This window comes from Sphingomonas sp. SDUR79 (genome assembly GCF_056821745.1).
Window position 1 is genome coordinate 738,627 of sequence record NZ_JBPDIN010000001.1, and the last position, 54,159, is coordinate 792,785.

At 66.3% G+C, this 54,159-nt stretch carries 59 protein-coding genes and 1 tRNA gene (2 of these 60 running past the window's edge); 36 read left to right on the forward strand and 24 right to left on the reverse strand.

Annotated elements, in window-relative coordinates:
• The 13 genes from nuoG to ACRYLO_RS03610 form a co-directional block, all read left to right on the forward strand.
• Positions 1-1,115: the 3' portion of an NADH-quinone oxidoreductase subunit NuoG gene (gene nuoG / locus ACRYLO_RS03550; protein ID WP_482658900.1), read on the forward strand. 892 nt of this gene lie to the left of the window's left edge; 1,115 of the gene's 2,007 nt are visible here — the last part of the coding sequence; its start codon lies beyond the left edge, outside the window; its stop codon occupies positions 1,113-1,115.
• Entirely contained in the window at positions 1,112-2,158 is a 1,047-nt protein-coding gene (gene nuoH, locus ACRYLO_RS03555; RefSeq protein ID WP_482658901.1) for an NADH-quinone oxidoreductase subunit NuoH, read from the forward strand. The genes nuoG and nuoH overlap by 4 nt, the downstream gene beginning before the upstream one ends.
• Before the next feature lie 131 nt (positions 2,159-2,289).
• Positions 2,290-2,910, forward strand: coding sequence for a hypothetical protein (locus ACRYLO_RS03560; protein WP_482658902.1), 621 nt, complete (start codon positions 2,290-2,292; stop codon positions 2,908-2,910).
• Positions 2,907-3,392, forward strand: coding sequence for an NADH-quinone oxidoreductase subunit NuoI (nuoI, locus tag ACRYLO_RS03565; protein WP_482658903.1), 486 nt, complete (start codon positions 2,907-2,909; stop codon positions 3,390-3,392). Before ACRYLO_RS03560 ends, nuoI begins: the two co-directional genes overlap by 4 nt.
• A 141-nt stretch (positions 3,393-3,533) precedes the next feature.
• Positions 3,534-4,160 carry an NADH-quinone oxidoreductase subunit J gene (locus ACRYLO_RS03570; protein ID WP_482658904.1) on the forward strand — a complete coding sequence of 209 codons (627 nt, stop codon included), beginning with the start codon at positions 3,534-3,536 and terminating at the stop codon, positions 4,158-4,160.
• Positions 4,157-4,462 carry an NADH-quinone oxidoreductase subunit NuoK gene (nuoK, locus tag ACRYLO_RS03575; protein ID WP_066663206.1) on the forward strand — a complete coding sequence of 102 codons (306 nt, stop codon included), beginning with the start codon at positions 4,157-4,159 and terminating at the stop codon, positions 4,460-4,462. Before ACRYLO_RS03570 ends, nuoK begins: the two co-directional genes overlap by 4 nt.
• Positions 4,462-6,570, forward strand: a complete 2,109-nt coding sequence (gene nuoL / locus ACRYLO_RS03580) for an NADH-quinone oxidoreductase subunit L (RefSeq protein ID WP_482658905.1) — start codon at positions 4,462-4,464, stop codon at positions 6,568-6,570. Before nuoK ends, nuoL begins: the two co-directional genes overlap by 1 nt.
• Positions 6,567-8,114, forward strand: coding sequence for an NADH-quinone oxidoreductase subunit M (locus ACRYLO_RS03585; protein WP_482658906.1), 1,548 nt, complete (start codon positions 6,567-6,569; stop codon positions 8,112-8,114). The genes nuoL and ACRYLO_RS03585 overlap by 4 nt, the downstream gene beginning before the upstream one ends.
• Positions 8,114-9,568 (forward strand): NADH-quinone oxidoreductase subunit NuoN, encoded by a 1,455-nt coding sequence (gene nuoN, locus ACRYLO_RS03590; protein WP_482658907.1) that lies wholly within the window; start codon positions 8,114-8,116, stop codon positions 9,566-9,568. Before ACRYLO_RS03585 ends, nuoN begins: the two co-directional genes overlap by 1 nt.
• Positions 9,565-10,278, forward strand: a complete 714-nt coding sequence (locus tag ACRYLO_RS03595) for a biotin--[acetyl-CoA-carboxylase] ligase (protein WP_482658908.1) — start codon at positions 9,565-9,567, stop codon at positions 10,276-10,278. Before nuoN ends, ACRYLO_RS03595 begins: the two co-directional genes overlap by 4 nt.
• Before the next feature lie 11 nt (positions 10,279-10,289).
• Positions 10,290-11,060: a type III pantothenate kinase gene (locus ACRYLO_RS03600; protein WP_482658909.1), complete on the forward strand. Its 771-nt coding sequence runs from the start codon at positions 10,290-10,292 to the stop codon at positions 11,058-11,060.
• Between the two features lie 135 nt (positions 11,061-11,195).
• On the forward strand, positions 11,196-12,836 hold the full coding sequence (locus ACRYLO_RS03605) for a ribonuclease J (RefSeq protein ID WP_482658910.1): 1,641 nt from the start codon (positions 11,196-11,198) through the stop codon (positions 12,834-12,836).
• 9 nt (positions 12,837-12,845) lie between these two features.
• Positions 12,846-13,106 (forward strand): DUF1467 family protein, encoded by a 261-nt coding sequence (locus ACRYLO_RS03610; protein ID WP_482658911.1) that lies wholly within the window; start codon positions 12,846-12,848, stop codon positions 13,104-13,106.
• Here the strand turns inward: ACRYLO_RS03610 and ACRYLO_RS03615 are convergent.
• From ACRYLO_RS03615 to ACRYLO_RS03630, 4 genes are read right to left on the reverse strand one after another with little or no spacing between them, the layout of a single operon-like run.
• Positions 13,094-13,567: a GNAT family N-acetyltransferase gene (locus ACRYLO_RS03615; protein WP_482658912.1), complete on the reverse strand. Its 474-nt coding sequence runs from the start codon at positions 13,565-13,567 to the stop codon at positions 13,094-13,096. The genes ACRYLO_RS03610 and ACRYLO_RS03615 overlap by 13 nt on opposite strands.
• Positions 13,564-14,328 (reverse strand): hypothetical protein, encoded by a 765-nt coding sequence (locus ACRYLO_RS03620; RefSeq protein ID WP_482658913.1) that lies wholly within the window; start codon positions 14,326-14,328, stop codon positions 13,564-13,566. Before ACRYLO_RS03620 ends, ACRYLO_RS03615 begins: the two co-directional genes overlap by 4 nt.
• A gap of 20 nt (positions 14,329-14,348) precedes the next feature.
• A complete protein-coding gene (locus ACRYLO_RS03625; protein WP_482658914.1) occupies positions 14,349-15,467 on the reverse strand; it encodes a M14 family metallopeptidase in 1,119 nt (372 codons plus the stop codon).
• Complete coding sequence (locus ACRYLO_RS03630; RefSeq protein WP_482658915.1) at positions 15,464-16,063, reverse strand: DUF4136 domain-containing protein; 600 nt, start codon at positions 16,061-16,063, stop codon at positions 15,464-15,466. The genes ACRYLO_RS03625 and ACRYLO_RS03630 overlap by 4 nt, the downstream gene beginning before the upstream one ends.
• Before the next feature lie 165 nt (positions 16,064-16,228).
• Here ACRYLO_RS03630 and ykgO point away from each other — a divergent pair, with 165 nt between their 5' ends.
• Together ykgO and ACRYLO_RS03640 are read left to right on the forward strand one after the other, a co-directional pair.
• Complete coding sequence (gene ykgO / locus ACRYLO_RS03635; RefSeq protein ID WP_066575973.1) at positions 16,229-16,354, forward strand: type B 50S ribosomal protein L36; 126 nt, start codon at positions 16,229-16,231, stop codon at positions 16,352-16,354.
• Between the two features lie 23 nt (positions 16,355-16,377).
• On the forward strand, positions 16,378-16,986 hold the full coding sequence (locus ACRYLO_RS03640) for an HAD family hydrolase (RefSeq protein ID WP_482658916.1): 609 nt from the start codon (positions 16,378-16,380) through the stop codon (positions 16,984-16,986).
• Here ACRYLO_RS03640 and pyk read toward each other — a convergent pair.
• The gene (gene pyk, locus ACRYLO_RS03645) at positions 16,983-18,440 is read right to left on the reverse strand and encodes a pyruvate kinase (RefSeq protein WP_482658917.1); all 1,458 of its coding nucleotides are present in this window, start codon (positions 18,438-18,440) and stop codon (positions 16,983-16,985) included. The genes ACRYLO_RS03640 and pyk overlap by 4 nt on opposite strands.
• A 75-nt stretch (positions 18,441-18,515) precedes the next feature.
• On the opposite strand from pyk, the gene ACRYLO_RS03650 reads away from it, so the two are divergent.
• On the forward strand, positions 18,516-18,890 hold the full coding sequence (locus tag ACRYLO_RS03650) for a DUF1244 domain-containing protein (protein ID WP_482658918.1): 375 nt from the start codon (positions 18,516-18,518) through the stop codon (positions 18,888-18,890).
• A 48-nt stretch (positions 18,891-18,938) separates the two neighbouring features.
• Positions 18,939-20,276 (forward strand): amidohydrolase family protein, encoded by a 1,338-nt coding sequence (locus tag ACRYLO_RS03655; protein WP_482658919.1) that lies wholly within the window; start codon positions 18,939-18,941, stop codon positions 20,274-20,276.
• A 148-nt stretch (positions 20,277-20,424) separates the two neighbouring features.
• Here ACRYLO_RS03655 and ACRYLO_RS03660 read toward each other — a convergent pair whose 3' ends face one another.
• Genes ACRYLO_RS03660 through ACRYLO_RS03695 form a run of 8 tightly spaced genes read right to left on the reverse strand, consistent with a single transcriptional unit; the run spans position 20,425 to position 27,405 of the window.
• Positions 20,425-21,177, reverse strand: coding sequence for a HesA/MoeB/ThiF family protein (locus ACRYLO_RS03660; RefSeq protein WP_482658920.1), 753 nt, complete (start codon positions 21,175-21,177; stop codon positions 20,425-20,427).
• Positions 21,174-21,587: a hypothetical protein gene (locus ACRYLO_RS03665; protein WP_482658921.1), complete on the reverse strand. Its 414-nt coding sequence runs from the start codon at positions 21,585-21,587 to the stop codon at positions 21,174-21,176. The genes ACRYLO_RS03660 and ACRYLO_RS03665 overlap by 4 nt, the downstream gene beginning before the upstream one ends.
• Positions 21,584-22,030: a dUTP diphosphatase gene (gene dut, locus ACRYLO_RS03670; protein ID WP_482658922.1), complete on the reverse strand. Its 447-nt coding sequence runs from the start codon at positions 22,028-22,030 to the stop codon at positions 21,584-21,586. Before dut ends, ACRYLO_RS03665 begins: the two co-directional genes overlap by 4 nt.
• A complete protein-coding gene (locus ACRYLO_RS03675) occupies positions 22,030-22,827 on the reverse strand; it encodes an alpha/beta hydrolase family protein (RefSeq protein ID WP_482658923.1) in 798 nt (265 codons plus the stop codon). The genes dut and ACRYLO_RS03675 overlap by 1 nt, the downstream gene beginning before the upstream one ends.
• Positions 22,817-23,995 (reverse strand): bifunctional phosphopantothenoylcysteine decarboxylase/phosphopantothenate--cysteine ligase CoaBC, encoded by a 1,179-nt coding sequence (gene coaBC, locus ACRYLO_RS03680; protein ID WP_482658924.1) that lies wholly within the window; start codon positions 23,993-23,995, stop codon positions 22,817-22,819. The genes ACRYLO_RS03675 and coaBC overlap by 11 nt, the downstream gene beginning before the upstream one ends.
• 9 nt (positions 23,996-24,004) lie before the next feature.
• The gene (locus ACRYLO_RS03685; RefSeq protein WP_482658925.1) at positions 24,005-25,117 is read right to left on the reverse strand and encodes a hypothetical protein; all 1,113 of its coding nucleotides are present in this window, start codon (positions 25,115-25,117) and stop codon (positions 24,005-24,007) included.
• Positions 25,118-25,144: 27 nt separating this feature from the next.
• Positions 25,145-26,677, reverse strand: a complete 1,533-nt coding sequence (ubiB, locus tag ACRYLO_RS03690; protein ID WP_482658926.1) for a 2-polyprenylphenol 6-hydroxylase — start codon at positions 26,675-26,677, stop codon at positions 25,145-25,147.
• Positions 26,674-27,405 carry a class I SAM-dependent methyltransferase gene (locus ACRYLO_RS03695; protein ID WP_482658927.1) on the reverse strand — a complete coding sequence of 244 codons (732 nt, stop codon included), beginning with the start codon at positions 27,403-27,405 and terminating at the stop codon, positions 26,674-26,676. The genes ubiB and ACRYLO_RS03695 overlap by 4 nt, the downstream gene beginning before the upstream one ends.
• A 55-nt stretch (positions 27,406-27,460) precedes the next feature.
• Here ACRYLO_RS03695 and mutM point away from each other — a divergent pair, with 55 nt between their 5' ends.
• From mutM to dnaA, 3 genes are all read left to right on the forward strand, one after another.
• Complete coding sequence (mutM, locus tag ACRYLO_RS03700; protein ID WP_482658928.1) at positions 27,461-28,273, forward strand: bifunctional DNA-formamidopyrimidine glycosylase/DNA-(apurinic or apyrimidinic site) lyase; 813 nt, start codon at positions 27,461-27,463, stop codon at positions 28,271-28,273.
• Between the two features lie 122 nt (positions 28,274-28,395).
• Positions 28,396-28,659 (forward strand): 30S ribosomal protein S20, encoded by a 264-nt coding sequence (gene rpsT, locus ACRYLO_RS03705; protein WP_294018878.1) that lies wholly within the window; start codon positions 28,396-28,398, stop codon positions 28,657-28,659.
• A gap of 461 nt (positions 28,660-29,120) precedes the next feature.
• Complete coding sequence (gene dnaA / locus ACRYLO_RS03710; RefSeq protein ID WP_482658929.1) at positions 29,121-30,479, forward strand: chromosomal replication initiator protein DnaA; 1,359 nt, start codon at positions 29,121-29,123, stop codon at positions 30,477-30,479.
• Positions 30,480-30,585: 106 nt separating this feature from the next.
• On the opposite strand, the gene aroB is transcribed toward dnaA, so the two are convergent.
• Entirely contained in the window at positions 30,586-31,686 is a 1,101-nt protein-coding gene (gene aroB / locus ACRYLO_RS03715; RefSeq protein ID WP_482658930.1) for a 3-dehydroquinate synthase, read from the reverse strand.
• Positions 31,683-32,222, reverse strand: a complete 540-nt coding sequence (locus tag ACRYLO_RS03720; protein WP_294018883.1) for a shikimate kinase — start codon at positions 32,220-32,222, stop codon at positions 31,683-31,685. Before ACRYLO_RS03720 ends, aroB begins: the two co-directional genes overlap by 4 nt.
• Positions 32,223-32,302: 80 nt before the next feature.
• Between ACRYLO_RS03720 and ACRYLO_RS03725 the strand changes: the two genes are divergently transcribed.
• From ACRYLO_RS03725 to ACRYLO_RS03740, 4 genes are read left to right on the forward strand one after another with little or no spacing between them, the layout of a single operon-like run.
• Positions 32,303-32,440 carry a hypothetical protein gene (locus ACRYLO_RS03725; protein ID WP_482658931.1) on the forward strand — a complete coding sequence of 46 codons (138 nt, stop codon included), beginning with the start codon at positions 32,303-32,305 and terminating at the stop codon, positions 32,438-32,440.
• The gene (locus tag ACRYLO_RS03730; protein WP_482658932.1) at positions 32,421-34,217 is read left to right on the forward strand and encodes a hypothetical protein; all 1,797 of its coding nucleotides are present in this window, start codon (positions 32,421-32,423) and stop codon (positions 34,215-34,217) included. The genes ACRYLO_RS03725 and ACRYLO_RS03730 overlap by 20 nt, the downstream gene beginning before the upstream one ends.
• Positions 34,214-35,143 (forward strand): tyrosine-type recombinase/integrase, encoded by a 930-nt coding sequence (locus ACRYLO_RS03735; RefSeq protein WP_482658933.1) that lies wholly within the window; start codon positions 34,214-34,216, stop codon positions 35,141-35,143. Before ACRYLO_RS03730 ends, ACRYLO_RS03735 begins: the two co-directional genes overlap by 4 nt.
• Before the next feature lie 9 nt (positions 35,144-35,152).
• A complete protein-coding gene (locus ACRYLO_RS03740; RefSeq protein WP_482658934.1) occupies positions 35,153-36,100 on the forward strand; it encodes an acetyl-CoA carboxylase carboxyltransferase subunit alpha in 948 nt (315 codons plus the stop codon).
• Positions 36,101-36,351: 251 nt separating this feature from the next.
• Here the strand turns inward: ACRYLO_RS03740 and ACRYLO_RS03745 are convergent, their stop codons facing one another.
• Together ACRYLO_RS03745 and ACRYLO_RS03750 are read right to left on the reverse strand one after the other, a co-directional pair.
• Positions 36,352-36,519 (reverse strand): Flp family type IVb pilin, encoded by a 168-nt coding sequence (locus ACRYLO_RS03745; RefSeq protein WP_066665303.1) that lies wholly within the window; start codon positions 36,517-36,519, stop codon positions 36,352-36,354.
• A gap of 130 nt (positions 36,520-36,649) precedes the next feature.
• On the reverse strand, positions 36,650-36,832 hold the full coding sequence (locus ACRYLO_RS03750; RefSeq protein WP_482658935.1) for a Flp family type IVb pilin: 183 nt from the start codon (positions 36,830-36,832) through the stop codon (positions 36,650-36,652).
• 54 nt (positions 36,833-36,886) lie between these two features.
• Here ACRYLO_RS03750 and ACRYLO_RS03755 point away from each other — a divergent pair, with 54 nt between their 5' ends.
• Positions 36,887-37,315: a (deoxy)nucleoside triphosphate pyrophosphohydrolase gene (locus ACRYLO_RS03755; RefSeq protein ID WP_482658936.1), complete on the forward strand. Its 429-nt coding sequence runs from the start codon at positions 36,887-36,889 to the stop codon at positions 37,313-37,315.
• A 120-nt stretch (positions 37,316-37,435) separates the two neighbouring features.
• Here ACRYLO_RS03755 and ACRYLO_RS03760 read toward each other — a convergent pair whose 3' ends face one another.
• The 3 genes from ACRYLO_RS03760 to ACRYLO_RS03770 form a co-directional block, all read right to left on the reverse strand.
• Positions 37,436-38,419: a TerC family protein gene (locus ACRYLO_RS03760; RefSeq protein WP_482658937.1), complete on the reverse strand. Its 984-nt coding sequence runs from the start codon at positions 38,417-38,419 to the stop codon at positions 37,436-37,438.
• Between the two features lie 111 nt (positions 38,420-38,530).
• Positions 38,531-38,710, reverse strand: coding sequence for a DUF465 domain-containing protein (locus ACRYLO_RS03765; RefSeq protein WP_482658938.1), 180 nt, complete (start codon positions 38,708-38,710; stop codon positions 38,531-38,533).
• A 179-nt stretch (positions 38,711-38,889) separates the two neighbouring features.
• Entirely contained in the window at positions 38,890-39,774 is an 885-nt protein-coding gene (locus ACRYLO_RS03770) for a methyltransferase domain-containing protein (RefSeq protein ID WP_482661664.1), read from the reverse strand.
• 7 nt (positions 39,775-39,781) lie between these two features.
• On the opposite strand from ACRYLO_RS03770, the gene ACRYLO_RS03775 reads away from it, so the two are divergent.
• From ACRYLO_RS03775 to ACRYLO_RS03805, 7 genes are all read left to right on the forward strand, one after another.
• Positions 39,782-40,513: a ComF family protein gene (locus ACRYLO_RS03775; RefSeq protein WP_482658939.1), complete on the forward strand. Its 732-nt coding sequence runs from the start codon at positions 39,782-39,784 to the stop codon at positions 40,511-40,513.
• A gap of 31 nt (positions 40,514-40,544) precedes the next feature.
• Positions 40,545-40,802: a glutaredoxin 3 gene (gene grxC / locus ACRYLO_RS03780; protein ID WP_482658940.1), complete on the forward strand. Its 258-nt coding sequence runs from the start codon at positions 40,545-40,547 to the stop codon at positions 40,800-40,802.
• Positions 40,799-41,623 carry a carbon-nitrogen hydrolase family protein gene (locus tag ACRYLO_RS03785; RefSeq protein WP_482658941.1) on the forward strand — a complete coding sequence of 275 codons (825 nt, stop codon included), beginning with the start codon at positions 40,799-40,801 and terminating at the stop codon, positions 41,621-41,623. The genes grxC and ACRYLO_RS03785 overlap by 4 nt, the downstream gene beginning before the upstream one ends.
• Entirely contained in the window at positions 41,620-42,054 is a 435-nt protein-coding gene (locus ACRYLO_RS03790) for a DUF1178 family protein (protein WP_482658942.1), read from the forward strand. Before ACRYLO_RS03785 ends, ACRYLO_RS03790 begins: the two co-directional genes overlap by 4 nt.
• A gap of 39 nt (positions 42,055-42,093) precedes the next feature.
• A tRNA-Arg gene (locus ACRYLO_RS03795) sits at positions 42,094-42,170 on the forward strand.
• An 18-nt stretch (positions 42,171-42,188) separates the two neighbouring features.
• Complete coding sequence (locus tag ACRYLO_RS03800) at positions 42,189-44,225, forward strand: protein-disulfide reductase DsbD family protein (RefSeq protein ID WP_482658943.1); 2,037 nt, start codon at positions 42,189-42,191, stop codon at positions 44,223-44,225.
• Positions 44,226-44,249: 24 nt separating this feature from the next.
• Complete coding sequence (locus tag ACRYLO_RS03805) at positions 44,250-44,855, forward strand: redoxin domain-containing protein (RefSeq protein WP_482658944.1); 606 nt, start codon at positions 44,250-44,252, stop codon at positions 44,853-44,855.
• 431 nt (positions 44,856-45,286) lie between these two features.
• Here ACRYLO_RS03805 and ACRYLO_RS03810 read toward each other — a convergent pair whose 3' ends face one another.
• Positions 45,287-45,967, reverse strand: a complete 681-nt coding sequence (locus ACRYLO_RS03810) for a hypothetical protein (RefSeq protein ID WP_482658945.1) — start codon at positions 45,965-45,967, stop codon at positions 45,287-45,289.
• A 217-nt stretch (positions 45,968-46,184) separates the two neighbouring features.
• Entirely contained in the window at positions 46,185-46,694 is a 510-nt protein-coding gene (locus ACRYLO_RS03815) for a hypothetical protein (RefSeq protein ID WP_482658946.1), read from the reverse strand.
• Between the two features lie 246 nt (positions 46,695-46,940).
• Here ACRYLO_RS03815 and ACRYLO_RS03820 point away from each other — a divergent pair, with 246 nt between their 5' ends.
• The 3 genes from ACRYLO_RS03820 (at position 46,941) to ACRYLO_RS03830 (ending at position 50,308) form a co-directional block, all read left to right on the forward strand.
• Positions 46,941-48,413, forward strand: a complete 1,473-nt coding sequence (locus tag ACRYLO_RS03820) for a circularly permuted type 2 ATP-grasp protein (RefSeq protein WP_482658947.1) — start codon at positions 46,941-46,943, stop codon at positions 48,411-48,413.
• Positions 48,414-48,569: 156 nt separating this feature from the next.
• On the forward strand, positions 48,570-49,505 hold the full coding sequence (locus tag ACRYLO_RS03825; RefSeq protein WP_482661665.1) for an alpha-E domain-containing protein: 936 nt from the start codon (positions 48,570-48,572) through the stop codon (positions 49,503-49,505).
• Entirely contained in the window at positions 49,505-50,308 is an 804-nt protein-coding gene (locus ACRYLO_RS03830; protein WP_482658948.1) for a transglutaminase family protein, read from the forward strand. Before ACRYLO_RS03825 ends, ACRYLO_RS03830 begins: the two co-directional genes overlap by 1 nt.
• A 2-nt stretch (positions 50,309-50,310) precedes the next feature.
• Here the strand turns inward: ACRYLO_RS03830 and ACRYLO_RS03835 are convergent, their stop codons facing one another.
• Together ACRYLO_RS03835 and ACRYLO_RS03840 are read right to left on the reverse strand one after the other, a co-directional pair.
• Positions 50,311-51,099 carry an arginyltransferase gene (locus ACRYLO_RS03835; RefSeq protein ID WP_482658949.1) on the reverse strand — a complete coding sequence of 263 codons (789 nt, stop codon included), beginning with the start codon at positions 51,097-51,099 and terminating at the stop codon, positions 50,311-50,313.
• Between the two features lie 282 nt (positions 51,100-51,381).
• A complete protein-coding gene (locus ACRYLO_RS03840) occupies positions 51,382-52,626 on the reverse strand; it encodes a threonine ammonia-lyase (protein WP_482658950.1) in 1,245 nt (414 codons plus the stop codon).
• A 140-nt stretch (positions 52,627-52,766) separates the two neighbouring features.
• Here ACRYLO_RS03840 and ACRYLO_RS03845 point away from each other — a divergent pair, with 140 nt between their 5' ends.
• On the forward strand, positions 52,767-54,159 hold the 5' portion of the coding sequence (locus ACRYLO_RS03845) for an amidohydrolase (protein ID WP_482658951.1). It continues 281 nt past the right edge of the window; only the first 1,393 of its 1,674 coding nucleotides appear in the window; its start codon is at positions 52,767-52,769; its stop codon lies beyond the right edge, outside the window.

Consider the following 54,159-nt stretch of genomic DNA (forward strand, 5'->3'; position numbering starts at 1 on the left):
TCGCGGCGAAGGGCGCGGGGGACAAGGTTGCCGCGATCCATGGCGACCTGCTCGATTGCGAGACGATCTTCGCCGCCAAGAAGCTGGTCCAGTCGTTCGGCTCGACCCTGCTCGAAGGGCGTCAGACCGGCATGGCCTATGACACCTCGTCGCTGTCGGCGGTGAATTTCAACACCACCATCGCGGGCGTCGAGACGGCAGACGTGATCCTGCTGGTCGGCACGAACCTGCGCTGGGAAGCGCCGCTGGTGAACACCCGCGTGCGCAAGGCGATCAAGCGCGGTGCAAAGGTGTTCGCGATCGGGCCGGAAACCGACCTCACCTACAAGACGACGTGGCTCGGCAACGACCTCGGCCTGCTCGGCAAGCTGCCGCAGGCGGCGGCGGATGCGTTCAAGGATGCCGCGCGCCCGATGGTGATCGTCGGCGGCGCGGCGCTCAAGAACGGGCATGGCGCGGCGCTGGCGCTGGCCAAGAAGCTCGATCTGGTGCGTGAGGGCTGGAACGGCTTCAACGTGCTGCACATGGCGGCGAGCCGCATGGGCGGCCTGATGCTCGGCTTCGCGTCGCAGGGCGGCATTGCCGACATCGTCGCGGCGGAGCCCAAGCTGACCTTCTTTCTCGGCGCGGACGAGGTTGATTTCTCGGCCTTCGCCAACAGCTTCAACGTCTATATCGGCCATCATGGCGACAAGGGCGCGCATGCGGCGGACGTGATCCTGCCGGGCGCGAGCTATGCCGAAAAGCATGGCACCTATGTCAATCTGGAAGGCCGGGTCCAGCGCAGCGAGAAGGCGGTTTCGGCCCCCGGCGACGCGCGTGAGGACTGGACGATCCTGCGCGCACTGTCCGAAGTGATGGGCAAGACGCTGCCGTTCGACAGCTTTGGCGAACTGCGCGCGGCGATGGCCGCCGAAGTGCCGGCGCTGGGCAGCGAAGGGCTGGCCAGCTTCGACTGGAACCCGCCCGCGCTCGACGCCAACGGGGAAGGCGAGGTCGCTTACCCGATCGCCGACTTCTACCTCACCAACGCCATCTGCCGCGCATCGCCGACGATGCAGCGCTGCTCGGCCGAATTGATCCACGGCCAGGATTTCGCGGAGGCCGCAGAGTGACCGCTTTCTTCCAATCCCTCGGCATGTCCTTCGAATGGGCGTGGTTCGTCGCGACGATCGCGGGTATCCTGCTGATCGCGCTGCCGCTGATGCTGGCGGTGGCGATGATCATCTATGCCGATCGCAAGATCTGGGCGGCGATGGCGCTGCGCCGTGGCCCCAACGTCGTCGGTCCGCTCGGCCTGCTCCAGTCGTTCGCGGACGGCCTCAAGGTCTTCCTTCAGGAAACCATCATCCCGTCGAGCGCGAACAAGGGGTTGTTCCTGCTCGCGCCGATCATCACCTTCACCGTCGCGCTGATCGTGTGGGCGGTGATTCCGTTCCAGGCGGGCGTGGTGCTGTCGAACATCAATGTCGGCCTGCTCTACATCCTCGCGGCGTCGTCGCTGGGCGTGTATGGCGTGATCCTCGCCGGCTGGGCGTCGAACTCGAAATATCCGTTCTACTCGGCAATCCGCGCCGCGGCGCAGATGGTCAGCTATGAAGTCTCGATCGGTTTCGTGCTGATCGCGGTGGTGCTGTGGGCGGGGACGTTCAACCTGTCGGGCATCGTCAATGCGCAGCAGGGGCACGTGCTCGGCATCTTCAACGGCTTCGGCTTCAACCCGCTGCTGTTCCCGATGGCGGTGGTGTTCCTGATCTCCGCGCTCGCCGAAACCGCGCGCGCGCCGTTCGACCTGACCGAGGCGGAGAGCGAGCTGGTCGCGGGCTATCAGACCGAATATTCGTCGATGGCCTTCGCACTCTACTGGCTGGGCGAGTACGCCAACGTCATCCTGATGTGCACGCTCAACGCGGTGCTGTTCTGGGGTGGCTATCTGCCGCCGCTGGACATTCCGATCCTCTATGCGGTGCCGGGCATCATCTGGCTGTTCATCAAGATCCTCGTCTTCTTCTTTATCTTCTCGTGGATCAAGGCGACCGTCCCGCGCTACCGCTATGACCAGCTGATGCGTCTGGGCTGGAAGATATTCCTGCCGCTCTCGCTATTCTTCGTGTTCGCGGTGTCGGGCTGGCTGATGATCCAGCGGGTGGGGCTGTGAGTGTGATTGCAACTTTGTTTGCGGCCTCTTTGGCTTCAGCAGCGCAGACAAGCTCCGCTCCTATAATGACGAGCTGTTCGTTGGTAACGCCGACTGGAACTCAGTTCGGACTCGAGGTTCGCCGAGGCGATGTGACGACTGTGCACATCGGTGGTGAGGGAAAGGGAGTCCCTTCCGCCTACGCCGATAGCGAGGTGGCTTCCGATTATAGATTCACTCAGGACGGCGTGAAATTCAGATTGGAGATTGAGAAGGCCAAGGATGAGCGAGGCGCAGTCTCGACTATTCTTTCCGGAACGCGCGGCGATCGAGCTACGCCGATGATCCTCGCGTTTGGCCATTGCGGTTTCCAAAAGATGCCTTCAGTTAACTTGAGCGTCGCTGATTTGCTTGATCGAACAAAATGGCCTGGCCATTGCTTTTCGATAGTTGGAGATCAGATCGTCAAATCTATGTATCAAATCGTCGAATCTAAAGATGCCGAGTCAATGGGCGTGGTTTCTTATCAAGAGGACGGATTTGGAAAATTGGCGCTAGAACGCGGTCACATTCAACTTCCTGGACCATATGAGGGCACTGTGTCGCGCCATATGTCGTTTGTTGGGATTAAGGGTGATCGTGAAACCGCTACATTCGACTCGGCTTCCGGGGAAGTGGCGGTCGCACTTAGACTAACCAGCCGTGCCAATCCTAAGTTTGTTCCGAGCAGGTATATGGTCTGCGGCTTCAAGATTGCGAAAGTGGAATCATGAGCGTCGCCCAACTCGTCCGTTCGTTCACCCTGTGGGAGTTCGTGAAGGCGCATGCCCTCACGCTGAAGTATTTCTTCAAGCCCAAGGCGACGATCAACTATCCGTACGAGAAGAACCCGATCTCGCCCCGCTTCCGCGGCGAGCATGCGCTGCGCCGTTATCCGAACGGCGAAGAGCGCTGCATCGCGTGCAAGCTGTGCGAGGCGATCTGCCCGGCGCTGGCGATCACGATCGAGGCCGAACCGCGTGACGATGGCAGCCGCCGCACCACGCGCTACGACATCGACATGACCAAGTGCATCTATTGCGGCCTGTGTCAGGAGGCATGCCCGGTGGACGCCATCGTCGAGGGGCCGAACTTCGAATTCGCGACCGAAACCCGTGAGGAGCTGATCTATCACAAGGACAAGCTGCTCGCGAACGGCGACCGCTGGGAACGCGCAATCGCCGCGAACCTTGCCGCCGATGCACCGTATCGGTAAGCGCGCGGCAACAGTGGGACAGACGATGATTCAACCTAAGCCCGTCATCCCCGCGAAAGCGGGGACCCATCTCCGGCACGTGCCGGCAGCTGGACGGTGCGGGAGATGGGCCCCCGCTTTCGCGGGGGTGACGGTAGTAAAATGATCCAGGCAATCGCCTTCTATCTCTTCGCCGGGGTGGTGATCCTCTCCGCCGCGATGACGATTACCGCGCGCAATCCCGTTCATTCGGTGCTGTGGCTGATCCTCGCCTTCTTCAACGCCGCCGGCCTGATGGTGCTGGCGGGGGCGGAGTTCATCGCGATGCTGTTGGTCATCGTCTATGTCGGCGCGGTCGCGGTGCTGTTCCTGTTCGTCGTGATGATGCTCGACATCGACTTTGCCGAACTGCGCGCCGGGTTCGTGCGCTACGCCGTGTTCGGCCTCGCCATCGCGGTGGCGCTGGCGGCGGAGATCGTGATCGGCACGATGGCGTGGACCGCGGGCAAGATCGACCTCGCCAAGCGCGTCGCGCCGATCGACGCCGATACCGCGCTGGGCCAGGTGTCGAACGTCCAGGCGATCGGCATGCTGCTCTACAGCCGCTATCTCTATCTGTTCGAGGCCGCCGGCTTCATCCTGCTCGTCGCCATGGTCGGCGCGATCGTGCTGACCCATCGCCAGCGCGGCGGGGTGATGAAGCAGAATGTCTGGCGCCAGATCAACCGGCGTCAGAAGGACGCCATCCGCAACGTCAATCAGCCCGTCGGGCAGGGGGTGGAGCTGTGATCGGCCTCACGCATTACCTCGTCGTCAGCGCGATCCTGTTCACCATGGGCGTGCTCGGCATCTTCATGAACCGCAAGAACCTCATCGTCATTCTGATGGCGATCGAGCTGATCCTGCTGAGCGTGAACCTCAACCTCGTCGCCTTCTCGTCGTACCTCGGCGATCTGGTGGGTCAGGTGTTCGCGATGTTCGTGCTGACCGTTGCGGCGGGTGAGGCCGCGATCGGCCTTGCCATCCTTGTCATCTATTTCCGCGGCCGCGGCACGATCTCGGTCGACGACGTCAATCGGATGAAGGGCTGATGTCTTCGATCCATTTCATCGTATTCCTGCCGCTGCTGGCAGCGATCGTCGCGGGTTTCAGTAACCGCGCGTTCGGCACGGCATTCCCGAAGATCGTCACGACCGGCGGCCTGTTCGTCGCGGCGATCCTCAGCTGGATGACCTTCATCCCGTTCCTTAACGGCACGGCCGAGCCGCAGGTCATCAAGGTGCTTACCTGGATGAACTCGGGCGACCTGATGGTCGACTGGGCGCTGCGCGTCGACAGCCTGACCGCGGTGATGCTGGTGGTGGTGACGAGCGTTTCGGCGCTGGTCCACCTCTACAGCTGGTCGTACATGGAAGAGGACCCGGATCAGCCGCGCTTCTTCGCGTACCTTTCGCTGTTCACCTTCGCCATGCTGATGCTGGTGACTGCGGACAACCTGCTGCAGATGTTCTTCGGCTGGGAAGGCGTGGGCCTCGCGAGCTACCTGCTGATCGGTTTCTGGTTCAAGAAGCCGTCGGCCAATGCCGCGGCGATCAAGGCGTTCGTGGTCAACCGCGTCGGCGACCTTGGCTTCATGCTGGGCATTTTCGGCGTGTTCCTGGTGTTCGGCACGATCTCGATCCCCGAAATCCTTGAAGCTGCGCCCGGCATGGCCGGCAGCACGATCGGGTTCCTGGGCTATCGCGTCGACACGTTGACCGTGCTCTGCCTGCTGCTGTTCGTCGGTGCGATGGGCAAGTCGGCGCAGCTTGGCCTGCACACCTGGTTGCCCGACGCGATGGAGGGCCCGACCCCGGTGTCGGCGCTGATCCACGCGGCGACGATGGTCACCGCGGGTGTGTTCATGGTCTGCCGCCTGTCGCCGTTGTTCGAACAGGCGCCGATCGCACTCGGCTTCGTCACCTTCATCGGTGCCGCGACGTGCCTGTTCGCCGCGACGGTCGGCACGACGCAGACCGACATCAAGCGCGTCATCGCCTATTCAACCTGTTCGCAGCTCGGCTACATGTTTTTCGCCGCCGGCGTCGGCATGTATGGCGCGGCGATGTTCCACCTGTTCACCCACGCCTTCTTCAAGGCGCTGCTGTTCCTGGGTGCCGGCTCGGTGATCCACGCGATGCACCATGAGCAGGACATGCGCTATTATGGCGGCCTGCGGAAGCACATCCCGGTCACCTATTGGACGATGATGGCGGGCACGCTCGCGATCACCGGCGTCGGTGTCTACTGGTTCCATGCCGGGTTCGCGGGCTTCCACTCCAAGGACGCGATCCTCGAGGCGGCGTACGCAGCCGGGGGTGGCGGTCAGGCAGCGTTCTGGGTCGGCGTGTTCGCCGCCCTCCTCACCAGCTTCTACAGCTGGCGCCTGATGTTCCTCACCTTCTTCGGAAAGCCGCGCTGGACCCAGTCGGAGCATATCCAGCACGCGCTGCATGACTCGCATGGCCATGATCATGCGCATGACGATGCGCACGGCCACGCGGTCGCGCATGCGGAGAACCCGCCGGCGCAGGAAGATGCGGGTCACGAGCCGCATGCCCATGCGCATGGCGCGCATGAGACGGCGGACGGCACCGGCGGATATCATCCGCACGAAAGCCCGCTTCCGATGATGATCCCGCTGCTGGTGCTGAGCCTCGGTGCGGTGTTCGCCGGCTTCGTGTTCAACAAGTTCTTCATCCAGCCCGAGGCGGGTGAGATCTTCTGGAAGGGCGCGGTCGCGTTCGACGAGCATCTGGCGCACGCGATGCATCTGGTGCCGATGTGGGTGAAACTGTCGGCGAGCATCGTGATGTTGCTCGGCCTGTTCGGGGCGTTTGTGGCGTACATCTGGAAGCCGACGATCCCCGCGCGCTTTACCGCGACCTTCTCGCTTCTCTACAAGTTCCTGCTGAACAAGTGGTATTTCGACGAGCTGTACAATGTGCTGTTCGTCAAGCCTTCCTTCTGGTTCGGCCGTTTGTTCTGGAAGCAGGGCGACGAGGGAACGATCGACCGCTTCGGCCCGAACGGCTCCGCTGCCCTGGTCCGCTTTGCGGGCGTGTGGAGCGGGCGCCTCCAGTCCGGATATGTCTATAGCTATGCGTTCGTCATGCTGATCGGCCTGACCGCAGCCGTTACCTGGGTGATCACGCGATGAGCGGCATTCTCTCCATCATGCTGATCGTGCCGCTGGTCGCGGCGGTCGCATGCCTGTTCACCACCGCGAACAATGCGCGCTGGATCGCGCTGATCGCGACGCTGATCGACCTGGTGCTCGGCGGCGTGCTGTGGGCGAATTTCGAGATTGGCGGGCCGCAATGGCAGTTCGTCGAATATACGCCGGTTTTCGGCCGCTTCGCCTGGGCGCTGGGCATCGACGGGTTCGCGCTGCTGCTGATCATGCTGTCCGTCTTCCTGATGCCGATCTGCATCGGCGCCAGCTGGACCGCGATCGAAAAGCGCGTGCCGGAATATATGGCGGCGTTCCTGATCACCGAAGTTCTGATGATCGGCACCTTCGCGGCGCAGGACATCTTCCTCTTCTACATGTTCTTCGAAGCCGGCCTGATCCCGATGTTCCTGATCATCGGCATATGGGGCGGAGCGAACCGCATCTACGCGTCGTACAAATTCTTCCTCTACACGCTGCTCGGCTCGCTGCTGATGCTGATCGCGATGATGTATATGAGCATCACCGCCGGCACGACGTCGATCCCCGAGCTGATGGAGTACGACTTCCCGGCCGGGGTCCAGACCTGGCTGTGGCTGGCGTTCTTCGCGTCGTTCGCGGTCAAGATGCCGATGTGGCCGGTCCACACCTGGCTGCCCGACGCGCACGTGCAGGCACCGACCGCCGGGTCGGTGATCCTGGCGGGCGTGCTGCTGAAGCTTGGCGGCTATGGCTTCCTGCGCTTCAGCCTGCCGATGTTCCCGGAGGCGTCGGCGCAGCTGATCTGGCTGGTGTTCGGCCTGTCGTGCATCGCGGTGGTCGTCACCTCGCTGATCGCGCTGGTGCAGAGCGACATGAAGAAGCTGATCGCCTATTCCTCGGTCGCGCATATGGCGATCGTGACGCTGGGCCTGTTCACCTTCAACCGTCAGGGGATCGAGGGCGCGATGATGGTGATGCTGGGCCATGGCCTGGTGTCGGGCGCGCTGTTCCTGTGCGTCGGCGTGATCTACGACCGTCTGCATACCCGTGAGATCGACCGTTATGGCGGCCTCGCGATCAACATGCCGAAATATGCGATCCTGTTCATGCTGTTCACGATGGCGTCGGTCGGCCTGCCGGGGACGAGCAACTTCGTCGGCGAATTGCTGGCGCTGATGGGCACGTACCAGGTGTCGACGCTGGCGACGCTGATCGCGACCACCGGCATCATCCTGGGCGCGGGCTATATGCTCTACCTCTACCGCCGCGTCGTGTTTGGCGATCTGACCAAGGACGACGTCAAGGCGATGCCCGACCTCAACAAGCGCGAAATGGCGCTGCTCGCCCCGATCGCGGCGGCGGTGTTGTGGATGGGTGTGTACCCGGAGAGCTTCCTCGCCCCGATGCGAGCCGACGTTGCAACGTTGCTCGCGCGGATCGAGCGCGCGCGTCCGGCGGGTGACAGCCTGCCGACCCCCGGCAATCCCGCTGCTGCCAAGGCCGCGCATGCGCCAGAGCATAAATCTGCCGAGCATGGAGCGGCACACTGATGGACTACGGCCTGCAACTTTCGATGGTCCTGCCCGAGATTGTCCTCTCGGTCGGTGGGCTCGCTTTGCTGATGGTCGCCGCATGGGGCGGCCAGGCGGTGACCCGCGCGGTGAGCTGGGTTTCGGTCGCCGTGCTGATCGGCGGCGGCATCGCGCTGACCGGCAACGCCTCCTCCGGCGGCCTCGCCTTCGACGGCCTGTACCGCGCGGACCTGTTCTCGGCTTATGCCAAGGCGTTGATCTTCTTCGCCGCGGCGATCTCGATCATCATCGCCCCGCGCTTCTTTGCGCGCACCAGCGGTGAAGATCTGCGTCCCGAATATCCCATCCTGATCCTGTTCGCGACCGCGGGCATGGGGATGATGGTGTCGGCGAACGACCTGTTGACGCTCTATATCGGGCTCGAACTCAACAGCCTTGCCTCCTACGTCCTCGCCAGCTTCATGCGCCGCGACGTGCGCTCGGCCGAAGCGGGCCTGAAATACTTCATCCTCGGCTCGCTCGCGAGCGGCATCCTGCTCTACGGCATCAGCCTGGTGTACGGCTTCAGCGGCACCACGGTGTTCGGCGACATCGCGTCGGCCTATGCGGCGGGCGAGAATATGGGCCTGTTGTTCGGCCTCGTCTTTGTCTTCGCTGGCCTCGCGTTCAAGATGTCGGCGGTGCCGTTCCACATGTGGACCCCGGACGTGTACGAAGGCGCGCCGACCCCGGTGACGACCTTCTTCGCCAGCGCGCCCAAGGTCGCGGCGATGGCGCTGTCGGTCCGCGTTGCGATTGAGGCGATGGGCCCGGTGACCAGCGACTGGCGCCAGATCGTGATCTTCGCCGCCCTCGCATCGATCGTGCTCGGCGCGGTCGCGGCGATCGGGCAGACCAACATCAAGCGTCTGCTCGCCTATTCGTCGATCAACAATGTCGGCTTCGCGCTGATCGGCCTTGCCGCCGGCACGGCCGAGGGCGTGGCGGGCGTGCTGACCTATCTCACCATCTATGTGGTGATGACGCTGGGCAGCTTCCTCGTCGTGCTGCAGATGCGCGATGCCGATGGCCAGCCGGTCGAGACGATCGCGAGCCTGTCGGGCCTGTCGCGCACGCGCCCGGCACTCGCGGCGGCGCTCGCGATGTTCATGTTCAGCCTTGCCGGCATACCGCCGCTGTTCGGCTTCTGGGCCAAGTTCGCGGTGTTCGAGCCGGCGGTGAAGGCGGGGCTGTTCCCGCTCGCAGCGATCGGTATCGCGGCCTCGGTGATCGGGGCCTTCTATTACCTCAAGATCGTCAAAACGATGTATTTCGACGAACCGGCCCCTGCCTATGCGAAGAGCGACAGCGCGCTTGAGGGCGGGCTGATCGCGGCGGCGGCGGTGTTCGTCTCGCCGCTGGGCTATCTGCTGATCCCGGTGCTCGGCGCATGGTCGATGGCGGCGGCACAGGTGCTGTTCCGGACGACATGATCCGTACCGTCGCGGAGACGGGCTCGACCAACGCCGACATGCTGGCGCTCGCTGCGGCGGGCGCCGCCGAGGGCAGTTGGCTGCGCGCCGAGCGCCAGACGGCGGGCAAGGGGCGACAGGGCCGGGCGTGGGCGTCCCCGGTCGGTAATTTTTACGGCAGCACGCTCGTCCGTCTGCGCCCGACCGACCCGCCCGCGCCGACGCTTGCGCTTGTTGCGGCAGTGGCGCTGGAAGAGGCTGTAGCTGCATTTGGTCGCTCCGGCGAAGGCCGGGGCGACGCGGTGCTGAAATGGCCCAATGACCTATTGATCGACGGCGCAAAGCTCTCCGGCATCCTGCTGGAGCGAGGCGGGGACGCGGTGGTGATCGGCATCGGAGTCAATCTGGCACACCACCCGGATCTGCCCGATCGCCCCACGACCAGCCTCGCCGCGCACGGCGTTGCGGTGGACATCGCAACCTTCGCCGATGTTCTGGCCGAGAGCTTCGCCCGCTGGCTGGCGCGTTGGCGCGGCGAGGGACTCGACCCGATCCGCCAACGCTGGCTCGATCGTGCGCATCCCAAGGGCACCGCGCTCACCGCGCGCTTGCCCGATGGCACCAACCACCAAGGCCTGTTCGACGGCCTCACCTCGGACGGCGCTTTGATCCTGCGCTTGGCCGATGGATCGCGGCATGTCATTCATGCCGGCGACGTCTTCCTGATCTGAAGGACCATTTCATGCTGCTCGCGATCGACGCCGGCAACACCAACATCGTTTTCGCGCTCGTACAGGGGCGTGAGATCAAGGCGCGCTGGCGCATCGCCACCGATCCGCGCCGCACCGCCGACGAATATGCCGTGTGGCTGAGCCAGCTGCTCGCGCTGGAGGGCTATGAGCGTGGCGTCGTCACTGGCGTCATCATCGGCACCGTCGTCCCGCGCGCGCTCCACAATCTTGAGGTGCTGTCGCAGAAATATTTCGGCTGCACCCCGCTCGTCGCCGGGCGCGACGGCTGGCCGATCGCGCTGGATGTCGAGGAGCCGCAGAGCGTCGGCGCCGACCGCGCGCTCAACATCATCGCCGCGCATGAAAACCACCCCGGCGACCTGATCGTCGTTGATTTCGGCACCGCCGCCACCTTCGACGTCGCCGATTACACCGGCGCGTACAAGGGCGGGATCATCGCGCCCGGCATCAACCTGTCGCTCGATGCGCTGGTCACCGCCGCCGCCAAGCTACCGCGCATCGCGATCGAGGCGCCCGCGAACACCAGCGTCATCGGCCGCAACACGGTCGATCAGATGCATATCGGCATCTACTGGGGCTATATTGCGATGATCGAGGGGCTGGTCGGACGGATGAAGGCGGAGATCGGCCGACCGGTGAAGGTGATCGCCACCGGCGGCCTGGCGGTGCTGTTCGAGAAACAGACCGATGTGTTCGATGTGATCGAACCCGACCTAACGATTCAAGGGCTGGCGATGCTGTGGGAGCGGTCGCGGGCATGATCGTTTGATCGTCGGCGCATATCCCACTAACGCCGTTTGGCCTGAGCCTGTCGAAGGCCTGTTCCCGCCATCACGTTCGCGGCACAGCCCTTCGACAGGCTCAGGGCAAATGGCCGTTTATCAGACTGGAAACATGTGACCCCCGGTAAAGAACTCCTCTTCCTTGCGCTCGGTGGCTCGGGCGAGATCGGCATGAACGTCAATCTCTATGGCTGTCAGGGCAAGTGGATCATGGTCGATTGCGGCGTGATCTTTGGTACGCCCGACTATCCCGGCATCGATTTGATCCTGCCCGATTTGCAGTTCATCGAGGAGCGGCTGGACGACCTGCTCGGCATCGTGCTGACCCATGGGCATGAGGATCATATCGGCGCGCTGCCCTATCTGGCGGGCGAGCTGGGCGTGCCGCTCTATGCGACGCCATTCACTGCGGGCCTGATCCACGGCAAGCTGGACGAAGAGGGCATCGCCGACCGCGTCGAGCTGAACGTGGTGCGCGAGGAAGAGCCGTTCCAGATCGGCCCGTTCGGTATCCGCTACCTCCCGCTCGCGCATTCGATCCCTGAGGGGAATGCGGTGCTGATCGATACGCCCTATGGTCGCGTGTTCCACACCGGCGACTGGAAGATCGACGACACGCCGGTGATGGGCGGCGCATCGACCGCCGCGGAACTGACCGCAGTGGGTGACGAGGGCGTGCTCGCGCTCGTCTGCGACTCCACCAACGTGTTCAACCCCGAAGCCTCGGGCTCCGAATCCGCGGTCCGTGAAGGGCTGGACGAGGTCGTCGCGGGCATCAAGGGTCGCGTGCTCGTCACCACCTTCGCCTCCAACGCCGCACGTCTGCAGACACTGGGCGAGGTTGCGAAGGACACCGGGCGCGCGATGTGCGTCGCGGGGCGCTCGCTCGACCGCATCCTGCGGGTCGCCAAGGCCACCGGCTATCTGCGCGATTTCCCCGAGACGGTCGATTTCGAGACCGCGATGAAGCTGCCGCGTGACAAGGTGATGATCATCGCCACCGGCGGACAGGGCGAACCGCGCGCCGCGCTCGCCCGCATCGCCGACGAGACGCATCAGCTGAAGCTGGAGTCGGGCGACACTGTCGTGTTCTCGTCCAAGCAGATCCCCGGCAACGAGATGGCGATCGGGCGGATCATGAACGTGCTGGCGGGGAAGGGGGTCGAGATGATCACTGACCGTCAGGCGTTCGTCCACGTCTCCGGCCATCCCGGCCGGCCTGAACTGGCCGCGATGTACGACTGGATCCGGCCCGACATCCTCGTCCCCGTCCATGGCGAGATGCGCCATATCGCGGAGCAGGCCCGCTTTGGTCGCGCGCATGGCATCCCCAATGCGGTGGTCCAGAATAATGGCGAGATCATCCGCCTGGCGCCGGGCAAGCCGAAAAAGGTCGGCAACGCGCCCGCCGGACGGCTGGTGCTCGACGGCGACGTGATCCTGCCCGCCGATGGCAGCACGATGAACGAACGGCGCAAGCTCGGTCTATACGGCCAGATGTCGGTCGCGGTGGCGATCAAGGCCAATGGCAAGCTCGCCGGCCAGCCCGAAGTGACCATTCAGGGCGTTCCGGCCGAAGAGGATCGCGACGCGCTGATCGCCGATGCCAGCGACGCCGCCGCAAAGGCGGTGAGCGAGGCACGGGGCGGCGACCGCGACAAGCTGCGCGAGCAGATCCGGCTGGCGGCCCGGCGCGTCGCGGTGCGCTATACCGGCAAGAAGCCGGTCATGGACGTGATGCTGATCGAGGTTTAAACCGTCGCCATGAACTGGTTCAGCGCGCTCGCAATCTACTTCCTGTTCTGGTTCCTCGCCCTGTTCCTGGTGCTGCCCTTCTTCGCGCGCACCGGGGTGGAGGCGGGCGACAGGCTGGTGCGGGGTCAGGCCGAAAGCGCGCCACAGCGCTTTCATGCCGGGCCGATCGCGAAGTGGACGACGATCGTCGGCACCACGCTGTTCGCCGCCTTCTACCTCAACTATGTCAACGGCTGGATTACCGCCGACATGCTCGATTACTGGAACTGAGGCGCGGGCAGGTCGAGCGCGTAGAAGCGGTTGAAGTCGGTTTCGACATAGCCGGCAAAGGGCGGGCAGGGGGCAAAGCCATAGCGGCGGTAGAGCGCATGCGCCGCGTCGAACAACGGGCCGGTGCCGGTTTCCAGCTTGAGCGCGGTATAGCCGCGCACCTGCGCGAGCGCGATAATGTGCCGCAGAATCGTGGCCCCGGTCCCGCGTCCGGTGGCGCCAGCGGCGGTACGCATCGACTTCACCTCACCCGTCCCGTCGCCCAGCGCCTTGACCGCGCCGACGCCGAGCAGCGTGTCGCCATCCCATGCGCTCAGAAAGGTGATTTCGGGAATTTTCAGCCCCGACAGGTCGAGGAAGTGGCACGTCCCCGGCGGCGAATGATCCGACATCTCACGCGCGTGCAGTTCGAGCAGCGCGATCACCTGCGGATCGTCGAGCATGCCGGTGCGGATGATCATCGCGGCCGGCTCATCCCAAACCTGTAGCGCGCGGCCACGGCGCGCCCGTCGGGTTCCCGCGCGGGTTCGAACTTCACCGCGCGCAGGCGCTCGCACATCTTTACGTCGAAGGCGTCGACCTGGGTCGGCGCGGCGAGCATACAGCCGCTGACGCTGCCATCCGCCTCGACCTTCAGCGACCCGCTGGTGCCGCCAACGCTTGGCGGCAGGCCATCGCCAGGTCCGAAGCCGACGGTCGCGGCGTTGATCGGCGTCAGCGGCTTAGGCGTCGGACGCGCGGCCACCGGGACGACGCCGCCCGCTGCGGTCTCCATGCGGACTCGCCCGGCGGTGTAACGCACGCGGATCGCCAGCGTCCCGCCAAGCCGTGCGCCCGACCGGTTCAACGCCGGGTAGAAGCGCAGATAGCGCATGAGGTGCGGACAGGCATGATCGTCGAACGCCGCCTTCCCGCTGGGCGTGGCGACGCGGCAGGACTGCGGCACGCCGGTCGCCGCGACGTCGAGCATGATGCCCACCGCGACATTGTGGTCGTCCGCGTCGGCAACCGCGACCGGGAACCGCCCCTTCTGATAGGGGAAGTCCTTCCAGTTGACCTCCAGCCCGCGCACCAGTTCGGGATCAGGCTCGGCACTACGGTCGATCTGCAAACCGATCGAGGCTTCGCGCTGGTTTCGGTCAGCGCCGACCCAGGGCTCGCCGAGCTTGGGGGGAAGCGCGGTCTGCGCCAACGCAGCTACGGTAAAGGCCAGTGCAATCATCATTCCCCCCACCATTGTCCTTAGAGTTCGTCAATCATCCCCGCCAGCGTGTCGAGGCACGCATGCGCCAGCGCTTTGCACCGTTCCGGCGACCAGCCATATTCCGCATCGGGGCTTGGGTCATGGTCCTTGAATGGCATTTCCAGCGTCATCGACACAGCGCCAAAACGTTCAGCGAGCTGGTTGGTCGACATCGACAGGTTCGCCCGGCCCGGCGCGGACTTGTCATAGCCCTTTTCGAGCTGGAACAGCGGGGTTGCGGCGGCGAGGCGGCGGCCGAACGCGTAATATTTCTCGCCCAGCGCGTCGGTCCAGCTGGGGATTCCCTCGAACCCCGCCAGGAAGTTCGCCGGGATCGCCTCGTCGCCATGGACATCCATCGCGAAATCGACCCCGGTTTCGTACATCGCCGCGCGAACAAGGAAGACTTCGGGGCTCTGCTCCAGCGTCGGGGCATGCCATTCGCGGTTGAGGTTCACGCCAGCGGCATTGGTGCGCAGATGGCCGCGAAAGCTGCCGTCCGGGTTCATGTTGGGGACGATATGGAACGTCGCCTTCGCCCGCAGCGCCTGCGCGGTCGCGTCGTCGGGATCGGTCAGCTTTTCCAGCGCGCCCTCAGCCCACCATTCCGCCATGGATTCGCCGGGATGCTGGCGGGCATAGAGCCACACCTGCTTCGGCCCGGTGCCGAGCGTCAGTAGGTCCATCGCGCGCCCATCGAGCGTCTGGCCCAGCTCGCGATGCGTCACGCCGGGCATGGCCGCCATGCGCGCGATCAGGTCGGCGTGGCGCTCCATGCTGTAGGGCGCGAAATAGGCGAACCACGCGACATCGCTGTCGAAGCTGTGGGTGAAGCTGAAGACGCCGTTGGCATAGCTGCCATCGGTCAGGCGCCAGGTGTCGCGATCGGTGCTGACGCGCGCGCGATAGCCCGGCCAGCCGAACGCATAGGCCGCCTTGCCCGCATTGACGATGCGAAAGGTCAGCGTCCGCCCCTTCGCCCCCGCGACGCGGAAGTGGAACCACTGGAAGAAATCGGACTGGTGGTCGGCAACGATCTCGACATCGACGGTGTCCCCGTCGATGTCGATCAGGCGAATATTGCCGCTGTCGAACGCAGCATTGAGATGAATGGTCATTTGACCGTGATAGTGATCCCCGACTGGCCGGGAAAGCCCTTGAACAGGGCATTTGACAGCTTGGTGGCCGTGTCCGCAGGTTGCGTGCCATCGCTAGCGCCCAGCGTCTCGGTCATCGCCTTGCCCTCCCAGATGACTGTATTGTCGCCACGACGGCGCAACTGGACGGCAAGCTCGGATGCGTAGATGGTCTTGGTCTTGCTCCCGATGCCGACGCTGCCGCCAGCGCCGACCCCGACACCGCCGCCATAGCTGCCGCCGCCGATGCCGATCGTTACCGGCGGACGGGTACGGACCTGGCCGCGATCGGTGCGCCGGAAATCGACCGTGGCGAGATAGTCGGCCTTCGCCGAATCAGTGGCGGCGGCGAAGCCCATCCCACCCATCGTCGCTGCGACCGCGTCGAGATAAAGCTGTGCCTCCGGCCCGGCGGTGCCACCGCTCACCGGCTGCACCGCGAGCGTGCCGGCGGGAATCGGCTGCGACAGATGGTATCGGGTCACATCGACCGGGGCGGATCCGCCACCCATGGTGGTCGAACAGCCGGCCAAAGCGGCGGCGGAGAAAGCGAGGGCAAGCATTGCACGGGTCTTCATCGGACACATCCTCCTGCCGTGCACACGCCACGGCTTAACGGTTCAACATCGTTACGGGGATGGTGGTTCCGTTGCCAAGCTTTCCTTGACTTGTCGGCCTGTCCCGACTAGGCGAGCGCCTCTTTTCCGGCACCCGCCATAATTCAAGATAGTAGAGAATCGGTCATGAAGATCGTGAACAGCCTGAAGTCGCTCAAGGGGCGTCACCGCGACAACCGCGTGATCCGTCGTCGCGGTCGCGTGTACGTCATCAACAAGACCCAGCGTCGCTTCAAGGCCCGCCAGGGCTGATCCCTGCGCAGGGCGAGAGGGCCGTGCGCGCCGTTATCTTCGATATCGGCAACGTCCTCTTCACCTGGCATCCGCGGTTCTTGTACGAGCGCCTGATCGGTGACGATCGGGCGCTCGACGCGTTTGTGCGCGATGTCGTCACGCTGGAGTGGCATTTCCAGCATGATGCCGGGCGCGACTTCGCCGATACCTCGGCCGAATTGATCGCGCGCTTCCCCGAACATGCAGAGCTAATCGCCGCCTGGGGCCCGCGCTTCAACGAAAGCGTCGGCGGGCCGGTGCCGGGCATGCACGAACTGGTCGCGCAGCTTGATGCGGCGGGCGTGCCGCTGTTCGCGATCACCAATTTCAGCCACGAATTCTGGCCACCTTTCCGCGCCGAATGGAGCGACCTGTTCGACCGCTTCCGCGATGTCGTCGTGTCGGGCGACGAAAAGCTGGTGAAGCCCGATCCCGCCATCTACCACCTCGCGCTCGCCCGCTTCGGACTGGAGCCGGAAGAGGCGGTGTTCATCGACGACAATGCTGCGAATGTCGCCGGGGCGCGGGCGCTGGGGATACGGTCGGTGCTATTCGCGCAGGAAGCGGACGCCCGGCGCGAACTGGTCGCAGCGGGCCTGTTGCCCGCTTAACTCCGCCCCTTCAGCTCATCGCCGACCAGCGTCACCACGTGCAGCACGTTGGTCGATCCCGGCGTGCCGAACGGGACGCCGGCGCACACGACCACCCGGTCGCCGCCCTTGGCGATCCCCTGGCGCAGCGCCATGCGCTTGGCCTTGGCGACCATGTCCTCGAACGAATCGACATCGCGGGTATGGACCGCATGCGTGCCCCACAGCAGGCCCATGCGCCGCGCTGTCTCCGCCTTGGGGGTCAGCACCAGGATCGGTACCGACGGGCGTTCGCGCGCGATGCGGCGGGCGGTCGAGCCCGACATGGTGAAGCAGATGATTGCGCTCGCCGACACATTCGCTGCAATCGTCTTGGCCGCCTCGGCCAGCGCGTCGGCGGTGGTGGGATCGGGCCGCATCACGGTGAAATGCACGCGGTCGCCATGCGCGGGATCGCGTTCCACGGAGTCGGCGATGGCGTCCATCATCGCCACCGATTCGATCGGCCACTGGCCCGCCGCGCTTTCCGCCGACAGCATGATCGCGTCGGCGCCGTCATAGACCGCCGTCGCCACGTCCGACACTTCGGCGCGGGTGGGGGAGGGCGAGGTGATCATCGATTCGAGCATCTGCGTCGCGACGATCACCGGGCGGCCCATGCGGCGCGAGGTTTCGACGATCCGCTTCTGCATCGGGGGCAAATTCTGCGGCGGCAGTTCAACGCCCAGATCGCCGCGCGCGACCATCACGCCGTCGCACGCCTCGACGATTTCATCGAGCCGCGCCACCGCGCTCGGCTTCTCGATCTTGGCGAGCAGCGCCGGGCCGCCAGGGCCGATCAGGCGGCGCGCCTCGGCCAGATCTTCGGGCCGCTGCACGAACGACAGCGCAATCCAGTCGACCTGCTGCGCGACGGCAAAGGCCAGGTCGCTGCGATCCTTTTCGGTCAGTGCGGCGAGCGGCAGGACCATGTCGGGGACGTTCAGCCCCTTGGAGTTCGACAGCACCCCGCCGACCTCGACACGCGTGTCGATCCAGCCATCGCCATAGCCGAACACGCGCAGCACCATCTTGCCATCGTCAAGCAGCAGGCGCGCGCCCTCGGTCACGGCCTCGAAAATCTCGCGGTGGGGCAGTTCGACGCGCGTCGCGTCGCCCGGCGTCTTGTCGCGGTCGAGGCGGAAGGTCGCGCCGGTCGCCAGCGTCACCTTGCCCTCGGCAAATTTGCCGACGCGCAGCTTCGGCCCCTGCAGATCGGCCAGGATCGTGGTCGGGCGGCCGGTGGTCTTTTCCAGCGCGCGGATCGCCGCGATCACCGGAACCTTCGACTCCTGGTCGCCATGGCTCATATTGATGCGAAAGGCATCGGCACCGGCGGCGTGGAGTGCCGCAATCATCTCGGGCGTGTTGCTGGCGGGGCCGAGCGTCGCCAGAACGCGCACCTTGCGCGACCGCGGTGCCATTGCCTTCGTCATCGCCGAACTCTCCATCTCTTGCCCGTGCCGGTCCCTAACGCCAAATGCACACTATTCAACCGTGGAGGCGCGAATATGACAACGTTGGACAGCATCGACGACCGGACTGCCGCGCAGGCGTTTCGCCGCCTCGTCCGCCATCTACGCCACCGCACCGATGCTGAAAATATCGAACTGATGGGTCTCGCCGGCTTTTGTCGCAACTGCCTGGCCGACTGGGTGAGCGAAGCGAGCGGCGGCGAACTCGACCGCGATGCCGCGCGTGAGGCGGTCTATGGCATGCCCTATGCGACCTGGAAGACGCAGCACCAAAGTGAGGCGACGCCCGAGCAGATTGCCCGGATGGAGGCGAGCATCGCGCGCAACAAGCAGGAGGCCGAGCTGGACGCCGAACTCGACGACAGCTTCCCCGCCAGCGACCCGCCGACGATCACCCAGCGCGGGGGCTAGCCAGTCTCCCCTGTTGCCGCCTAGGCTGCGGAAAACAGGGAGAGTTTCATGCGCCGAATCGCCGCAGTCGCCATCGCTCTGCTCGCTGGAGCCACGCCGCTGGCAGCGCAGACCAGCGCCCCGGCCAAGGTGAAGTTCATCCACGCCGGCACGCTGCTCGCCAATCCGGGCGACGCACCGCGCGGGCCGAGCACGGTCGTCGTGCGGGACGGGAAGGTGGTGGAAATCCGGGACGGCTTCGTCGCGCCCGAGGGCGGGGCCGAGCTGATCGATCTCAAGGACCGGTTCGTGATGCCCGGCCTGATCGACATGCACGTCCATTTATGGGGGATCGGCGGCGATCCGCTGCGCGACCGGCTGACCGCGCTCAATCGCGACGATGCCGATGACATGATGCACGCGGTCGCCAACGCGCGGGTGACGCTGGAGGCCGGCTTCACCACCGTACGCGATCTGGGCGGGAGCGCGCGCGGGATGCGGGCGCTGCGTGAAGGCGTCGAGCGCGGGGATATTGCCGGGCCGACCATCGTCAATGCGGGCAATTCGATCTCGGTCTCAGGCGGGCATGCCGACGGCACCAACGGCGTCGCGGAAGTGTTCGCCGACGCGATTCACAAGCACCAGATCAACACCTGTGACGGCCCAGAAGATTGCACCCGCGCGGTACGCCAGCAGATCGCATTGGGTGCGCAGGTCATCAAATATATGTCGACCGGTGGCGTGCTCTCGAATGTGTCAGGCGGGCTTGGTCGCGCGATGACCGATGCGGAGATGAAGGCGATCATCGACACCGCGCACGGCCTGGGCCGCAAGGTCGCGACGCACAGCCACGCTGCTGCGGGGACCAAGGCGGCGGTCGCGGCCGGGGTGGACACCGTCGATCACGGGTCGTTCCTCGATGACGAGGCGATCGCGCTGATGAAGAAGAACGGCAGCTGGCTGGTCCCGACGATGATGGCGCCTGCCGCCGCGCTGGAACAGGCGCGCAAGGGGCTGTTGCCGCCCGCCGTGATCCCCAAGGCTGAGGAAGCGGCCGCCGCCGCCTTTGCCAGCCACAGCAAGGCCTATGCGGCGGGGGTGAAGGTCGCATTCGGCACCGACAGCGGCGTGTCGCGCCACGGCGACAATGCGCAGGAATTTTCGATGATGGTGCGGGCTGGGATGACCCCGGCGATGGCGCTCAAGACGGCAACGCTCAATGCCGCCCAGGCGCTGGGCCGCGCGGACAGCATCGGATCGATCGCACCGGGCAAGCAGGCCGATATCATCGCGGTCGCTGGCAACCCGCTCGACGACATCAAGCGGATGGAGCAGGTCGAGTTCGTCATGCGCCAGGGCGTGGTGCACAAGGCTGGCGGCAAGCGCCAAGCGTTTCCGGCGGAATAGCAGCCATGATGATCCTCCCCCGCCAGGGGGAGGTGGCTCCGAAGGCGACGGAGGGGGAGGAAGCACCGAGGCAAGAGGCGTGAGGACACAGCCGTCCTCCCCCTCCGTCAGGCTGCGCCTGCCACCTCCCCCTGGCGGGGGAGGATCATCACCCCCCGCAGGCCGGGCAACCGGGGTCCTTAGGCAGGGTCAGCGTGCGGAAGCGCAGCGCCAGCGTGTCGGCAAGCAGCAGCTTGCCCGCGCTGTCCTCCCCAAATGGATGGATCGCGCGGATCACCTCGAGCGCGGCGAGGCTGCCCATGATCCCGGTCAGCGCGCCGAGCACGCCCTGTTCCGAACAGTTGATCCCGGCGGTTTCCGGGTCGTTACCGACGAAACAGCGATAACAGGGCTTGTCCGCCTCCCACCCGCGAAACACGCCAAGCTGCCCCTCGAACCGCCCGACCGCCGCGCTGACCAGCGGCACGCGATGACGCAGCGCAGCGTCGGCGACCAGCAGGCGCGTTTCGAAATTGTCGGTGCCGTCGAGGATGACGTCGTTGCCACGAACATTGTCATCCGCCGTGCTGCCATCGAGGCGTACCTGCCAAGCACGGATTTTGATATGGGGATTGAGCGCTTCGGCCCTCGCCAGGGCGGCCATTGCCTTGGACTTTCCGGCATCCTGCGTGCCGAAGATCGTCTGGCGCTGGAGATTTGAAAGATCGACCCGATCGTCATCCACGATCGTGATCTGCCCAACCCCCGCCGCCGCCAGATACTGGATCGCCGGCGACCCGATCCCGCCAGCGCCCACCACCAGCACCCGCGCGGCCTTCAGCGCCGCCTGACCCGCGCCGCCAATTTCGGGCAGCACGATGTGACGGGCATAGCGTTCGAGTTCGGGGTCGGAAAAGCTCATGGCCGCCAGGCGAAGGTCACCGTGGCGCGGTACCAGACATTGCCCGCCGCACCGGTGCGCTGGGTCAGGTTGTTGCGCGAAAAGCCCGCCACCAGACCTGCGGCATATTGCTCGATCGTCGGACAGCCGATCGCGCGCGGGATGGTCGTGCGCACGCCAAATTCATCGACCAGCACCGCGACTTCCACCCGCACCGCCGGGCGTCCGTCGACCAGCCGTCGCGCGCGGCATTTGCGCGCGCTCACCTGCCGACGGGCCCATTCGTGCATTGCCGGGGTCATGCTCGGCGCCTCGCGATAGGGCAAAGTCGGCAGGCTCTCCCAGTGGATCGCCGCCGGCTCGGGCGCGTCCTGTGCCCGCACGGGATCGCCCTGCACGCCGGCGAGCGCGAGGAGTGCGGCGATGATCACCGCCCGGTCGACCCAAAGCCACCGCTGCCACGGTCGGTCTCATCCAGCACCGCGACCTCCTCGAACAGCGCGCGCTGCACCGGTGCCGGCACAAGCTGCGCGATCCGTTCTCCGCGCACGATGGTGAAGGGCTGGTCGCCAAGATTGGCGAGGATCACCTTAACCTCGCCGCGATAATCCTCGTCGATCGTCCCGGGGGTATTGAGGCAGGTAATGCCATGCTTGAGCGCAAGGCCTGAGCGCGGGCGCACCTGCACCTCGTATCCCGGCGGAATCGCAATGGCAAAGCCGGTGGCGACCGCATGGCGCGCGCCCGGGTCAAGCACCAGATCCTCCGCCGCGACGACATCCATCCCCGCCGCCCCGGCCGTAGCATAAACGGGCAGCGGCAGCCCGTCGCCATGCGGCAGGCGCATCAGGCGGATGGTGATCGGCGCGGCCATTATTTGCGCCTCGGCAATGCGGCGGCAAGGCGACGGGCCGCCTCGATCACCTGGGGATCGTCCAGCACCGGGTCGCTGCGCCCGGGAATGATGCGGAAGTCGGTGGCAATGCCGCGCAGGCTCAACGCCTCGGCATAGGCGCGGGAAAAGCGCGCGGGGACATCGGCGTCGGTACCGCCCACCAGGATCGCCGCGCGCAGTCCCGGCTGGATGCCGCCAGCGGTCTGCAACGGATCGAGGCTGACCAGCTTGTCCCGCCAGTGCGGGATATTCGGCTCGCGCTTGGCACGATAGGCGCGCCATTCGGGCAAGGCGCAGGGACAGGATACCAGCACCACGCCGTCGATCAGGTCGGGACGCAGCCCGGCCAGGTTGGCGGCTACCACCGCACCACCGGCTTCGCCGATCACGACCACGCGGGCACGGCGATAGCGCTGACGCAGCGCGGCGATGGCGTCGCCGACCGCAGTGATCCGCTCCGCGCTGAAATCATCGGTCGGACTTGCCCCGCGCACGCCCGGCGACTGGCCCCCGACCCCATCGGCATAGCCGGGGCGCAGCAGGCGCACGACGCCGCTATCCGGCTCGACTGCCGCCAGCGCCTTCGCAAAGGCGCTCGTGTCGATCTTGGAACGGCGCCCATTGCCGTGAAGAACGACATACAGCGTCGGCGCAGCGCGCGGCGAGGCGCCATAGCCTTGCGTGAACAGCTTCGGCGTGGCGGGAGTCTGCGCGCGATCGGTCGCGCACCCGGCGATCAGCAGCGGGAGCAGGAACAGCGGAAGCTTAGAGCGCATCGGCAATCCGTTCGGCCAGGCGGCGCGCGACATCGGCCTTGTCCAGTCGCTCCCAGCTTTCGACGCCCGATTCCGTAACCAGATGAACAAGATTGGATTCGCCCCCCATCACATCGCCCGACACATCATTGGCGACGATCCAGTCTGCACCCTTGCGCGTGCGTTTTGCGACCGCATGTTCGATCACCCGTTCGGTTTCGGCGGCGAAACCGATCACCAGGCGCGGACGCTGCCCGCTTTGGGCGAGACCAGCCAGAATATCGGGGTTCTCGACCAGCGTCAGCGCGGGTGCTGCCGCGTCGCCCTTCTTGATCTTCTGCCCCGCCGCATTGCCCGTGCGCCAGTCGGCAACGGCGGCGACCATCACGGCGGCATCGGCGGGCAGGGCGGCATCGACCGCCGCCGCCATCTCCCGCGCGGTCTCGACATCGACCCGGTCCACGCCCGCAGGCGTCGGCAGCGCAACCGGCCCGGCGACCAGCGTCACCCGCGCGCCCAGCGCGGCGAGCGCGCCGGCAATCGCAAAGCCCTGTTTCCCCGAAGAGCGGTTGGCGATGTAGCGCACCGGATCGATCGGCTCATGCGTCGGTCCGGCGGTAACGAGGATATGCTTGCCCGCGAGCCGCCCCGATGACGGTGCCAGCGCAGCCTCGATCGCGCGTAGGATGGCCTCCGGCTCGGGCAGGCGCCCGGGGCCGAACTCGCCGCACGCCATCGGTCCTTCATCGGGCTCCAGCACCGTCACGCCATCGCTGCGCAGCGTCGCGACATTGCGCCGGGTCGCGGCGTGCTGCCACATCCGCACATTCATCGCGGGCGCGGCGAGCACCGGCTTGTCGGTGGCGAGGAGCAGGGTGGTGGCCAGATCATCGGCAATGCCCGCCGCCATCTTCGCCATCAGATCGGCGGTGGCGGGCGCGACGACCACCAGATCGGCGGCGCGGCTGAGCTGGATATGCCCCATCTCTGCCTCGTCCTTCAGATCCCACAGCGTCGTATAGACCTGGTTCTCCGACAGTGCCGCCAGCGTCATCGGCGTCACGAAATGCTGTCCGCCCGCCGTCAGCACACAGGTAACTTGATGCCCCGCCTTGCGCAGCAGGCGGATCAGTTCGCACGCCTTGTACGCGGCGATACCGCCGCCAACGATCAACAAGATGCGTTTCATCACCCGACTCTAGCGATCCATTCGCGTCACGACCACCCGCCGCGTGCCCCGCGCCGCCCGCGCCAGATCGCGCAGGGCATCGGGGGCAAAGGCTAGCCCCACCAGCGACAGCGGCGCGATCAGCAACACCCAGTAAAAGGTATCGGGCCGCGCAAACAGCATAAGCACTGCGCCATAGCCCGCCATCACCGCCAGCACGCGATGGGCCAGCGGATCGCGCCACCCGCTCCACCCGAACAGCGCCAGCACCACCAGCAGCGCGGCCAGCCAGCCGGGGGCGAGCACCAGCGCGGTGGCCGCGCGCACCGAATGCAGCGCAAATCCCGGTCCCAGCATCCCGCTCCAGCCGGGCGATTGCGGATCGAGCGGGCCCACCAGCTGCGCCACGCCCCAGGCATGGGCTGTCAGCGCCAGCGCCAGGATGCCGAGCGCGGCGGCCCAGCCCATCGCTTCGCGCCGTTCCCCCTCGATCCACGCCATCGCCGCCATCACCACGAGCATCAGCGCGGCGGTCTCCCGGATCAGCGCCGCGAGCAGGGCAATCGCCACTGCCTCGATCCAGCGCCCCGGCCGCCGGATCGCCAGCGCCAGCGCGATCAGCAGCCCGGCCCAGATCTCGTGAAATGCCCATAGATCGGCCTGCACGAACGCCATGAGCCCGCCGGCCAGCAATGTCATCGCCACTGCCCGCCCCGGCCAGCGGGCAAAGTCAGTGCGAAATCGCATCGCCCATGCGGCAAGCACCGCGACGACCAGCGCATAGAGCAGGGCGATTACGAGCGGCTGGGGCAGTGCCGCCTGAACGCGCGCCAGCCCGGGCAGGCGCACGGTGAAGAACGGGCGCAGCGGATAATGGCCCGCGCGCAGTTCGGTCACCGCGACCTCATAATAGCTGCCGCCATGGCGCATCGCATCGACGATCTCTTCATAGAGCAGCACGTCGCGCTGGTCCTCGGCGCTATTGCCGGTGCCGCTTGCGGCCGGCGGCGCGGGAGCGGCCAGGCTGGCCAGCGCGCCGAGCAACAGCACCGCCAGCACCGCCGCCACGATCCGCGCCGACCGCTGCGACAGCCGTGCGAACCGGGTCGGTTCGGCCATCCAGATCGGGGGTGGGGACGCCATGCTGTGCCTCTGATCCAGCCGCGCCGGTCAGGTGAGCAGCAAGGTCGCCGCCACGCCCGCTCCACCAGCGAGCAGCGCGACCAGGACGTAGCGCCAGCCACCGCCGACCCGCACCACTTCGATCTCGCGCAGCGGCGGGGCGGGGGGCGCGCCGCCGGGATCGGGGAAGTGGCGTTCGATGTTGCGGATCAATTTGGGGAGGCGGGCGAGCGTCTTCAGATCTTCCGAAATTCGATCGGCCAGAAACGCCTCCGGCCCCAATTCGGTGCGGATCCATTCGCGCACGAACGGCGCGGCGCTGTCCCACAGATTGATATCGGGGTGCAGCCGCGTCGCCACGCCCTCGACCATCACCATCGTCTTTTGCAGCAGCAACAGATGCGGCTGGGTCTGCATGTCGAAATCGCGGGTGATGTTGAACAGGCTGTCGAGCATCATGCCGACGCTCATGTCCTTGACCGCCAGGCCGCGCATCGGCTCACCCACCGCGCGCAATGCGGTCGCGAACTCGGCGACATTATGGTGCGCGGGAACATAGCCCGCCTCGAAGTGAATCTCGGCGACGCGGCGGTAATTGCCGGTGATCAGGCCATAGAGGATCTCCGCCAGCCATACCCGCGCGCGCCGGTCGATCCGCCCCATGATGCCGAAATCGATCGCCGCGATCCGGTCACCGGGCAGAGCGAACAAATTGCCCTGATGCATGTCGGCGTGGAAGAACCCCTCCGAAATCGCCTGACGCAGGAAGGCGCGGACCAGCGTATGCGCTAGCCTTTCGGTATCATGCCCTGCGGCGATCAGCGCGTCGCGGTCCGATAGCTTGATGCCGTTGATCCACTCCAGCGTCATGACCTTGCCGGTGCTGCGCTGCCAGTCGATCGCCGGGACCGTGAAGTCCGGCTCCGCCTCCATCGATTCGGCCAGCTCCGACGCCGACGCCGCCTCTCGCCGCAGGTCCAGCTCGCGCGCGGTCCAGCGCTTGAAGGTTTCGATCACCAGGCGCGGGCGCAGGCGCGATGCTTCGCCGCCCATCCCCTCGACCTGTGCCGCCGCCCATTCATAGGTATCGATGGCGCGGGCGAATTCTGCTTCGATCCCGGGGCGCAGCACCTTGACCGCTACCTGGCGGCCATCGGTGGTGATCGCGCGATGCACCTGCGCGATCGACGCGGCGCCGATCGGCTTCTCCTCGACCGACTGGAACAGGTCTTCGATCGGCCGCCCGAAGCTGTTCTCCATCGCCGCGCGGATCACCGCAAAGGGGACCGGGGGCAGCGCATCCTGCAGGCGCAACAGGTCGTGCGCCGCCGCTTCGCCGATCAGGTCGGGGCGGGTGGCGAGCGTCTGGCCAAGCTTGATTGCGGCCGGGCCGATTGCCTGCAGCGCATCGGCATAGCCCGGAACCTCGGGAACGCGCGCGCCGAACCGCGCGATGCGGGCCAGGCGGCGGACCGGGGCGGGCGTGTTGCGGTCACGCTCGATCCCGCGCAGCGCGCCGTGGCGCGCCAGCGTGCGGCCCCATTTCAGGAGGCGCCACAGATGGACGACGGGAGCGGTCAAATCTTCCAGCCGCTATGAATGGCGACCAGCCCGCCCAGCATCGGTTCGACCCGCGTCTGCACGAAACCCGCGTCTTTAATCATCGCCTCGAACGTCGGCATGTCGGGAAAGCGCCGGATCGATTCGACCAGATAGCGATAGCTGTCGGCATCGCCCGCCAGCAGCTCGCCGAGCTTTGGCACCAGCCGGTGCGAATAGGCGTCGTACATGTCCGCGAATCCGGGCCACAACGTCGTCGAAAACTCCAGCACGAAGAACCGCCCGCCCCGGCGCAGCACGCGATGCGCTTCCCGCAGCGCGGCCGGGATGTCGGTGACGTTCCGAATGCCAAAGGCAATCGTATAGGCGTCGAAGAACCGGTCGGGCCATTGCAACGTCTCAGCGTTCGCCTCGCTCCACACCAGACCGTCGATGCCGCGCTTGGCCGCGCGCTCGATCCCGACGGCCAGCATGTCCGGGTTGATGTCGGCGACCGTCACCGCCGCGCCATGCTCGGCCATGCGGAATGCGATGTCGCCGGTGCCGCCGGCCATGTCGAGAATCGCCTCGCCCTCGCGCGGCTTCACGCGGCGGACGAAGACGTCCTTCCACACACGGTGCAAACCGCCCGACATCGCGTCGTTCATGAGATCATAGCGCGAGGCCACGCTGGAAAAGACGCCGCCGACGCGACGGGTCTTTTCGTCGCGGGCAACCTCTTCATAGCCAAAGGAGACGGTGTCGGTCATGGCCAAGCCCTTAGCCGCCCTTGTGGGCGCGGCAAAGCCCGCTTAGCTGGACAAAATGCCCGAGCTTCCCGAAGTCGAAACCACGGTCCGCGGACTGACCCCCGCCCTGCACGGCCAGCGGATCGCGCGCGTCCAGCTGCGCCGCCCCGATCTGCGTCGGGCGATGCCGGTCGATCTGGGGCAGCGTCTGACCGGCGCGAGCGTCACCGCGCTGGGGCGTCGCGCCAAATATGGGCTGATCGACACCGATCGCGGCGACACGATGATCTTCCACCTTGGCATGTCGGGGCGCTGGCGAATCGATCCGGGCGAGTTGCTGACGCACGATCATCTGGTGATCGAGACCGAGGCGGGGCGGCGGCTGGCGCTCAACGATGCGCGGCGATTCGGTTCGGTCGATCTTGTCCCGACGGCCGACGTCGGCGCATGGCCGCCCTTCGCCGCGCTGGGGCCGGAGCCGCTCGGGCCGCACTTCACCGTCGATCATCTGCGACAGGTGCTGGCCGGGCGCATCGCCTCGATCAAGCTGCTGCTGCTCGACCAGCGCATCGTCGCGGGCCTGGGCAACATCTATGTGTGCGAGGCGCTCCACGAATCGCGCATCTCGCCCAGGCGCAGCGGCGGGTCGCTGACCCGGCCACAGCTTCAACGGTTGGTTCCCGCTGTCCGGGGCGTGCTCGAATCGGCGATCGAAGCGGGCGGATCGACCCTGCGCGACTATGCCCAGCCCGATGGCGAGCTCGGCTATTTCTCGAAGCAGTTCAAAGTCTATGACCGTGAGGGCGAACCGTGCGATTGCGGCGGCACCGTCGCGCGTTATGCCGAGGGCGGGCGCTCGACCTTCTGGTGCCCGAAATGCCAGAAGTAAGAAGGCCCGGGCGGGCGTTACCGGTTGACCGAATCGCCCGCCCTCGCTAAGGGGCGCGCTTTCCCGAGGCGTGGGACGGAAATCCGCGCCTCTTTTCGCATTGAAAACAGGAACGAAGATTCATGGCGAACACGCCGCAAGCCAAGAAGCGCATCCGCCGCAACGAACGCCGCGCCGAAGTCAACGGTGCCCGCGTCGGCCGCATCCGCACCTTCGTCAAGAAGGTCGAAAGCGCGCTGACCAGCGGTGACAAGGCAGCTGCGGAAACCGCGCTCAAGGCGATGCAGCCGGAGCTGGCACGCGGCGTCGCCAAGGGCGTGGTTCACAAGAACACCGCCTCGCGCAAGTTCTCGCGTCTGACCAAGCGTCTCGCCGCGCTCGGCTGATCCGCGCTTCAGCGACAAGAACATGGCCCTGCCGGCTTGACGCCGGCGGGGTTTTTCTTTTGCCGACGCGCGGCACTCAAAGCATCCTGGCGACGAATCGCGGAATCCCAATGAGTCGCGTCGTAACGCGAATGTAATGATGTGATTAAAGTCATCTAAATCAGTGACTTGTCTTAGGAATAACGGTTTTCCGCCGCTCTGAGTGAGTCAACCCTACTTATTTCAGATTCTTTACATGCATCCCTCTTGATCGACTCAGAAATGCGTCCCTAAAACGGACTTCCGCCACGGCGTTCTCGTCGGCGGGATCAGCGAGGGTTCCGGTCAGCAGCGGATGCGATTCCGCCTGCGGCATCCTTTTGCCTGAACGAAAATTCGGACGCGAAGGCTGTGCTTTCGCGATGGGGTGGTGCGTGCGCACGGTTTGCGCGCGCGATGGTGTAGTCGGGGGCAACGATAAGATGGATCAAGCCAAGGCCTGGACACGCGTGCGAGGCAATCTGCGACTTTCCGCAGGCCAGCGGCTGTTCGACCAGTGGCTGAAGCCGATCGTGCTGATCCCGGGCGAGGACGCCGAAACCGTCCGCCTCGGCCTGCCGTCCGCCTTCATGACCAACTGGGTCAAGAATCATTACGCTGACCGGCTGGTGATGGAATTCCGTGCGCAGCTTCCGGGCGTGCGCACGGTTTCGATCGAGACGGTCGATGCACGTGCGAATCGTGAGCTTGCCGCTGCGGCCCCTGTGGTCGACGCGGCGACGCCCGCCGCGCCCTCGGCCCTGGCCGGAGCGGGCGAGCGTCCCAACCTCGATTCGCGCTTCACGTTCGACCGGTTCGTGGTCGACACCTCCAACCGGCTGGCGTTCAATGCCGCCAAGGCGCTGGCGGAGCCGGGTACGCCGCGCTTCAGCCCGCTCTACCTTCACAGCAATACCGGTCAGGGCAAGACGCACCTGATGCACGCGATCGGCCATGCGTTCATGAACGCCTGCCCCGACGCAACCGCCATCTACATGCCGGCCGAGCGCTTCATGTTCGAGTTCGTCCGTGCGGTGCGCGAGCGCGATACCTACAGCTTCAAGGCACGGCTGCGCGGCGTCGATCTGCTGATGATCGACGACCTGCAGTTCATCGCCGGCAAGGAATCGACTCAGGAAGAGTTCTTCCACACGGTCGACGAGTTCATGCGTGAGGGCAAAAGGCTGGTGATCGCCGCCGATCGCAGCCCGCTGGCGCTGGAGGGGATCGAAACCCGGCTTGCCTCGCGCCTCGGCTCCGGCCTTGCCGCCGATATCAAGCCCGCCGAGCTTGGCCTGCGCCGCACGATTCTCGACCGCAAGCTTGAGGATATGCCGGGTGCCACGGTGCCGTCCGAGGTGCTCGACCTGCTCGCCATGCGGATCAGCTCGTCGGTGCGCGAGCTGGAGGGCGCGCTCAATCGCCTCGTCGCCTATTCGCAGCTCAACAATGAGGTCGTGACGATCGCATTTGCAGAAAGCGTGCTCGGCGAAGCGCTGCGCGGCAGCCAGCGCCGCGTGACGATCGACGAGATCCAGAAGGCGGTGTCGTCGCATTTCGACGTCAAGCAGCTCGACCTGGTGTCGCAGCGCCGCGCCGTGGCGATCGCCCGCCCGCGCCAGATCGCGATGTATCTCGCCAAGCGCCTGACCACGCGCTCGCTGCCCGAAATCGGCCGCAAGTTCGGCAATCGCGACCATTCGACGGTGATCCACGCCGTGCGCCGGATCGAGGAACTGCGCGGCACCGACAGCGAGATTGACGGCGCCGTGCGCAGCCTGTTGCGGCAGTTAGAGGCCTGAAGCTTGCGTCTCCCTGCGGGGGGACGCCGGGGTGGGGGGTATATCCCCCCCGGAAATAAGATACCCTCCACCCCAAGCTTTGTGGCCCGGTGCGGGGTGGGCGCTGCTAGCGCGGCAATTCATCCAGAAACGCGGCCACGTCCGCCAGATCGACCTGCTTGTCGAGATAGGTCTGCCCGATCCCGCGTGCGAGCAGGAAGGGAAGAGTGCCCGCGTCCATCTTCTTGTCGTGCAGCATATGGCCGACCAATGTCGCGCCCGATGCGGTGATCCCCGCGCTGGCCAGGTCGTGCGGCATGTCCATCGCCTTCAGATGCGCCGCCACCCGCTCGGCATCCTGCGCGGGGCACAGGCCGCGCCGCGCCGAATAGGCAAAGGCCAGCGCCATGCCCGCCGCAACACCCTCGCCATGCAGCAGCGCGTCGGAAAAGCCAGTTTCGGCCTCCAGCGCATGGCCAAAGGTGTGGCCAAGGTTGAGCAGCGCGCGCACGCCGGTCGTCTCGCGCTCGTCCGCCGCGACGATCCGCGCCTTGGCCGCAACCGAGTGCGCGATGGCAGTTTCCCGCGCCGCCGCGTCACCCGCGAGCAGCGCCGCGCCATTCGCCTCGCACCATTCGAAAAAGCCCAGATCGTCGATCAGCCCGTATTTCACCACTTCGGCATAGCCCGCGCGCAGGTCGCGCAGCGGCAACGTGTCGAGCAAATCGGGGTCGATCAGCACCAGCGACGGCTGGTGGAACGCGCCGACCAAATTCTTGCCCGCGCGGCTGTTGATCGCGGTCTTGCCGCCGACCGAGCTGTCGACCTGCGCCAGCAGCGTGGTCGGAATCTGCACGAAGTTGCAGCCGCGCTTGAGGATCGACGTGGCAAAGCCGACCAGATCGCCGATCACCCCACCGCCAAGCGCGATGACATGGTCGCCGCGCTCGATGCCCCGCTCGAGCAATGCGTCGGTCAGCGATTCGAGCTGCCCCCAGCTCTTGGTCGCCTCGCCGGCGGGAAGGGTGATGATATCGCTCGCCAGACCACCATGATGCAGCAGCGCCGCCAGCCGTGCTGCATGGGGCGCGACATTGGCGTCGGTGACGATGACGAACGGCCGCCCGCGCGACAGCGGGACGAGCTGCTCGGCGGCCTGCGTCAGCAAGCCGCTCGCGATCCGCACCTCATAGCTGCGCGCGCCCAGCGCGACCGGAACGACCTTCATCGGCCGAGCGCCGTCAGGATCGCGCTCACCGTCGCTTCGTGCGGCGCGACCTTGCTCACCACATGGATCGGCGCGAGCGCGTAGACGGGGTTGCGGATTTCGGCGAGTTCGGTGAGCACTTTCAACGGATCCTTTCCGCGCAGCAGCGGGCGATGGTCGCGCTTGGCAACGCGTTCGGCCAAGACCTTGGGGGCGGCGTCCAGCCAGATCGCGGTCGCTTGGTCAAGAATCAGCGCGCGGGTCTCGTCATTCAGAAACGCGCCGCCGCCGGTCGCGATCACCTTGGGTTCGCCGTCGATCAGCCGTGCGATGACGCGCCGCTCGCCATCGCGGAAATGCGGTTCGCCGAATCGCTCGAAGATTTCCGCGACGGTCATGCCCGCTGCCGCCTCGATCTCCGCGTCCGCGTCGACGAAGGGCAGTTTGAGCCGCTGGGCCAGGCGACGGCCCACCGTCGTCTTGCCCACGCCCATCAGGCCGATCAGCACGATCGGGCGGGTAATCGGTTCAGGATTGGCCGGGTGGGTTTGCAGCATGGTCGCGGGGGCTATACAGCGAGCATCGCGCTCGGGCAAAAGGCCCGTCGCCTGTAATCAGAATCGGTTTGAGGGGGTCGATGTCCCGTTCGCTCATCATCATCGTCATTGTCGCTATCCTGTTGATCGGCGGACTGTTTTTCCTCGCCGGGCGCGATACGGAAAAACAGCCTGTGCGTGTCGAGAAGGGCGTACCGCTTGACAATCTCGCGAACTAAGACCGCGCTGGCCGCCGTTCTGGTGGTCGCCGCGGGCGTCGGGATTCCCGCGCTGGGGCAGGATCGTCCCGAATCGCTGCTTCCGCCCGGGTTCGACGATCCGGTCCCGGCACCCGCGCCAGCCCCGGCACCCGCTCCCGCGCCTGCTGCGGGGCCGACCGCTGCGCCGCGCGCCGATGCATCCCCGACTGCGTCGGGCGACGTCGGCAATACGACCGCTCCGTCCAGCGGCGTCGCTCCCGAAGCGACGGGCGAGACCGATTACGCGACGATCGCCCGCTACGAACTGCCCGATTTCGCCAAGCGCTCACTGGCGCAGGTCGGCCCGTCCTCGCCCGCCAGCGACGGGCTCCCCGTCACTGCATTCGGCAATGCGGATGGCGGCTTTCTTCAGACGCTGATGCGCCGCACCGATGCGCCGGTCGCGTCGCGCTGGCTCTCGATCGCGTTGCGGCGTGCGCTGCTCTCGCGCGTGAACACGCCGGGCGGCCTCAACGGTGCCGATTTTGCGGCCGAGCGCGCCTGGCTGCTGATCCGCATGGGAGAGGCCGATGCCGCCCGCGCGCTCGTCCAGTCGGTCGATATCGCCAACTACACGCCCAAGATGTTTCAGGTCGCGATGCAGGCGATGCTCGCCACCGCCGATCCGGCCGGCATGTGCCCGATGGTTCAGCCCGCACTCGACACTGCGCCGGACCGCAACTGGCGGTTGGCCGAGGCGATCTGCGCCGGGCTCGACGGCGACCCCAGCAAAGCCGGGCCGCTGATCGATGCCAGCCGCCGCCGCATGGGTAATGCGGTGGACGTGCTGCTCGCGGAGAAGCTGGTCGGCATGGGCGTATCCGGCCGCCGTGCGGTGACGGTCGAATGGGATGCCGTCGATCGCATCAGCGCCTGGCGCTGGGGCCTCGCCGTCGCATCCGACACCGATGTTCCCGAACGGCTCTATGGCACCGCCGGGCCGCAACTGCGCTATTGGCGCGCGACCGCACCAATGCTCGGCCTGCGCGACCGCGCTGCTGCGGCGGAAGCTGCGGCGAGCCAGGGCGTGTTCTCCAGCCAGGCGCTGACTGACCTCTATGGGGAGATCGAAGCGCAAGAGGATCCGTCAATCGCCGAAGTCGCGGTCGCCCGCGATCTGCGCGCCGCTTTCACTGCCGCGACCGCCGCCGAGCGGGTCGAGCGGATGCGGCAGCTGTGGGACGAGGCACAGGGGCCGCGCGCCACCTATAGCCGCCTGATCCTCACCGCCCGCGCCGCCGCGCGCCTGACGCCATCGGCCGAGCATAGCGCTGACGCCGATCGCCTGATCGCATCGATGCTCAGCGCTGGGCTCGACCGCGCCGCACTGCGCTGGAAGCAGATTGCCCCGCGCGGCAGCGACGGCTGGGGCATGTTGCTGCTCGCCGAACCTGGCCGCGCGGTCGCCGTCGGCGATGTCGAGGCGTATCGTAACAGCGCCGACGCGACCAATGGCGCGATGCTCATTGCCGCGATGGCCGGGATGGGCCGCATCCCGACCGGCGATGGCGAGCGGCTGATGCGCGCATCGGGCGTGGAGTTCGCTGCCGCCAATGCCTGGACCCGCGCCATCGCGCGCGCGGCGGACGCAAACCAGCCGGGGACGGTGGTGCTGCTCGCGGCGGTCGGCATGCAGAGCCGGGTGTGGGAAGGCGTCTCGCCCGAGGCGCTGTACCACATCACCCGCGCGCTCACCCAGGTCGGGCTCGATGGCTATGCGCGGATGATCGCCGTCGAGGCGATCACGCGGCTTTGACCACGATCCGCCCGGGCGACGACCCGGCGCTGATCGAGCGCTTCCTCGAGATGCTGGCCGCTGAAGCGGGTGCGTCGCCAAACACGCTCGCGGCCTATGGCACCGATTTGCGGCTGGCGTCGCAGGCGCTCGAAGGTGGCCTCGCGCTCGCCGACCGCGCGGCGATCGAGCGGCTGGCAGAGGACTGGCGCGACCTCGCCCGCGCCACCGTCGCGCGCAAATCGGCGGCGCTGCGCCGCTTCTACGGCTTCCTCGTCGATGAGAAATTGCGCGCCGGCGATCCCGGCAGCGCGCTGCCCCGGCCCGGCAACGGGCGGGGACTGCCCAGGACGCTGTCGAATGCCGATGTCGAGGCGATCTTTGCCGCGATTCAGGCGCGGATCGACCGCGTGCCCCCCGATCCCCGCGACCTGCGCCTGCTCGCGCTGATCGAACTCCTCTACGGCTCCGGCCTGCGCGCGAGCGAACTGGTGTCGCTCCCGCGCGGCGCGATCCAGCCCGACAAGCCCTATCTGATCCTGCGCGGCAAGGGCGGGAAGGAGCGGCTGGTCCCGTTGTCCGATCGCGCGCGCGCGGCTGTCGCGGCGTGGCGCGACCATGTCGATCCGGCGCGGCCGTGGCTGTTTCCGTCCGGCAAGGGGCATTTGAGCCGCATCCGCCTGTACCAGCTGGTCCGCGACATTGCGGGGCTGGCGGGCATCCCGCCCGACCGCATCAGCCCGCACGTCCTTCGCCACGCGTTCGCCACGCATCTGCTGGAGGGCGGGGCCGATCTGCGCGCGCTTCAGGCGATGCTTGGCCATGCCGATATCGCGACCACCGAAATCTACACCCATGTCGACAGCGGCCGGCTGGTCAGCCTTGTCAATGAACGCCATCCGCTCGCCGACACGCCCCGAATTGACGCGAAGCGCGACGGGGCATAGGTGCGCGCGATGGCCAGTTTTCTTGAATTCGAAAAGCCGATCGCCGAGCTTCAGGCCCGGATCGACGAATTGCGCGACACCGCTGCGGGCGGCGAGGTGGATATCGAGTCCGAGGTCGCCAAGCTTCAGGCCAAGTCCGACCGCTTCCTCAAGGACGCCTATGCCAGGCTGACCCCGTGGCAGAAGACGCTGGTCGCGCGCCATCCGGAGCGGCCGCACTTCAAACATTATGTGGCGCGGCTGATCACCGATTTCATGCCGCTCGGCGGCGACCGCGCGTTCGCCGACGATCAGGCGATCCTTGGCGGGCTTGGCCGCTTCCGTGGCCAGCGCGTGATGGTCATCGGCCACGAAAAGGGCGACGACACCACCAGCCGCCTCCGCCACAATTTCGGCATGGGCAAGCCTGAGGGCTATCGCAAGGCGATCCGCCTGGTCGAGCTGGCCGACAAGTTCGGCATTCCCGTGGTCACGCTGGTCGACACCTCCGGCGCCTTCCCCGGCATGGAGGCCGAAGAGCGCGGGCAGGCCGAAGCCATCGCGCGCTCGACCGAAGCGTGCCTCAACCTCGGCGTGCCGATGGTCGCATCGATCTTGGGTGAGGGCGGTTCGGGCGGCGCCGTCGCGCTCGCCGCAGGCAACCGCGTGCTGATGATGGAACACGCCGTCTATTCGGTGATCTCGCCCGAGGGCTGCGCCTCGATCCTGTGGCGCACCGCCGACAAGGCCGCCGACGCCGCCGAGGCGATGAAGGTCACCGCACAGCATCTCAAGGAACTCGGCGTCATCGACACGATCGTTCCCGAACCGCTCGGCGGCGCACATCGCGACCATGCCAAGGCGATCGATTCGCTCGGCGACGCGATCGAAGCTGCGCTCAAGGACCTGTCCGGCCAGAGTGCGACCGCGCTTCGCCAGGCGCGCCGCGCCAAGTTCCTGGCGATGGGCCGGGCCTGACCCATTCCTCCCCTGCGCAGCAGGGGAGGGGGACCGCTCGCGAAGCGAGTGGTGGAGGGGCCGCCCCGAAGAGGGCGGAATTTTGCCGAGCTGTTGTCGGCTGTCTGCGCAGCCGCCCCTCCACCACCGCTTCGCGGCGGTCCTCCTCCTCTGAGACAAGCTCAGGGGAGGAATTGCCCTAACCGCACGAAAAAGGGCGGCGGACCATCGGTCCGCCGCCCCCTGTTCAGTCGTTTCGAAACGAAAGGGTCTTACGACGCCTTCATGTTCGACGAAACGTTGGTGAAGGTCGTCTTGAGCTGGTTGCCCAGGCCCTGCATCGCGGCAATCGCGGCGACGGCGATCAGAGCGGCGATCAGGCCGTACTCGATTGCGGTGGCGCCCTTCTTGTTGCCAAAAATCTTGCGGATCGTGTTCATACCGGTCTCCATCCTGTTCGAAGCTTCAGTTTTCCCGGCTGCGCCCGGCGAAAACCGGTCTCAGCGATTCCGAAACTAAGTGACGGAGGTTAACAAACGCCTTAGGCCGCGCGGCGTGGACGCTGAAAATTCAGCCCGGGTTCTGGACCTTGTTGCTGACATTGTTCCACATGTCCGTCGTGCCGCCAGCCATTTCGGTCAGCGCGCCGATCAGGACCAGGACGATGAGCGCGAGGATAAAGCCATATTCGACCGCCGTCGCGCCGCGATTGCAGCGTGACAGCCGGGTCAGCAATGGCTTGCGTGCACGCATCCTCGGCCTTTCTCGTTCGAGCTACCGGGAAACTACGGAAACAAGATTAACGAAATGCTGAAATCGGATGCTGGGATTCCATCAGGGCGTATCCTCACGGTAGTGGCGGCGGCACTGGTCGACGATCACGGACGCGTGCTCGTGCAACGGCGCCCACCGGGCAAGCCGATGGCCGATCTGTGGGAATTCCCGGGCGGCAAGGTCGAGCCGGGCGAGTTGCCCGAAGCCGCGCTATGTCGCGAGTTGCACGAGGAACTGGGCATCACGGTCGATCCCGCCGCGCTCGCCCCCGCGACCTTCGCCAGCGCGCCGTTGGGAGAGCGCCATTTGCTGCTGTTGCTCTACACCTTGCGCAATTGGGGCGGGGAACCCCAGGCGCGGCACGCGACCGCGCTGCAATGGGTTCACCCGCCCGCGTTGCGCAACCTCGCCATGCCGCCAGCAGACATCCCGCTGATCGGCATGCTCGAGGCGCTGGTTTAGGGGCGCTTTAGTCAGGCGGCACCGGCCCGCTCCCCACCCGGCCACCCAACGACAGTGTATTCTATGGGTGGCCGGGTGGGGGAGCGGGCCGGTGCCGTTTCAGCTTTGCTGAAACTAACGCTAGGTCAGGCTCGGCGTCGGCGCATTGCGGGTGCGCCACAGCGAGTAGACCACGCCCGTCGTCAGGATCAGCGCGGTGATGCCCAGCGACACCACCGGCGGTATCTTGGCGAGGCCCAGCGCATCGGCGACGAAGATCTTCGACCCGATGAACACCAGCAGCACGGCGAGCGCGTACTTCAGATAGTGGAACCGGTCGACCAGTGCCGACAGCGCGAAATAGAGCGCGCGCAGGCCCAGGATCGCGAAGATGTTCGACGTGTAGACGATGAACGGGTCGGTGGTGATCGCAAAGATCGCCGGTACCGAATCGACCGCGAACACCAGATCGGCAAACTCGATCATCACCAGCGCCAGAAACAGCGGCGTCGCGTGACGGACCATCGTCCCGGTCTTCGCATCGGCCTCCTGCACGAAGAACGCCGATCCGCGCAGCCCGTCGGTCACCCGCATATGCCGCTTCAGCCAGCCGAGCAGTGGCGAGCCCGCCACATCATAAGGCGTGTCGACCATCCGCCACATCTTGATGCCGGTAAAGATCAGGAATGCGGCGAAGAGGTAGAGCACCCAGCCGAATTCGGACACGATCGTCGCGCCCAGCGCAATCATGATCGCGCGCAGCACGATGACGCCCAGGATGCCCCAGAACAGCACCCGGTGCTGATACTGACGCGGGATCGCGAAATAGGTGAAGATCATCGCAATGACGAAGACATTGTCCATCGCCAGGCTTTTCTCGACGACGAAGCCGGTGACGTAATTGATCGCCGCCGTCTCGCCGAGCTGCCACCAGACAAAGCCGCTGAACGCAAGGCCCAGCACGATATAGAAAGCGGAGAGCATCAGGCTCTCCTTGACCCCGATCTCGCGCGCCTTGCGATGCAGGACGCCAAGGTCGAGCGCGAGCAGGGCCGCGACCAGCCCCATAAAGGCAAGCCACATCCACACCGGCTTGCCCAGCCAGAGTAACGTCAGAAATTCCATTGTAAGTCAGCCCCTGTTGGGTGACGCGCTTCGTGCGCCATCAGGGCGGCCCGACATCATGCGCTTTGGACGCATCAGAGGGGCCCGGGCCGCCGTTCGTGGTTGGTTGGGTTAGCTACCGGTCGCGATTGCGCGCTTCCAGTGGCCAGCCAGACGGTCCTTGACCGCCAGCTTCAGCTTCTTGAGCCGCAGCAGCCGAAACCCGTCCGGATTGCGTCGCCGCGCTTCACGGCGAATTTCCTCGTCCAGCTTCCGGTGGACGACGCTCAGACGGTACAACATGCCACTCATCATAATGCCTCCTGTCGATGTGAAATCGATCGGATGGCCGTCAGCGGGTGGATACGGTCACAAAAAGCCCAGCCTGCATCGGATCATCCGATGCGGTCCGACATCGCGATCACATTGATCGCCAGAGGGGCCCGGTCCGCAGGCTGTTTATGGCTGCAACGCGCCATTTTGTCAAGATATCAGGGCTTGGGCCGCAGTGCCTCGGCCAGCGACGCGCTCGCCGATCCGCGCCGCGCGGGCTTGGGCTGGCTGGGGTCGGGGGCCCAGCCGGTGACGAAGATCGCGTCGAACCGCTCGCTGGTCCGCCCCTCGGCATCGGCGCGCGTGGCAAAGGCTTGCGCGGCGCGCGCCACTGCGCTGCGAGTCAGCGGGGCGGGGTCACGCAGCAGGCTGGTTGCCCCCATGCCGCGCAAATCGCGGACCAGATCGAACAGGTTGGAATAGCGCACCTCCAGCGTCTCGACATCCGCCACCGGCAGCGCGAACCCGGCGCGGACCAGCAGGTCGCCCGCCGCGCGCACATCGACCTGCGGATGCACCCGCGCCGCCGGACGATCGCCCTCCGCCTCCAGCATCACGCTGCGCAATGTCGCCAGCGTCGATCCACCCAGAAACGCGCCCATGAACAACCCGTCCGGCCGCAGCGACCGGCGGATCAGCGCCAGCGCGCCGGGCAGGTCGTTGACGCTGTCGAGCACCCCGGCCGACACGACCAGGTCATAGGCCCCTTCGGGCGCATACGGCCGGTCCTCGTCCGCTTGGATGCCCCCGGACAGCGCCGCGAACCGCGCACCGGCGTCGATCCGCGTAACCTTCGTGCCCGGCGGGGCCATGAACGCACTGTCGAAGCTGCCCAGATCCAGCACGTCGCGAAACTCGCGCCGCACCGCGTCCAGCCGCTCGGCAATCCCCTCGAGCATCCACGCCCGGATGAAATCGAACCCCGCAAAGCCCGGCGCGGCGCGATCCCGGCGCAGGCGGCGGCGGTTGCGGTCGAAAATCTCGGGCGGGGTGGGGGCGGGGGTCACGGCGCGGCTTGTGCCGCGTCGCGCGCCGCGCGACAAGCTTTGCATGGGGCTGCATCAACCGTTGCTCGACCTGATCGGCCTGGCGCTGCCCCCGCGCTGCCCGGGTTGTGGCGACGTGGTCGATGCCGACCACCGCTTCTGCGCCGCCTGCTGGAGCGGGATGCGCCTGATCGCCCCGCCCTGGTGCGCCAGCTGCAACCTGCCGTTCGAGCATGATCGCGGCGATGCGGCGCAATGCGGAACCTGCCTGGCCGACCCGCCGGTGCATGATGGGGTGCGCGCGGCGGTCGCTTATGGTCCGGCCGCGCGGACGCTCGCGCTGCGCCTCAAATATGGTGGGCGGACCGGCTTTGCCGTCACCGCCGCGCGGCTGATGACGCGCCTCATGCCCGAAGACGCCGAACTGCTGGTCCCGGTGCCGCTGCACCGCTGGCGGATCTGGGGGCGCGGGTTCAATCAGGCGCTGCTCATCGCCCGCGCGCTCGGCACTGCGTCGGACATCCCGGTCGCCCCCGACCTGCTCCGCCGGGTCAAGGCAACCCCCGTGCTGCGTGGCCTCGGCCCACGCGGGCGCGCCAAGGCGGTTGCGGGAGCCTTCGCGCTCGCCCCCGGAGCCAGGGAAGCCGTTCGCGGCAAGGCAATCGTGCTGGTCGACGATGTCCACACCAGCGGCGCGACCACCACCGCCTGCGCCCGCATCCTCAAGCGCGCCGGCGCGGCCAAAGTGACGATCCTGTGCTGGGCGCGCGTCATCGACGAAGCCGAGGCGGATTGACAAGCGCGGTCGCGATCCACAACTCGGGTCCATGGCCAAGATCGAAATCTACACCAAGGCATTTTGCGGTTACTGCCACCGCGCCAAGACCTTGCTCGACAGCAAGGGCGCCGATTACGAGGAATTCGACCTCACCATGGGCGGCCCGAAGCGGCAGGAGATGCTTCAGCGCGCCAATGGCCGCACCACCGTGCCGCAAATCTTCATCGACGGCGCGCATATCGGCGGTTCCGACGACCTCATGGCGCTGGAGCGTGAGGGCAGGCTGGACGCGCTGCTCAACGCGTGACTCGCGCCGCGATCCTTCAGATGACCAGCGGCATCGACCCGCTGGCCAATGCCCGTACGTTGGTCGCCGCAATCGCCTCGGCAGCGGGGGAGGGCGCGGCGATGCTCCTCACCCCCGAAATGTCGGGCCTGCTCGACCGCGATCGGCAGCGCGGCGCGGCATCGATCGTCGCGGAAGCCGACGACCCCGTCCTCGCCGCCGTGCGCGACGCCGCCGCGCGCCATGGCATCTGGGTCCAGCTCGGCTCGCTCGCCTTGCGCGGCGATGATGGTCGTTTCGTCAATCGCGGCTTCGTGATCGACGCCAGCGGTGCCGTCCGCGCCTCCTACGACAAGCTGCATCTGTTCGACGTCGACCTGCCGACCGGCGAGCGCTGGCGCGAATCCGACGCCTATGCCCCCGGCGACCGCGCAATGGTGGTGGAGACGCCGCTCGGCGCGCTCGGCCTGTCGATCTGTTACGATATCCGCTTCCCGGATCTCTATCGCGCGCTGACCGACGCTGGCGCGACCCTGCTCGCCGTCCCCGCCGCCTTTACCCGCCCGACCGGTGCAGCGCATTGGCACACCCTCCTGCGCGCCCGTGCGATCGAGGCTGGCGTGCACGTCATCGCCGCTGCCCAGACCGGTACGCATGAGGACGGCCGCACCACCTACGGCCACAGCCTCGCCATCGACCCCTGGGGCGAAATCCTGCTCGACATGGGCGAGCCGGCAGGGCTCGGCTTCGTCGAGATCGACCCCGCGCGCGTCACCGATGTGCGCAGCCGCGTCCCCGCCATAGCGCATCGCCGTCCGATCCCCCCGGTGACCCGCGCATGATCGTGTTCGACCTCAAATGCACCCACACCCATGTGTTCGAGGCATGGTTCGGATCGAGCGCCGATTATGAGGACCAGCGTGCCCGCGGCCTTCTGACCTGCCCGATCTGCGGCGACGCCGACATCGCCAAGGCGGTGATGGCTCCCAACATCCCAGCCAAGGGCAACCGCGCGCCCGCCACGCTCGCCGCCACGCCGGACCCCAAAGCACTGATGGCCGCACTCGCGCAGGTTCAGGCCAAGATGCTCGAAGGCTCGCAGTGGGTCGGCATGTCCTTCGCCGACAAGGCGCGCGCGATGCACGCCGGCGAGGAAACCACTGCTCCGATCCACGGCCAGGCCAGCCTCGCCGAAGCCAAGGCACTGATCGAAGACGGCGTCCCCGTCGCCCCGCTCCCCTTGCCAGTGGTTCCGCCGGACCAGTGCAACTGATTGACCAGATCGCCGCGCGCTCTTAACCAGCCCGGGAGTGTCTCGGTAGCTCAGCAGGATAGAGCAACGGTTTCCTAAACCGCAGGTCGGAGGTTCGAATCCTCTCCGGGACACCATTTCCGATAGGGCTGACAATGCACAGATTCGGTTTGGCCTTGGTGACATTTCTGCTGACGCTGGCCGCGCTCCCCGCTGCCGCGCAGCCTGCAGGTCAGGATAATCTCACGGTCGATCTGGTCGCGGAGAGCGACGCTCCGGCTCCGGGCAGCGAGGTGACGATCGCCTTCGTCGCCAAACCCGATCCCGGCTGGCACGGATACTGGAAGAACCCCGGCGATGCGGGCCTCGACACGCGGCTCGACTGGACGCTGCCGCAGGGCGTGACCGCGGGCGAACTGCGCTATCCGGTACCGACGCGGCTGATGATCGCCGGGATCATGAACTATATCTACAAGGGCAATTACACCCAGTTCGCGACGCTGAAGATCCCCGCCGGCCTGAGCCCCGGCACCAAACTGCCGATCGCGGTGCGCGCCGATTACCTGATCTGCACCGACGAAATCTGCGTCCCCGAAACCGAAAACCTGACCCTCAACCTCACCGTCGGCGACGGCACGATCACCCCCGAACGCCGCGCCCAGTTCGACCAGTGGCGCCGCCTGCTGCCCAAGCCGCTGGGCAGTCAGGCGACGTTCCAGGTCACCGACGGCACGCTCCGCATCGCGATCCCGTTCCCCGCATCGGTCGATCTGTGGAAGGACGCCTATTTCTTCGCCCAGACCCCAGATGCCGTCACCTATTCCGCACCCCAGAGCGTCACCCGCGACGGCGACACGCTGATCCTGTCGGTCAAGGCCGGATCGAAAGTCCCCGAACGCCTCGACGGCATCCTCGCCACCGGTGAGCGCGACGGCTTTGCGCTCACCGCCGTTCCCGGCACCGTCGCCGCCGCACCCGCACCGCCAGCCGGAATCGACTGGAGCGCAGCCCTGCTGGCGCTCGGCGGCGCGCTGCTCGGCGGGCTGATCCTCAACATCATGCCGTGCGTCTTCCCGATCCTCAGCCTCAAGGCGCTGAGCCTCGCCAAGAGCGGCACCAGCGAAAGCGCCGCCCGCGCCGAGGGGCTTGCCTACACCGCAGGCGTCGTCCTCGTCGTCCTCGCGCTCGGCGGCCTCATGCTCGGCCTGCGCGCGGCGGGAGCCAGCGTCGGCTGGGCATTCCAGCTCACTGACCCACGCGTCATCCTGCTGCTCCTCCTCCTCGTCCTCGGCATCGCACTCAACCTGGCCGGGCTGTTCGAGCTGATGACCCCCAAATTCGCCGGTCGCCTCGCCGGCGGCGGCAGTGGCGGCGCATTCATGACCGGCGCGCTCGCCGCGTTCATCGCCACCCCGTGCACCGGCCCGTTCATGGGTGCAGCGCTCGGCGCAGCGCTCGTGCTCCCCTGGTACATCGCGCTCATCATCTTCCTCGGCCTCGGCCTCGGCCTCGCGCTCCCGTTCCTACTGCTCGGCTTCGTCCCCGCGCTGCGCCGGATGCTGCCCAAGCCGGGCGCGTGGATGGACAGCTTCCGCAAGATCCTGTCGGTCCCGATGTTCCTCACCGCGATCGCGCTCGCCTGGGTGCTCGGCGGCCTCACCGGGGTCAACGGCATGGCCACCGGCCTGATCGTCGCGCTCGCGCTTGGCGTCGTGCTGTGGGTGCTGGGGCGGCGACAGCTGCGCGGAGCCGGGAACGGCATCGTCTGGGCGCTCAGCCTCGCCATCGTGATCGGCGGCATGTGGCTGGTCGGCACCATCGAAAAGCCCGCCGCTGCCGCCGCCACCGCCTCCGGCGCGCAACCCTTTAGCGAAGCCAAGCTCGCCGACCTGCGCGGCCAGAACAAACCCGTCTTCGCCTATTTCACCGCCGACTGGTGCGTCACCTGCAAGGTCAATGAAAAGGCCGCGATCGAGACCGACGCCGTCCGCGACGCCTTCGCCAAGGGCGGCGTCACCGTCCTGGTCGGTGACTGGACCGACGGCGACCCCGCGCTCGGCCGCTTCATCGAACGCCACAACCGCGCGGGCGTGCCGCTCTACCTCTGGTACCCGGCGGGCGCGACCGAGCCTCAGGTCTTGCCGCAGCTTCTCACGCAAGGCATGTTGACCGAGCTAACCGGGGGCAAATGAACCGCAGATCAAGGAGATGAGCCGATGCACCGACTGATCCCATTTGCCGCAGCGACCCTCGCTGCCCTCGCACTGCCCGCCGCTGCCCAACAGACCAACGGGCAAAAGGCGACCGATTTCAAACTGACCGACGCCAGCGGCAAGACCGTCCAGCTCAGCGACTTCAAGGGCAAGACTGTGGTGCTGGAGTGGAACAATCCCGGCTGCCCGTTCGTGCAGCGCCATTACGAAGGCAATATGCAAAAGACCCAGGCCGCGGCCAAGGCCGGCGGCGTGGTGTGGCTGACGATCAACTCCGGCGCTCAGGGCAAGCAGGGCTATATGCAGGGTGCCGAGGCGCAGAAATGGGTCGCGGACAAGAAGGCGAGCCCCGCCCATTACCTGCTCGACCCCAAGGGCGTGGTGGGCAAGGGCTATGCCGCCAAGACCACCCCGCACATGTACATCATCGATGCTGCTGGCGTGCTGCGCTTCCAGGGCGGCATCGACGACAAACCCGCCGCCCGCGTTGAGGAAATGGGGTCGGCACGCAACCACGTCCTCGCCGCGCTGAACGAGATCAAGGCCGGCAAGCCCGTCTCGGTCGCCCAGCCCACGCCCTATGGCTGCTCGGTCAAATACGCTGAGTGATGGGCTTTCCTTCCCTGTGATAGGGGGCAGGGAAGGAGAGAAGGCCGGGGGAAACCCCGGCCTTTTTTACTTGGGGGACAGGTGAGTCGCTCAATTCCTCCCCTGCGAAGCAGGGGAGGGGGACCGCCCGCGAAGCGGGTGGTGGAGGGTGTAGCTGCGATCAGCGATATGCCGGGGGCATATCGCAGCAGCGGAGCCGGCTTGCGAAGCAAGCCGTTGGCCGCAGAGGGCGAAATTTTGCCGAGCTGTTCACGGCCGTCTGCGCGGCCGCCCCTCCGTCAGCGCTACGCGCTGCCACCTCCCCTGCGGTGCAGGGGAGGAATGAACGCGCCGCCCTCCCGCAACCTTCTTAGCCCCTCCCGCTTGCGGGAGGGGTTGGGGAGGGTCTTCTTCTTCTTCCTATTCCGCCGCGCGCCTCAGCCGCCCGCCGCTCAAACGATCGGCTCAGGCTCCGCGTCCGGCAACTGATCGCGGTTGCGCTCGCTAAAGAAGCGGAACGCGCCAAAGGCTCCGACCAGCAGCGAGACGATCAGCGCACCCAGCGCCACATCACGCCCCGAATTGCTCGGCGCCAGTCCCGCTGCGCGTCCCGCCTCGAACGGGTCGACCAGCAGAGCGGTGGGCGACAGCGACACGCGCGTGCCCATTTCTTCCACCGCCTTGGCCTCCGACGACCGGTCGACGGCAATGCCGTTCAGGCGCAGGATCGGGCCGAACGCGCCCTCGGCGACGACCATCCCCTCGATCTGCGCATCGGCAATCGAGCCATGCTGCATCATCAGGCCGATCGCCGGACCCTCCGGCTTGGTGGCGGTGGTCGCATAGACCGGCGCCATCACCCAGCGATCACGCTCGACCCCGCGCTTGCTGCGCGTCAGCTCCATCGCCTGCCGGAAATCGACCTGCCCGATCACATTGACTTCCTGCGCTGCGCCGGTGTTGCGCGCAGGATCGAACTTTTCGATCTGCACCAGCGCAGGCGGCTTGCCGGCACGTGCCGCGGCCTTGTCAGCCTCGCTCTGGCGATCGTCGATGTAAAGATAAACGGCCAGTGCAATGCCCAACGGCGCCAGCACGAGATAGACGAGCGGCGGTAACCTGAAAAACCACATCTGCATTCCCCCCACAGAACGAGCGGCCCAGCAGGTCGCCCGACTCCGGCGCACTGTGTCGCGCACGCCGGATTGGTGCAAGTGACGAAATCGGTGCGAGAAATAGGCGGCATCACGCACCAACCCGATCGGCCGCAACCCGATTCTCTTTAGCCCCTCCCGCTTGCGGGAGGGGTTGGGGAGGGTCTTCTTCCTCTTCTTCTTTCAGGCGCTGGCGTCAGTGGGCGTGGTCGGCTTCACTTGCCACAAGCACATAGTCCGGATGGACCGCCGCATCCGTTACCAAAATAGTTTGCGTCTCCGCCGCGGAGCGACCGTCCACGCGCAGCAAGCGACCGGTAACGCACTGATCGCGTCCCCTTCCGGAATAGCCGCGCAGCTTGACGCCGACGCGCCCATGGATCGGATAGATCGTATCCGAGTAGATGACGGTGCCATCCTTCGAAACCTCACCGCAAATCCGCAGCAACTGACCTTGAATGGCATGGGGCTGGCGACGCACGTCATCGATGGTCACCGCTCGCGCATCGGCTTGCGCGGCGGCGGGGATCACCAGCAGCAGAGCACTCAATATCGTCACGACGTCACCTCCCGGGGTTGCTCGCGGCGTATAATGATCCGCGCTGATGTCCGTAAGAAGTCGGTGCAGGCTTGCTATCCCCAACAAGCCTGCCTTTCCGCATTTTGTTGGATACAAGTTGGAAAATTCCTGATCTGTTCCACCCATGCCGTCGACCCTTCGCCCCAGCACTCCGCCTCGCCTGACACCCCAGTCGCGCCAAAGTCGCGCACCTGTCGCGCCAGTGTCGCGTCGCAGTCGCCTCTCAGTCCCGAACCCGTCCCGTCCCAGTCGCTTCACCCCAAAACACCCCCATGATCGTCAGCTTCGTCGGACACCCCCACACCCCCTTGTGCGACGCAACAAAGCGTTGCAGCATGGAACCGTAACGGGGTTCGGGACTTTGGAGGCCTGATGGGGGTAAGCCGCGCGTTCGACGAGATCTGGGGTCATGGTGGGCCGGCAAAGCCGCGACCACAATTCAACGAACTCGCGCGCTGGATGGCAGACACTCCCCACGCCGAACTCCACCGCCGCCAGCAATCGGCCGAAGCGACCTTCCGCCAGCTCGGCATCACCTTCGCCGTCTATGGCGACACCGATGCCAGCGAACGCATCATCCCGTTCGACATCGTGCCGCGCATCTTCATGCACGACGAATGGACCCGCCTGTCCGAAGGGCTGGTGCAGCGGGTCGAGGCGATCAACGCCTTCCTCCAGGACATTTACGGCGAGCGCCGCATCCTGAGCGAAGGCGTGCTGCCGCCCGAACTGGTGCTGTCCAATCCGCAATTCCGCCCCGAAGTCGCCGGCATTCGTCCGCCGCACGACATCTGGGCGCATATCTGCGGCATCGATCTGGTCCGCACCGGGCCCGACGAATTCTATGTCCTCGAGGATAATGCCCGCACCCCGTCGGGCGTGTCCTACATGCTCGAAAATCGCGAAGCGATGATCCGCCTCTGCCCCGAATTGTTCCGCAGCTTCCGCGTCGCCGCGGTCGACAGCTACAGCGACATGCTGCGCGAAACGCTCTACTCGGTCGCGCCGGAGCGGCGCAGCGCAAGTCCCGTCGCGGTCGTCCTGACCCCAGGCCATTTCAACTCGGCCTATTACGAACACAGCTTCCTCGCCGACACGATGGGCGTGGAACTGGTCGAACCCGCCGACCTGCTGGTCGATGACGACATCGTCTATATGCAGACCATCGCCGGGCGGGTGCGCGTCGATGTCATCTATCGCCGGATCGACGATGATTTCCTCGATCCGCTGGTGTTCCGCCCGGATTCGCTGCTCGGCGTCCCCGGCATCATGGCCGCCTATCGCGCCGGCAATGTCGCGCTGGTCAACGCACCGGGCAACGGCATCGCCGATGACAAGGCGATCTACAGCTACATGCCAGAGATCGTGAAATTCTACTCGGGCGGCGAGGCGAAGCTGCCCAATGTCGAAACCTGGCGCTGTCGCGAACCCGATGCGCTGAAATACACGCTCGACCATCTCGACCAGTTGGTCGTGAAGCTGGTCGATGGCTCGGGCGGCTATGGCATGCTGGTCGGCCCGACCGCGAGCAAGAAGGAGATCGAGGCGTTCCGTGCCGCGCTGATCGCCGAGCCGCATCGCTACATCGCGCAGCCGACCCTGGCGCTCTCGACCGTGCCGACCGTCACCGAAACCGGCCTCGCCCCGCGCCATGTCGACTTCCGCCCGTTCGTCCTCACCGGCTCCGACGGCGTCCGCGTCGTCCCCGGCGGCCTGACCCGCGTCGCGCTCAAGGAAGGGTCGCTGGTCGTCAATTCCAGCCAGGGCGGCGGGACCAAGGACAGTTTCGTGCTGCTACCCGACCGGCCAGTACAGGGACAGGAACAGACGCAGGTGGTGTCGTGATGGGCGCGCTCAAAATCCTCCCCGGAACGGGGAGGGGGACCGCCGCGAAGCGGTGGTGGAGGGGGCCCGAGGCAAGCGCGTCGCTTCAAGGAGGGCCCCCTCCGTCAGCGCTACGCGCTGCCACCTCCCCGTGCCGGGGAGGATTTTAAGATGCGGATGCTCTCCCGCACTGCGGCGTCGCTCTACTGGCTCGGCCGCTATGTCGAGCGCGCCGACTTCATCGCCCGGCTGGTCGAAGCGACGGTCCGGCTCGACGCGCTGTCCGCCCGCCCGGCGGGGGAGGCGGCCTGGGCCAGCGCGCTCAGCGTCACCTATACCGAAGAAGCCTATGCCGCCGCGCACCAGACGATCAGCCAGCAGCCGGTGGCGCATTTCCTGACCCTCGACATGAGCCATTCCGGTTCGATCGTCCGCTGCCTCGAACAGGCGCGCAACAATGCCCGTGCGGTGCGCACCTCGCTCACCCGCGAAGCCTGGACCGCAATCAACCGCCTCTGGCTGCTCTTCGCCAGGCGCGTCAGCCCAGGCGGTACGACCACGACGCTCTCGCTGATCGAAGGCGTCATGGCCGAAGCGCGCGGGTTCGAAGGCGCGATCCACCGCATGATGGATAATGAGGCGACGATGCTGATCCAGCTTGGCGCCGCGATCGAGCGGGCGGACAACACCGCGCGTCTGCTCGACGTCAAATATCATCTGCTGCTGCCAGAGGGCGAGCGGATCGGGGGCCTGGTCGATCGCGACCAGTGGACCACGATCCTTCAGACGGTCTCGGCGGTCACCGCCTATCGCTGGCTGTACAGCGACGGGCTGCGGCCATCGAACGTCATCGACCTGCTCATCACCCGCTCAGAACTGCCCCGCAGCCTTGCCGGATGCGTCGAGGAGGTCGTGGAACAGTTGAATGCCCTCGCCAAGCGCACCGGGTTGCAGGGGGAGGCAGACCGCATGGCCCGCGCGCGCATCGCCCGCATGCAGAAAACCCGCGCCCATGAAGTGATCGTCAGCGGCCTGCACGAATATCTTCAGGCCTTCATCCGCGAAAACGCGCTGCTCGACGCCGCGATCGCGCGCCAGTTCAGGTTTATTTGATGCGCCTCGCGATCGACCACCAGACCCGCTACCGCTTCAGCAGCCCGCAGCAGCGGCTGGTCCAGACATTGCGCCTGACTCCGGGCGATACGCATGACCAGACCGTGGTGGGCTGGCGCATTGATGTCGATTGCGACGTCCGGCTGCGTGAGGCGATCGACGGCTTCGGCAATCGCGTCACGATGCTCTATGCCGAAGGTCCGATCGACCGGATCGAGATTACCGTGGCGGGACAGGTGCTGACGACCGAGGCGGATGGGCTGGTCCGCGGCAGCAACGAGCCGCTGCCGCCCGCGCTGTTCAACCGCACCACCCCGCGCACTGCCCCTGGTGCCGATCTGGCCGCTCTGGCGCGCGACGCAGCGGGGGCGGGGGACACGCTCGACCGACTGCACCGCTGGAACCTCGCGCTCGCCGGCCGCTTCCCCGATGCCGCCGACCTCCCCGACAGCGGCGCGACGGCTGCAGAGGCGTTTGCCGGTGAGCCCAACGCCCGCGACCTTTCCCATATCTTCATCGCCGGAGCCTCAGCGCTCGGCCTCCCGGCGCGCTATGTCTCGGGCTATCGCAACTGCGGGCAAGGGACCTGTCCGCCGCATGGCTGGGCCGAGGCATGGGTCGAGGGGCTGGGCTGGATCGGCTTCGATCCCTCGGCAGGCGCATGCCCCGACGCCAACTATGTCCGCGTCGCCACCGCGCTCGATTTCAACGGCGCGGCCCCGATCGCCGGCATCCGCCAGGGCGAAGGTGTCGAAGAACTGTCGGTAGAGCTGCAGGTCGAACGGATGACCGGCGACGCCTGATCTTAGGCGAAAGCGCGCAGCTTGACCGGCTGGGGCGCTGCCTCTGTCACCGTAGCATCGGCATCGTCCGGCATCCGCGACCAGCCATTGGGGCCGAGCACTTCCATCGGGCGATAGCGCGTCTTGTACGCCATCCGATCGCTGCCCTTCACCCAATAGCCGAGATAAACATAGGGCAGGCCAGCACTGCGGGCGCGGACGATATGGTCCATGATGATCAAATTGCCGAGGCCCTGCCGCTCGGGATGGTCGGCGGCAAAGAAGCTGTAGATCATCGACAACCCATCGGCCTGTTGATCGGTGATGCACGCCCCGACCAGTGCGCCGCCCAGTTCCTCGGGCTCGCGATATTCGATGACATAGGTGCTGACCGGTGACTGCTCGACCATGTCGGCATAGTCGGTCTCGTCCATCATCGTCATGCCCCCGCCCGGATGCCGCGCCGAAAGGTAGCGGCGCAACAGCGCATATTGCTCCTCGGTCGCCCAGGGGCGGCACGCGGTGACCGACAGGTCCGAATGGCGACGGATCAGCTTGCGCTGAGTTGCGTTGGGGCGGAACTCGTCATTGACGACGCGGACCGACAGGCAGGCGTTGCACCCGACACAGCTTGGTCGATAGGCGACCGACTGGCTGCGGCGAAACCCGATGCGGCCGAGTGCGTCGTTGAGTTCGCCGGCATGCGGGCCGTTCAGCTCGGTGAAGATCTTCCGCTCCTGCCGCCCCGGCAGATAAGGGCACGCCGAGGGGCTGGTCACGAAAAACCGTGGAAAGCGCGTCAGTGCCGTCACCCCGTTCGCCCCTTTCAAACCCAAGCGTTACGCCTCGAACACGACCCTTATGAAGCGACGGAATCACGATGAAAAGGCGATTTACCATGAAAATGGGTTAACGCCGGATCAGTCATTTTTCGGGATTGCGCGACAGCAAGGCGCGTTACGCCGTAATCATACCGCAGTGGTGATTCGGTGAGGAGGGCACGGCGACTCGGTTCGTCGCGCGCCAGATTCGCTTCGTCCCTCAGCTGTGGATAAGCTTGGGCTCAATCAATTTGGGCTCTGCCCGACGGCCAGTCAGTCCAGCTCGACCATGCTCACCGAATAGCCCGCCGCACGCAGCGCGGCCATCAGCCGGTCGAGATGCGCGCCATCGCGGGTCTCGCACTCGATATCGGTGATCAGGCCCTTGGCGGGGAGCGAGGTGAACACGCGCTGGTGATACACCTCGATGATGTTGACGCCCTGTTCGTGGAAGATGCGGCTGACATGGAACAGCGCGCCGGGGCGATCCTGCAACCGAATGCGCAGCCGGGCGAGGCGGCCCGAGCGGGCAAGGTCGCGCAGCAACACATTGGCGAGCAGCCGCGTGTCGATATTGCCGCCGCACAGCACGATGCCGATCGTCCGACCCGCAAACCGCTCCTGATTGGACAGCAACGCCGCGAGGCCCGCGGCACCCGCGCCCTCGACCACCGTCTTTTCGATCTGCAGCAACAGGCTGACCGATTCCTCCAGCTTGCGCTCGCTGACCAGCACGATGTCGTCGACCAGCGCCTCGATCACCTGCGCGGTGATCGTGCCGGGTTCCCTGACCGCGATACCCTCGGCGAGTGTGTCGCCGCCAATGGCCAGGTCGGTGCCCTTGACGCGGTTGTACATCGACGGGAACAGCTCCGCTTCGACGCCTACCACCTCGATCGCGCGGTCGGCGGCCTTGGCGACGGTCGCCATGCCCGACACCAGCCCGCCGCCGCCGATCGGCACGATCAGCGTGTCGATGTCGGGCGCATCGGCCAGCATCTCCAGCGCGACGGTGCCCTGACCCGCCATGATCCGCGGATCGTCGAACGGGTGGACGAAGGTATAGCCGTTCTTCGCCTCGAGCTGGCGGGCATGGGCATAGGCTTCGTCGAACGTCTCGCCTTCCAGGATCACGCTCGCGCCATGACCCTCCGTCTGGGTCACCTTCACGGTCGGGGTCGGCTTGGGCATCACGATCGTCACCGGAATGCCAAGACGGTTGCCGTGATAGGCCAGGCCCTGTGCATGGTTGCCCGCCGACGCCGCGATCACGCCCTTCGCCCGCGCCGCCGCGTCGAGCTGCAGCAGCGTGTTGAGCGCACCGCGCTCCTTGTAGGCGGCGGTGAACTGAAGGTTCTCGAACTTCAGATACACGGTCGCGCCGGTCAGGTCGGACAGCGTCTTGCTGTGCAAGGTCGGCGTGCGCACGATCGCCCCACCAATCCGCTCCGCCGCCATCTGCACATCGGCCAGGGCGAGGGGGAGGGGAGTCGGGGTGGGCGCAGCCTGAGTTGCCATCGTGGATCTTTCGCAATCCCGGAAACGCCGCCGGGCCGGTGGCGCGGCCCTAGACCATCTGGCGCGATGGGGGAACACCGCCTATTCGAAAGTCCCGTCAAGGTCAGGTTTACGCCCGACCACCGCTTTCGGAGACCCTTGTGCGCCTTCCCGTTTCATTTGCCTTGATCGCCGCGCTGTTGCTTCCGGTTCCTGCTCTGGCCGACGCTCTGGTCGATAATGTCGATGGTATCACGCTGGACGAGAAGGGCGAAGTCGTCCGCTTCACCGGAATCGTGATGTCGCCCGACGGCAAGGTGGTGAAGCTGCTCAAGCGTGGCGAAAAGCGGCCCGAGCGCCCGGACTGGCGCGCCGATCTGAAGGGCCGTGTCGTCATCCCCGGCATGGTCGATGCGCATGGCCATGTGATGAATCTCGGTTTTCGCGCCCTCGCGCTCGACCTGTCGGCGACCCGGTCGCTGGCGGACGCGCAGGCGGCGATCCGCCGCTACGCTGCCGACAATCCCACCCGCCGCTGGATCACCGGTGGCGGCTGGAATCAGGAAGTCTGGGGCCTTGGCCGCTTTCCCACTGCGGCGGAGCTGGATGCGGCGACCGGCGACGTCCCGACCTGGCTGATCCGCGCTGACGGCCATGCCGGCTGGGCGAACAGCGCTGCGCTGAAGGCGGCGGGGATCACCGCAGCGACCAAATCGCCGGCGGGCGGCCGGATCGAGCTGGTCGCAGGCAAGCCTGGCGGGGTGTTCGTCGATGCGGCGATGGAATTGATCGAAAAGGTGCTGCCCCAGCCCACACCGCGCGACCGCAACGCCGCCTTCGTCAAGGCGCAGGACATCCTGTTGTCGATGGGCGTCACAGCCAGCGCGGACATGGGCACCAGCGTCGATGACTGGCTGACCTATCGCCGCATGGGCGACATGGGCCTGTTGCGGATGCGGATCATGTCCTATTCGGACGGCGTCGAGACCGCGCTGCGCGTCGGCGGCAGCGGCCCGACACCGTGGCTGTATGGCGACAAGCTGCGCATGGGCGGCATCAAGCTCTATACCGATGGCGCGCTCGGCTCGCGCGGGGCGTGGCTCAAGGCCCCCTATAGCGATGCACCGGGCAATCGCGGCCTGCCGTTCCTGACCGATGCCCAGCTCTCGAACCTGCTCGTCCGCGGCGCGATGGACGGGTTTCAGTTCGCGATCCACGCGATCGGGGACCGCGCGAACCAGCAGGTTCTCGACGCGATCGCAGAGGTCAGCGACACCTATAAGGGCGATCGCCGCTGGCGGATCGAGCATGCTCAGGTCATCGATCCGGCCGACCTGTCGCGCTTCGCCAAGCTCGGGGTGATTGCGTCGATGCAGCCGGTGCACCAGAGCAGCGACCGCACTATGGCGGAAGCACGCGTCGGCGCGGCGCGGCTGGCGGGTGCCTATGCGTGGAAGTCGATGCTGGATAGCGGCGCGCGCATTGCCTTTGGCTCGGACTATCCGGTCGAAAGTCCCAATCCGTTCGAGGGCTGGGCAACCGGCTTCACCCGGC

What these genes read in the sequence shown, in the direction of transcription:
- nuoI (WP_482658903.1), top strand. Translation starts at nt 2,907, where the DNA reads ATGAGCGTCGCCCAACTCGTCCGTTCGTTCACCCTGTGGGAGTTCGTG.
- ACRYLO_RS03570 (WP_482658904.1), top strand. Translation starts at nt 3,534, where the DNA reads ATGATCCAGGCAATCGCCTTCTATCTCTTCGCCGGGGTGGTGATCCTC.
- nuoL (WP_482658905.1), top strand. Translation starts at nt 4,462, where the DNA reads ATGTCTTCGATCCATTTCATCGTATTCCTGCCGCTGCTGGCAGCGATC.
- ACRYLO_RS03585 (WP_482658906.1), top strand. Translation starts at nt 6,567, where the DNA reads ATGAGCGGCATTCTCTCCATCATGCTGATCGTGCCGCTGGTCGCGGCG.
- nuoN (WP_482658907.1), top strand. Translation starts at nt 8,114, where the DNA reads ATGGACTACGGCCTGCAACTTTCGATGGTCCTGCCCGAGATTGTCCTC.
- ACRYLO_RS03595 (WP_482658908.1), top strand. Translation starts at nt 9,565, where the DNA reads ATGATCCGTACCGTCGCGGAGACGGGCTCGACCAACGCCGACATGCTG.
- ACRYLO_RS03600 (WP_482658909.1), top strand. Translation starts at nt 10,290, where the DNA reads ATGCTGCTCGCGATCGACGCCGGCAACACCAACATCGTTTTCGCGCTC.
- ACRYLO_RS03610 (WP_482658911.1), top strand. Translation starts at nt 12,846, where the DNA reads ATGAACTGGTTCAGCGCGCTCGCAATCTACTTCCTGTTCTGGTTCCTC.
- ACRYLO_RS03615 (WP_482658912.1), bottom strand. Translation starts at nt 13,567, where the DNA reads ATGATCATCCGCACCGGCATGCTCGACGATCCGCAGGTGATCGCGCTG.
- ACRYLO_RS03620 (WP_482658913.1), bottom strand. Translation starts at nt 14,328, where the DNA reads ATGATTGCACTGGCCTTTACCGTAGCTGCGTTGGCGCAGACCGCGCTT.
- ACRYLO_RS03625 (WP_482658914.1), bottom strand. Translation starts at nt 15,467, where the DNA reads ATGACCATTCATCTCAATGCTGCGTTCGACAGCGGCAATATTCGCCTG.
- ACRYLO_RS03630 (WP_482658915.1), bottom strand. Translation starts at nt 16,063, where the DNA reads ATGAAGACCCGTGCAATGCTTGCCCTCGCTTTCTCCGCCGCCGCTTTG.
- ykgO (WP_066575973.1), top strand. Translation starts at nt 16,229, where the DNA reads ATGAAGATCGTGAACAGCCTGAAGTCGCTCAAGGGGCGTCACCGCGAC.
- pyk (WP_482658917.1), bottom strand. Translation starts at nt 18,440, where the DNA reads ATGACGAAGGCAATGGCACCGCGGTCGCGCAAGGTGCGCGTTCTGGCG.
- ACRYLO_RS03650 (WP_482658918.1), top strand. Translation starts at nt 18,516, where the DNA reads ATGACAACGTTGGACAGCATCGACGACCGGACTGCCGCGCAGGCGTTT.
- ACRYLO_RS03655 (WP_482658919.1), top strand. Translation starts at nt 18,939, where the DNA reads ATGCGCCGAATCGCCGCAGTCGCCATCGCTCTGCTCGCTGGAGCCACG.
- ACRYLO_RS03660 (WP_482658920.1), bottom strand. Translation starts at nt 21,177, where the DNA reads ATGAGCTTTTCCGACCCCGAACTCGAACGCTATGCCCGTCACATCGTG.
- dut (WP_482658922.1), bottom strand. Translation starts at nt 22,030, where the DNA reads ATGGCCGCGCCGATCACCATCCGCCTGATGCGCCTGCCGCATGGCGAC.
- ACRYLO_RS03675 (WP_482658923.1), bottom strand. Translation starts at nt 22,827, where the DNA reads ATGCGCTCTAAGCTTCCGCTGTTCCTGCTCCCGCTGCTGATCGCCGGG.
- coaBC (WP_482658924.1), bottom strand. Translation starts at nt 23,995, where the DNA reads ATGAAACGCATCTTGTTGATCGTTGGCGGCGGTATCGCCGCGTACAAG.
- ACRYLO_RS03685 (WP_482658925.1), bottom strand. Translation starts at nt 25,117, where the DNA reads ATGGCGTCCCCACCCCCGATCTGGATGGCCGAACCGACCCGGTTCGCA.
- ACRYLO_RS03695 (WP_482658927.1), bottom strand. Translation starts at nt 27,405, where the DNA reads ATGACCGACACCGTCTCCTTTGGCTATGAAGAGGTTGCCCGCGACGAA.
- mutM (WP_482658928.1), top strand. Translation starts at nt 27,461, where the DNA reads ATGCCCGAGCTTCCCGAAGTCGAAACCACGGTCCGCGGACTGACCCCC.
- rpsT (WP_294018878.1), top strand. Translation starts at nt 28,396, where the DNA reads ATGGCGAACACGCCGCAAGCCAAGAAGCGCATCCGCCGCAACGAACGC.
- dnaA (WP_482658929.1), top strand. Translation starts at nt 29,121, where the DNA reads ATGGATCAAGCCAAGGCCTGGACACGCGTGCGAGGCAATCTGCGACTT.
- aroB (WP_482658930.1), bottom strand. Translation starts at nt 31,686, where the DNA reads ATGAAGGTCGTTCCGGTCGCGCTGGGCGCGCGCAGCTATGAGGTGCGG.
- ACRYLO_RS03720 (WP_294018883.1), bottom strand. Translation starts at nt 32,222, where the DNA reads ATGCTGCAAACCCACCCGGCCAATCCTGAACCGATTACCCGCCCGATC.
- ACRYLO_RS03725 (WP_482658931.1), top strand. Translation starts at nt 32,303, where the DNA reads ATGTCCCGTTCGCTCATCATCATCGTCATTGTCGCTATCCTGTTGATC.
- ACRYLO_RS03740 (WP_482658934.1), top strand. Translation starts at nt 35,153, where the DNA reads ATGGCCAGTTTTCTTGAATTCGAAAAGCCGATCGCCGAGCTTCAGGCC.
- ACRYLO_RS03745 (WP_066665303.1), bottom strand. Translation starts at nt 36,519, where the DNA reads ATGAACACGATCCGCAAGATTTTTGGCAACAAGAAGGGCGCCACCGCA.
- ACRYLO_RS03750 (WP_482658935.1), bottom strand. Translation starts at nt 36,832, where the DNA reads ATGCGTGCACGCAAGCCATTGCTGACCCGGCTGTCACGCTGCAATCGC.
- ACRYLO_RS03755 (WP_482658936.1), top strand. Translation starts at nt 36,887, where the DNA reads ATGCTGAAATCGGATGCTGGGATTCCATCAGGGCGTATCCTCACGGTA.
- ACRYLO_RS03760 (WP_482658937.1), bottom strand. Translation starts at nt 38,419, where the DNA reads ATGGAATTTCTGACGTTACTCTGGCTGGGCAAGCCGGTGTGGATGTGG.
- ACRYLO_RS03765 (WP_482658938.1), bottom strand. Translation starts at nt 38,710, where the DNA reads ATGAGTGGCATGTTGTACCGTCTGAGCGTCGTCCACCGGAAGCTGGAC.
- ACRYLO_RS03775 (WP_482658939.1), top strand. Translation starts at nt 39,782, where the DNA reads ATGGGGCTGCATCAACCGTTGCTCGACCTGATCGGCCTGGCGCTGCCC.
- grxC (WP_482658940.1), top strand. Translation starts at nt 40,545, where the DNA reads ATGGCCAAGATCGAAATCTACACCAAGGCATTTTGCGGTTACTGCCAC.
- ACRYLO_RS03790 (WP_482658942.1), top strand. Translation starts at nt 41,620, where the DNA reads ATGATCGTGTTCGACCTCAAATGCACCCACACCCATGTGTTCGAGGCA.
- ACRYLO_RS03800 (WP_482658943.1), top strand. Translation starts at nt 42,189, where the DNA reads ATGCACAGATTCGGTTTGGCCTTGGTGACATTTCTGCTGACGCTGGCC.
- ACRYLO_RS03805 (WP_482658944.1), top strand. Translation starts at nt 44,250, where the DNA reads ATGCACCGACTGATCCCATTTGCCGCAGCGACCCTCGCTGCCCTCGCA.
- ACRYLO_RS03810 (WP_482658945.1), bottom strand. Translation starts at nt 45,967, where the DNA reads ATGTGGTTTTTCAGGTTACCGCCGCTCGTCTATCTCGTGCTGGCGCCG.
- ACRYLO_RS03815 (WP_482658946.1), bottom strand. Translation starts at nt 46,694, where the DNA reads ATGGGTGGAACAGATCAGGAATTTTCCAACTTGTATCCAACAAAATGC.
- ACRYLO_RS03820 (WP_482658947.1), top strand. Translation starts at nt 46,941, where the DNA reads ATGGGGGTAAGCCGCGCGTTCGACGAGATCTGGGGTCATGGTGGGCCG.
- ACRYLO_RS03825 (WP_482661665.1), top strand. Translation starts at nt 48,570, where the DNA reads ATGCTCTCCCGCACTGCGGCGTCGCTCTACTGGCTCGGCCGCTATGTC.
- ACRYLO_RS03830 (WP_482658948.1), top strand. Translation starts at nt 49,505, where the DNA reads ATGCGCCTCGCGATCGACCACCAGACCCGCTACCGCTTCAGCAGCCCG.
- ACRYLO_RS03840 (WP_482658950.1), bottom strand. Translation starts at nt 52,626, where the DNA reads ATGGCAACTCAGGCTGCGCCCACCCCGACTCCCCTCCCCCTCGCCCTG.